At 75.5% G+C, this 57,433-nt stretch carries 51 protein-coding genes, 1 tRNA gene, 1 pseudogene and 1 riboswitch (1 of these 54 cut by a window edge); of the genes and pseudogenes, 20 read left to right on the top strand and 33 right to left on the bottom strand.

Annotated elements, in window-relative coordinates; genetic code table 11:
• The 6 genes from F1544_RS09055 to napA form a co-directional block, all read right to left on the bottom strand.
• Window positions 1-1,493: the 5' portion of a flavin-containing monooxygenase gene (locus F1544_RS09055; protein ID WP_167584421.1), read on the bottom strand. The gene continues 4 nt to the left of window position 1, outside the view; the window shows 1,493 of its 1,497 coding nt (coding positions 1-1,493); its start codon is at window positions 1,491-1,493; the stop codon falls past the left edge of the window.
• A complete protein-coding gene (locus F1544_RS09050; RefSeq protein ID WP_308469960.1) occupies window positions 1,490-2,602 on the bottom strand; it encodes an FO synthase in 1,113 nt (370 codons plus the stop codon). The genes F1544_RS09055 and F1544_RS09050 overlap by 4 nt, the downstream gene beginning before the upstream one ends.
• Before the next feature lie 97 nt (window positions 2,603-2,699).
• A complete protein-coding gene (locus tag F1544_RS09045; protein WP_167584419.1) occupies window positions 2,700-3,074 on the bottom strand; it encodes an MmcQ/YjbR family DNA-binding protein in 375 nt (124 codons plus the stop codon).
• A 219-nt stretch (window positions 3,075-3,293) separates the two neighbouring features.
• Window positions 3,294-4,922: a chaperonin GroEL gene (gene groL / locus F1544_RS09040; protein ID WP_167584417.1), complete on the bottom strand. Its 1,629-nt coding sequence runs from the start codon at window positions 4,920-4,922 to the stop codon at window positions 3,294-3,296.
• Window positions 4,923-5,282: 360 nt separating this feature from the next.
• Window positions 5,283-5,486, bottom strand: coding sequence for a transcription antiterminator/RNA stability regulator CspE (gene cspE / locus F1544_RS09035; protein ID WP_167584415.1), 204 nt, complete (start codon window positions 5,484-5,486; stop codon window positions 5,283-5,285).
• Window positions 5,487-5,894: 408 nt separating this feature from the next.
• Window positions 5,895-6,263: a nucleoid-associated protein NapA gene (gene napA / locus F1544_RS09030; protein WP_244308201.1), complete on the bottom strand. Its 369-nt coding sequence runs from the start codon at window positions 6,261-6,263 to the stop codon at window positions 5,895-5,897.
• A gap of 189 nt (window positions 6,264-6,452) precedes the next feature.
• Between napA and F1544_RS09025 the strand changes: the two genes are divergently transcribed.
• A complete protein-coding gene (locus tag F1544_RS09025) occupies window positions 6,453-7,106 on the top strand; it encodes a uracil-DNA glycosylase (protein ID WP_167584471.1) in 654 nt (217 codons plus the stop codon).
• Window positions 7,107-7,127: 21 nt separating this feature from the next.
• On the opposite strand, the gene F1544_RS09020 is transcribed toward F1544_RS09025, so the two are convergent.
• Window positions 7,128-7,778, bottom strand: coding sequence for a DUF7010 family protein (locus F1544_RS09020; protein WP_167584413.1), 651 nt, complete (start codon window positions 7,776-7,778; stop codon window positions 7,128-7,130).
• A gap of 59 nt (window positions 7,779-7,837) precedes the next feature.
• On the opposite strand from F1544_RS09020, the gene F1544_RS09015 reads away from it, so the two are divergent.
• A complete protein-coding gene (locus F1544_RS09015; RefSeq protein WP_167584411.1) occupies window positions 7,838-8,965 on the top strand; it encodes an aldose epimerase family protein in 1,128 nt (375 codons plus the stop codon).
• Between the two features lie 82 nt (window positions 8,966-9,047).
• On the opposite strand, the gene F1544_RS09010 is transcribed toward F1544_RS09015, so the two are convergent.
• Window positions 9,048-9,551: an OsmC family protein gene (locus F1544_RS09010; protein WP_167584409.1), complete on the bottom strand. Its 504-nt coding sequence runs from the start codon at window positions 9,549-9,551 to the stop codon at window positions 9,048-9,050.
• 98 nt (window positions 9,552-9,649) lie between these two features.
• On the opposite strand from F1544_RS09010, the gene F1544_RS09005 reads away from it, so the two are divergent.
• Window positions 9,650-10,246 carry a DUF7711 family protein gene (locus tag F1544_RS09005; protein ID WP_167584407.1) on the top strand — a complete coding sequence of 199 codons (597 nt, stop codon included), beginning with the start codon at window positions 9,650-9,652 and terminating at the stop codon, window positions 10,244-10,246.
• 10 nt (window positions 10,247-10,256) lie between these two features.
• Here the strand turns inward: F1544_RS09005 and F1544_RS26255 are convergent, their stop codons facing one another.
• From F1544_RS26255 to F1544_RS08985, 4 genes are all read right to left on the bottom strand, one after another.
• Window positions 10,257-11,171, bottom strand: a complete 915-nt coding sequence (locus tag F1544_RS26255) for a diacylglycerol/lipid kinase family protein (protein WP_167584405.1) — start codon at window positions 11,169-11,171, stop codon at window positions 10,257-10,259.
• A 112-nt stretch (window positions 11,172-11,283) separates the two neighbouring features.
• Window positions 11,284-12,534, bottom strand: a complete 1,251-nt coding sequence (locus F1544_RS08995) for an amidohydrolase (RefSeq protein ID WP_167584403.1) — start codon at window positions 12,532-12,534, stop codon at window positions 11,284-11,286.
• Window positions 12,535-12,581: 47 nt separating this feature from the next.
• Window positions 12,582-14,924, bottom strand: coding sequence for a 5-methyltetrahydropteroyltriglutamate--homocysteine S-methyltransferase (metE, locus tag F1544_RS08990; protein ID WP_167584401.1), 2,343 nt, complete (start codon window positions 14,922-14,924; stop codon window positions 12,582-12,584).
• Window positions 14,921-15,931, bottom strand: coding sequence for a methylenetetrahydrofolate reductase (locus F1544_RS08985; RefSeq protein ID WP_208971554.1), 1,011 nt, complete (start codon window positions 15,929-15,931; stop codon window positions 14,921-14,923). Before F1544_RS08985 ends, metE begins: the two co-directional genes overlap by 4 nt.
• Window positions 15,932-15,991: 60 nt before the next feature.
• A riboswitch (SAM riboswitch) is annotated at window positions 15,992-16,083 on the bottom strand.
• 114 nt (window positions 16,084-16,197) lie between these two features.
• Here F1544_RS08985 and F1544_RS08980 point away from each other — a divergent pair.
• From F1544_RS08980 to F1544_RS08970, 3 genes are all read left to right on the top strand, one after another.
• Window positions 16,198-17,070 carry a DUF8692 domain-containing protein gene (locus tag F1544_RS08980; protein WP_167584399.1) on the top strand — a complete coding sequence of 291 codons (873 nt, stop codon included), beginning with the start codon at window positions 16,198-16,200 and terminating at the stop codon, window positions 17,068-17,070.
• A gap of 165 nt (window positions 17,071-17,235) precedes the next feature.
• A complete protein-coding gene (locus F1544_RS25330; protein ID WP_167584397.1) occupies window positions 17,236-17,619 on the top strand; it encodes a DUF485 domain-containing protein in 384 nt (127 codons plus the stop codon).
• Window positions 17,616-19,265 carry a monocarboxylic acid transporter gene (locus F1544_RS08970; RefSeq protein WP_167584395.1) on the top strand — a complete coding sequence of 550 codons (1,650 nt, stop codon included), beginning with the start codon at window positions 17,616-17,618 and terminating at the stop codon, window positions 19,263-19,265. Before F1544_RS25330 ends, F1544_RS08970 begins: the two co-directional genes overlap by 4 nt.
• 18 nt (window positions 19,266-19,283) lie before the next feature.
• On the opposite strand, the gene F1544_RS08965 is transcribed toward F1544_RS08970, so the two are convergent.
• From F1544_RS08965 to rsmI, 5 genes are all read right to left on the bottom strand, one after another.
• Window positions 19,284-20,480: an ABC transporter ATP-binding protein gene (locus tag F1544_RS08965; RefSeq protein ID WP_167584393.1), complete on the bottom strand. Its 1,197-nt coding sequence runs from the start codon at window positions 20,478-20,480 to the stop codon at window positions 19,284-19,286.
• A gap of 14 nt (window positions 20,481-20,494) precedes the next feature.
• Complete coding sequence (locus F1544_RS08960) at window positions 20,495-21,388, bottom strand: ABC transporter permease (RefSeq protein ID WP_244308200.1); 894 nt, start codon at window positions 21,386-21,388, stop codon at window positions 20,495-20,497.
• Entirely contained in the window at window positions 21,288-22,214 is a 927-nt protein-coding gene (locus F1544_RS08955) for a glycosyltransferase family 2 protein (RefSeq protein WP_167584389.1), read from the bottom strand. The genes F1544_RS08960 and F1544_RS08955 overlap by 101 nt, the downstream gene beginning before the upstream one ends.
• Complete coding sequence (locus tag F1544_RS08950; RefSeq protein WP_167584387.1) at window positions 22,214-24,040, bottom strand: glycosyltransferase family 2 protein; 1,827 nt, start codon at window positions 24,038-24,040, stop codon at window positions 22,214-22,216. The genes F1544_RS08955 and F1544_RS08950 overlap by 1 nt, the downstream gene beginning before the upstream one ends.
• A 169-nt stretch (window positions 24,041-24,209) precedes the next feature.
• A complete protein-coding gene (gene rsmI / locus F1544_RS08945; RefSeq protein WP_167584385.1) occupies window positions 24,210-25,103 on the bottom strand; it encodes a 16S rRNA (cytidine(1402)-2'-O)-methyltransferase in 894 nt (297 codons plus the stop codon).
• A 119-nt stretch (window positions 25,104-25,222) separates the two neighbouring features.
• Between rsmI and F1544_RS08940 the strand changes: the two genes are divergently transcribed.
• From F1544_RS08940 to F1544_RS08915, 6 genes are all read left to right on the top strand, one after another.
• Window positions 25,223-26,824, top strand: a complete 1,602-nt coding sequence (locus F1544_RS08940; protein WP_167584383.1) for a dolichyl-phosphate-mannose--protein mannosyltransferase — start codon at window positions 25,223-25,225, stop codon at window positions 26,822-26,824.
• A gap of 52 nt (window positions 26,825-26,876) precedes the next feature.
• Entirely contained in the window at window positions 26,877-27,740 is an 864-nt protein-coding gene (locus F1544_RS08935) for a glycosyltransferase (protein WP_167584377.1), read from the top strand.
• Between the two features lie 180 nt (window positions 27,741-27,920).
• A complete protein-coding gene (locus F1544_RS08930) occupies window positions 27,921-28,838 on the top strand; it encodes a hypothetical protein (RefSeq protein WP_167584375.1) in 918 nt (305 codons plus the stop codon).
• Window positions 28,838-30,160 (top strand): O-antigen ligase family protein, encoded by a 1,323-nt coding sequence (locus tag F1544_RS08925; RefSeq protein ID WP_167584373.1) that lies wholly within the window; start codon window positions 28,838-28,840, stop codon window positions 30,158-30,160. Before F1544_RS08930 ends, F1544_RS08925 begins: the two co-directional genes overlap by 1 nt.
• A 2-nt stretch (window positions 30,161-30,162) precedes the next feature.
• Window positions 30,163-30,801 (top strand): acyltransferase, encoded by a 639-nt coding sequence (locus F1544_RS25325; protein ID WP_167584467.1) that lies wholly within the window; start codon window positions 30,163-30,165, stop codon window positions 30,799-30,801.
• Between the two features lie 5 nt (window positions 30,802-30,806).
• Window positions 30,807-31,847 (top strand): glycosyltransferase, encoded by a 1,041-nt coding sequence (locus F1544_RS08915; protein WP_167584371.1) that lies wholly within the window; start codon window positions 30,807-30,809, stop codon window positions 31,845-31,847.
• A 25-nt stretch (window positions 31,848-31,872) separates the two neighbouring features.
• Here F1544_RS08915 and F1544_RS08910 read toward each other — a convergent pair whose 3' ends face one another.
• The gene (locus F1544_RS08910; protein WP_167584369.1) at window positions 31,873-33,489 is read right to left on the bottom strand and encodes an MOP flippase family protein; all 1,617 of its coding nucleotides are present in this window, start codon (window positions 33,487-33,489) and stop codon (window positions 31,873-31,875) included.
• 516 nt (window positions 33,490-34,005) lie between these two features.
• Here F1544_RS08910 and F1544_RS23435 point away from each other — a divergent pair.
• Window positions 34,006-36,192 carry an NPCBM/NEW2 domain-containing protein gene (locus tag F1544_RS23435; protein ID WP_208971553.1) on the top strand — a complete coding sequence of 729 codons (2,187 nt, stop codon included), beginning with the start codon at window positions 34,006-34,008 and terminating at the stop codon, window positions 36,190-36,192.
• A gap of 53 nt (window positions 36,193-36,245) precedes the next feature.
• The gene (locus F1544_RS08900) at window positions 36,246-36,821 is read left to right on the top strand and encodes an acyltransferase (protein ID WP_208971552.1); all 576 of its coding nucleotides are present in this window, start codon (window positions 36,246-36,248) and stop codon (window positions 36,819-36,821) included.
• Window positions 36,822-36,833: 12 nt separating this feature from the next.
• On the opposite strand, the gene F1544_RS08895 is transcribed toward F1544_RS08900, so the two are convergent.
• A complete protein-coding gene (locus tag F1544_RS08895) occupies window positions 36,834-37,979 on the bottom strand; it encodes a hypothetical protein (protein ID WP_167584366.1) in 1,146 nt (381 codons plus the stop codon).
• Window positions 37,980-38,262: 283 nt separating this feature from the next.
• Between F1544_RS08895 and F1544_RS08890 the strand changes: the two genes are divergently transcribed.
• Window positions 38,263-39,360 (top strand): DUF4124 domain-containing protein, encoded by a 1,098-nt coding sequence (locus F1544_RS08890; RefSeq protein ID WP_167584364.1) that lies wholly within the window; start codon window positions 38,263-38,265, stop codon window positions 39,358-39,360.
• Here F1544_RS08890 and F1544_RS25320 read toward each other — a convergent pair.
• Window positions 39,336-40,214, bottom strand: a complete 879-nt coding sequence (locus F1544_RS25320) for a glycosyltransferase family 2 protein (protein ID WP_167584362.1) — start codon at window positions 40,212-40,214, stop codon at window positions 39,336-39,338. The genes F1544_RS08890 and F1544_RS25320 overlap by 25 nt on opposite strands.
• Window positions 40,215-40,292: 78 nt before the next feature.
• On the opposite strand from F1544_RS25320, the gene F1544_RS25315 reads away from it, so the two are divergent.
• Window positions 40,293-40,832 (top strand): serine acetyltransferase, encoded by a 540-nt coding sequence (locus tag F1544_RS25315; protein WP_208971551.1) that lies wholly within the window; start codon window positions 40,293-40,295, stop codon window positions 40,830-40,832.
• Window positions 40,833-40,842: 10 nt separating this feature from the next.
• Here F1544_RS25315 and F1544_RS08875 read toward each other — a convergent pair whose 3' ends face one another.
• Window positions 40,843-41,805 carry a beta-1,6-N-acetylglucosaminyltransferase gene (locus F1544_RS08875; RefSeq protein WP_167584360.1) on the bottom strand — a complete coding sequence of 321 codons (963 nt, stop codon included), beginning with the start codon at window positions 41,803-41,805 and terminating at the stop codon, window positions 40,843-40,845.
• Window positions 41,806-41,921: 116 nt separating this feature from the next.
• Between F1544_RS08875 and F1544_RS08870 the strand changes: the two genes are divergently transcribed.
• A complete protein-coding gene (locus F1544_RS08870) occupies window positions 41,922-42,809 on the top strand; it encodes a glycosyltransferase (protein WP_167584358.1) in 888 nt (295 codons plus the stop codon).
• Here F1544_RS08870 and F1544_RS08865 read toward each other — a convergent pair.
• The 12 genes from F1544_RS08865 to galU all read right to left on the bottom strand — a co-directional run bounded on the left by F1544_RS08865 (window position 42,796) and on the right by galU (window position 54,174).
• Window positions 42,796-43,731 carry a glycosyltransferase family 2 protein gene (locus tag F1544_RS08865; RefSeq protein ID WP_167584356.1) on the bottom strand — a complete coding sequence of 312 codons (936 nt, stop codon included), beginning with the start codon at window positions 43,729-43,731 and terminating at the stop codon, window positions 42,796-42,798. The genes F1544_RS08870 and F1544_RS08865 overlap by 14 nt on opposite strands.
• Entirely contained in the window at window positions 43,728-45,086 is a 1,359-nt protein-coding gene (locus F1544_RS26250) for a glycosyltransferase family 4 protein (protein WP_167584354.1), read from the bottom strand. Before F1544_RS26250 ends, F1544_RS08865 begins: the two co-directional genes overlap by 4 nt.
• Before the next feature lie 131 nt (window positions 45,087-45,217).
• Window positions 45,218-46,087, bottom strand: a complete 870-nt coding sequence (locus F1544_RS08855) for a WecB/TagA/CpsF family glycosyltransferase (protein WP_208971550.1) — start codon at window positions 46,085-46,087, stop codon at window positions 45,218-45,220.
• Window positions 46,088-46,113: 26 nt separating this feature from the next.
• The gene (locus tag F1544_RS08850) at window positions 46,114-47,088 is read right to left on the bottom strand and encodes a glycosyltransferase family 2 protein (protein ID WP_167584352.1); all 975 of its coding nucleotides are present in this window, start codon (window positions 47,086-47,088) and stop codon (window positions 46,114-46,116) included.
• Window positions 47,089-47,238: 150 nt separating this feature from the next.
• A complete protein-coding gene (locus F1544_RS08845) occupies window positions 47,239-48,825 on the bottom strand; it encodes a sugar transferase (RefSeq protein ID WP_167584350.1) in 1,587 nt (528 codons plus the stop codon).
• A 354-nt stretch (window positions 48,826-49,179) separates the two neighbouring features.
• Window positions 49,180-49,252 (bottom strand) — tRNA-Ala (locus F1544_RS08840).
• 76 nt (window positions 49,253-49,328) lie between these two features.
• Window positions 49,329-50,132 (bottom strand): flagellar biosynthesis protein FlhF, encoded by an 804-nt coding sequence (locus F1544_RS08835; protein WP_167584348.1) that lies wholly within the window; start codon window positions 50,130-50,132, stop codon window positions 49,329-49,331.
• Window positions 50,133-50,269: 137 nt separating this feature from the next.
• Window positions 50,270-50,869, bottom strand: a complete 600-nt coding sequence (locus F1544_RS08830) for a GNAT family N-acetyltransferase (RefSeq protein WP_167584347.1) — start codon at window positions 50,867-50,869, stop codon at window positions 50,270-50,272.
• Window positions 50,866-51,402, bottom strand: coding sequence for a MogA/MoaB family molybdenum cofactor biosynthesis protein (locus tag F1544_RS08825; RefSeq protein ID WP_167584346.1), 537 nt, complete (start codon window positions 51,400-51,402; stop codon window positions 50,866-50,868). The genes F1544_RS08830 and F1544_RS08825 overlap by 4 nt, the downstream gene beginning before the upstream one ends.
• Window positions 51,395-51,838 carry a cyclic pyranopterin monophosphate synthase MoaC gene (gene moaC / locus F1544_RS08820; protein WP_167584457.1) on the bottom strand — a complete coding sequence of 148 codons (444 nt, stop codon included), beginning with the start codon at window positions 51,836-51,838 and terminating at the stop codon, window positions 51,395-51,397. Before moaC ends, F1544_RS08825 begins: the two co-directional genes overlap by 8 nt.
• A gap of 68 nt (window positions 51,839-51,906) precedes the next feature.
• Window positions 51,907-53,190, bottom strand: a complete 1,284-nt coding sequence (gene glp / locus F1544_RS08815; RefSeq protein WP_167584345.1) for a molybdotransferase-like divisome protein Glp — start codon at window positions 53,188-53,190, stop codon at window positions 51,907-51,909.
• Window positions 53,191-53,226: 36 nt separating this feature from the next.
• Entirely contained in the window at window positions 53,227-54,174 is a 948-nt protein-coding gene (gene galU, locus F1544_RS08810) for a UTP--glucose-1-phosphate uridylyltransferase GalU (RefSeq protein WP_167584344.1), read from the bottom strand.
• Window positions 54,175-54,364: 190 nt separating this feature from the next.
• Between galU and F1544_RS08805 the strand changes: the two genes are divergently transcribed.
• The 3 genes and pseudogenes from F1544_RS08805 to F1544_RS08795 all read left to right on the top strand — a co-directional run.
• The gene (locus tag F1544_RS08805) at window positions 54,365-55,069 is read left to right on the top strand and encodes a 5-formyltetrahydrofolate cyclo-ligase (RefSeq protein WP_208971549.1); all 705 of its coding nucleotides are present in this window, start codon (window positions 54,365-54,367) and stop codon (window positions 55,067-55,069) included.
• A gap of 74 nt (window positions 55,070-55,143) precedes the next feature.
• Window positions 55,144-56,637: a potassium/proton antiporter gene (locus F1544_RS08800; protein ID WP_167584342.1), complete on the top strand. Its 1,494-nt coding sequence runs from the start codon at window positions 55,144-55,146 to the stop codon at window positions 56,635-56,637.
• A gap of 39 nt (window positions 56,638-56,676) precedes the next feature.
• Window positions 56,677-57,433: pseudogene (locus tag F1544_RS08795) on the top strand (hypothetical protein); the annotation flags it as partial.

Raw genomic sequence — 57,433 nt, 5'->3', positions numbered from 1 at the left:
GAGCTGACGGGCCTGGCTCCGAACGGGGCCGGGTCGAACGTGCCGTTGCGCTCGGCGAAGGAGCGGCCGGACGCGGGCCACAGCAGCGTCTGCCGGCCGCTGCGCTCGTCGACGTACCAGCTGCGGCAGCCGCCGCGCAGCCACACCGTCGCCGCGCTCAGCTCGTCGACCTCGGCGGTGTAGGCGCGCTCCGCGTCGCGGGTGACCTCCAGCGGTGCGGGGTCGCGGGCCAGGTGGTCCAGCGCGCCGAGGAGGTAGCCGATCTGCGTCTCGATCATGTGCACGGCGGAGTTGTGCCCGAGGCTCGCGTTGGGGCCGTCGAGCACGAACATGCTGGGGAACCCGTGCACGACCGTCGAGGCGAACGAGACCATCCCCTGCGCCCAGTGCTCGGCGAGCGTCAGCCCGCCGCGGCCGCGGACCCGGGCCGCGAACGGCGGGGTCGTGGAGAGGAACCCCGTGGCCAGCACCAGCGCGTCCAGCTCGTGCCGGGCACCGTTCGCGGCGACCGCGACGCCGGGTTCCAGGCGTTGCAGCGCAGCGGGTTCGAGCACGACGTCGGCCCGCTGCAGCGTGGGGTAGTAGTCGTCGGAGAGCAGCACCCGCTTGCAGCCGACCTCGTAGTCCGGCGTCAGGGCGGCGCGCAGGCCGGCGTCGGGGACCTGCGCCGCGAGGTGGTCCAGGGCGCGCCGGCGGAGTTCCGCGACCTCGGGGCCGGACTCCCGGCGGGCGGCGATCCCCTCGTCGAAGCGGTCGAACAGCTCCGCGCGCAGGCGCTGCGCCAGGGACGGGTCGGCGGAGAACGCGGCCCGCTCCGCGGCGCTGTAGGGCCGGTCCTCGCGGGGCACGACGTAGGGGGCGCTGCGCTGGAAGACCACGACGCCCGCGGCCTCGCGCGCCAGGGCGGGCACGAGCTGCACCGCCGAGGCACCCGTCCCGACGACCCCGACGCGACGGCCGGCGAGCGGGCCGGCGTCGCGCCACCGCGAGGAGTGCACGACCTCCCCACCGAACCCCGCCAGCCCGGGGAGGACCGGGAACCGGGGTTCGGACAACCGCCCGACCGCGACGACGAGCGCGCGCGCCCGCCACGTCCCGACGGTCGTCCGCACGCGCCAGCGGGCACCGTCCCAGTCGGCCGCGAGCACGTCGGCGCCCGTGCGCAGGTGCGGCAGCACGCCCTCGTCGCGGGCGAGGTCGCGCAGGTACTCCTGGATCTCGGCCCCCGGCGCGAACACCCGCGACCAGTCGGGCTTGGGGGCGAAGGAGAAGGAGTACAGGTGGGAGGGGATGTCGCACGCGACGCCCGGGTAGGTGTTGTCGCGCCACGTCCCGCCGAGCTCGGCGGCGCGCTCCAGGACGACGAACGACTCCCGGCCCCGGCGGGCCAGCTGCACGGCCGTGCCGAGGCCGGCGAACCCCGCCCCGACCACGACGACGTCGACCTCCTGCTCCTCCGCGGACGGCGGTGCTGCGGGCGGCGGCCCGCTCACGCCCCCACCGCGGGGCGCTGCGGCGCGACGTCGCCGTAGGCGGTCGTGCGCTGGCGCACCGAGCGCCCGAGGCCCGCGGCGAGGCGCTCGACGTCGGCGACCGCGAGGACGCGGCCCGCCTCGGCGCCCGCCGAGGGCAGCAGGGTGCCGTCCAGCAGCAGGCCCCCGGCGTCGTCGGCGCCCCCGGCCAGCACCTGGGCCGTGAGGTCGAGCCCGAGCTTCGTCCAGGCGGCCTGCACGTGGTCGATCCGCCCGTGCAGCAGCAGCCGGGCCACGGCGTGCACGGCGCGGGACTCCCGGGCGTCGGGGCCGCGCCGGGAGCCGGCGGGCCGCGGCTCCGGCGGCAGGACCCCGTTCACGCCCGCCACGAAGGGCATGGGGATGAACTCGGTGAAGCCGCCGGTGCGGTCCTGCAGCGCCGCGAGGGTGCGCAGGTGCGCGACTTGCTGCGCCGGGGTCTCCACCGACCCGTAGACCATCGTCGCGGTCGAGGTCAGGCCCACCTCGTGGGCGGTGGCGACGAGCTCGAGCCAGCGGGCGGCGGGCAGGTCGGGGCCGCCGTTGAGCAGCGTGCGGACGCCGTCGTCGAGGATGCGCGCGGCCGTGCCGGGCACCGAGTCCAGGCCCGCCTCCCGGGCGGCGGCGAGGAACTCCCGCGGGATCGACCCGCGCCGCGCCGCGGCGTCGGCGACCTCCGCCGGGCGGAAGGCGTGCAGGTGCAGGTCCGGTGCGGCGGAGGCGATCAGCCGGACCAGGTCGAGGTAGCCGTCGGCGGGCGCCCCGGCCGGCAGCGGGCCCTGCAGGCACACCTCGGTCGCGCCCAGCGCGACGGCCTCGCGGACCAGGGCGACGGTGAGCTCCTGCGCCTGCGCCGTGCCCGCGCCGACGACGCCCGTGTCGAGGTTGCGGTTGACGACGTAGGTGAGGGTGTCCCCGACCGCCTCGCGCCGCACGGCGTCGGCCAGGGCGGCGAGGGAGTCGAGGTCCTCCCCCGCGGCGCCCAGCAGGGCGGCGTACTGCGCGTCGTCGAGCCCCGCCGGGTCCTCCCGCGCCGCGCGCAGGGCCGCGGCCACCGCGGCGGACGTCGTGGTCTCGGACGGCTGCGGCACCCCCGCAGGCTATGTCAGGCCCCCGGGTCCCGCCCGCCCCCGTCCGCTCGCCGACGGGACCGGCGGACGACCACGTCGGAACGCTCCGCCCGGACCGTCACCGCGGCAGGAGCCGGCGCGGCGCCTTCGCCGCCCAGCCGTCCTGCAGCGCCTCGGCGAGGTCCTGCTCCGACACCTCCCGGAGCGCGACCAGGTAGGCGTCGTAGCCGGAGAAGTGGGGGATGTCGAAGAAGCCGGGCCGCCCCTGGGCGAGCACCGCCTCCTTCTCGCCCTGGTCCTCGCACACGAGGGCGACGATCGGGCCCGGCGGGACGGGGTCGTCCCCGAAGCGCTTGACGTCGGCCTTCGAGAACGGCCGCTCCCAGGCGAAGGTCTCCCCGGCGACCGACCAGGAGCGGCCGCCGCGCCGCTCCCCCTCGGTCGTCTCGGGCAGCGCCAGGGCGAGGCGCGCCACGTCGTCGCAGGTCGCCACCTCACGACCTCGCCGGCGGGCTCAGGGGGTGCCGGGCGGCGGGAACGGGGCTGCGCATGGGCTCTCCTGGCGGACGGGGCTGCTCTCCCCTCCTCTGACCGCACCGCCGGGCGGAAGTCATCGGCCCCGGCGCGGCGGCGGGAACGCCACGAGGGCGGCCTCCCGGATCGGGAGACCGCCCTCGCGGGTGGTGCTGGGTCTAGCGGGTGGTGGCTGGACTCAGAAGTCCATGCCGCCCATGCCACCGTCGCCACCGGCGGGGGCCGCAGAGGCCTTCTCCGGCTTGTCGGCGATGACGGCCTCGGTGGTGAGGAACAGCGCTGCGATGGAGGCGGCGTTCTGCAGCGCGGAGCGCGTCACCTTGACCGGGTCGTTGATCCCGGCGTCGAGCAGGTCGACGTACTCGCCGGTCGCGGCGTTGAGGCCGTGACCCGACGGCAGGTTGCGGACCTTCTCCGCCACGACGCCACCCTCGAGACCGGCGTTGATCGCGATCTGCTTGAGGGGAGCCTCGATGGCCACCTTGACGATGTTCGCACCCGTGGCCTCGTCACCGACGAGCTCGAGCTTCTCGAACGCGAGCACCCCGGCCTGGATGAGGGCGACGCCACCACCGGCGACGATCCCCTCCTCCACGGCGGCCTTGGCGTTGCGCACCGCGTCCTCGATGCGGTGCTTGCGCTCCTTCAGCTCGACCTCGGTCGCCGCACCCGCCTTGATGACGGCCACGCCGCCGGCGAGCTTGGCGAGACGCTCCTGGAGCTTCTCGCGGTCGTAGTCGGAGTCGCTGCGGTCGATCTCGGCGCGGATCTGCGCGACGCGACCGGCGATGGCGTCGGCGTCGCCGGCCCCCTCGACGATGGTCGTCTCGTCCTTGGTGACGGTGACCTTGCGGGCACGGCCGAGCAGGTCGAGCTCCGCGGTGTCGAGCTTGAGCCCGACCTCCTCGGAGATCGGCTGACCACCGGTGAGGATGGCGATGTCGCCGAGCATGGCCTTGCGGCGGTCGCCGAAGCCGGGGGCCTTGACGGCCACGGACTTGAACGTGCCGCGGATCTTGTTCACGACCAGGGTCGCGAGGGCCTCGCCCTCGACGTCCTCGGCGATGATGACGAGCGGCTTGCCCGACTGCATGACCTTCTCCAGCAGCGGGAGCAGGTCCTTCACCGTGGAGATCTTGGAGTTGAGGATGAGGATGTAGGGGTCCTCGAGCTCAGCTTCCTGGCGCTCCGCGTCGGTGACGAAGTAGGGCGAGATGTAGCCCTTGTCGAAGCGCATGCCCTCGGTGAGCTCCAGCTCGAGCCCGAAGGTGTTGCTCTCCTCGACGGTGATGACGCCTTCCTTGCCCACCTTGTCGAGGGCCTCGGCGATGAGCTCGCCGATGGAGGGGTCACCGGCGGAGATCCCCGCGGTGGCGGCGATCTGCTCCTTGGTGGTGACCTCCTTGGCGGCGGCCAGCAGCTGCTCGGTCACGGCCTCGACGGCCTTCTCGATGCCGCGCTTGAGGCCGAGCGGGTTGGCGCCGGCGGCCACGTTGCGCAGCCCCTCGCGCACGAGCGCCTGGGCCAGGACGGTCGCGGTCGTCGTGCCGTCACCGGCGACGTCGTCCGTCTTCTTCGCGACCTCCTTGACGAGCTCGGCCCCGATCTTCTCGTACGGGTCCTCGAGCTCGATCTCCTTGGCGATGCTCACACCATCGTTGGTGATGGTGGGGGCGCCCCACTTCTTCTCCAGGACGACGTTGCGGCCTCGCGGCCCCAGCGTGACCTTGACAGCGTCGGCGAGCTGGTTCATGCCGCGCTCGAGGCCGCGACGGGCCTCCTCGTCGAAGGCGATGATCTTGCTCATGCCTGGTGTTCCTCCCAGCGGACGGGTGTGGCCGGGCCGGTGCCCGCGACGGACGGCCCGTCGCGCGCGGGGTCACGTCCCCCACGAGCGGCGGGCCTCACCGGACCGACCGGGAGATCTGACTCCCGGGTCGAGTGCTAGCGAGTGCTGTCACTCTCCACACGAGAGTGCCAGCACTGATGTTGGCACTCGACGGGGGTGAGTGCAAACCCCCGGGGGTCCTCCGGCACCCGGCCGGACCCCGTCCCCGCGCCCCGGCACCGGCCCCCGGACGCACGACGGCACCGTCCCGCGGGCGGGACGGTGCCGGAGGTGCTGGTGGGAGTGCCGGTGCCGGGCGGGCCGGACCGGGTGCGGCCCTCAGACGCCGCGGACGTTCTCGGCCTGCGGCCCCTTCTGCCCCTGACCGACCTCGAACTCGACGCGCTGGCCCTCTTCGAGCGAGCGGTAGCCGTCGGCCGCGATCGCGGAGTAGTGGACGAAGACGTCGGCGCCGCCGTCGTCCTGGGTGATGAACCCGAAGCCCTTCTCGGAGTTGAACCACTTCACGGTGCCCTGAGCCATTGCCTTCTCCAGGTGGTGCAGCGAGCGGAGGACGCCCCCGGCCGCACCGGAGGCGGGTCTCACGCTGCCCGCGGCCGCAGGGCCGTGGGCGACGCCCGGAGCCGAGGTGGGCACCGGACTGATCGACCGAGCGACACGTTAGTGCTGCGGAGGCCCCGGCGGACACGGATTCGCCCGGATGATCTGCTGCCGGCGCTCGCCCCCGGCGCACCGGCGGGGCGGGCGGACGGTCTCAGAGGACGCGGCCGACGAGCCCCGTCACGGTCGAGACGACCCCGCCGAGCAGCTGCGCGCCCACCGCGACCACGACGGCCGCGACGAGGAGCCAGAGCAGCACCAGCAGCAGGACCCCCGCCGGGCCGCGCCGGGTGCGGTGCGCCCCGCGGCGCGCGGCGAGCTGGCGCGAGCTCAGGGCTGCACGCCGAGCCGGCGCGCCGAGCGGGCGCGCTGACGGCTGGTCCGCATGCGCCGCAGCCGCTTGACGAGCATCGGGTCGTGGCGCAGGGCCTCGGGGGTGTCGATGAGGGCGTTGAGCAGCTGGTAGTACCGCGTCGGCGACAGGTCGAAGAGCTCGCGCACGGCCTGCTCCTTAGCGCCGGCGTACTTCCACCACTGGCGCTCGAAGGCGAGGATCTCCGCGTCGCGCCGGCTCAGGCCGTCGGCCGCGCGGCCGGGGGTGCCGTCCGGCCCGTCCTGCCCCGCCGGGCCGTCGTGCGGGCCCTCCGCCCGGCCGTCGTGCGCCGCCTGCGCGGCTGCCGCCGCGTCCGAGAAGTCCATCTCGCGCCTGCCTCCCTGGTACCGCTGTCCTCTGGTACCGCGGCCACTGTAGGCAGTGGACTACACCGGTGTCATTCACCGGGTGCGCGCGTCGGGGGCCGGGTAGCGTCGGCGCCCGTGCCACCCGACGCGCCAGCCCCACGCACCCCACGCGCCGCGGAGCAGGTCTCCGGCGAGGACCCGGCGGGCCTGGGGATCGACCGCCTCGAGGACGGCTGGGCGCACGCGCTGCGCGACGTCCTGCCCGAGCTGCGGGCCCTCTCGGCACGCCTCGCCGCCGAGGAGTCGCCGTGGCTGCCCGCCCCCCAGGACGTGCTGCGCGCCTTCCGGCAACCCTTCGCCGACGTCCGCGTCCTGCTGGTCGGGCAGGACCCGTACCCGACCCCCGGGCACCCGGTGGGCCTGTCGTTCTCCGTCGAGGAGCACGTGCGGCCGCTGCCGCGCAGCCTGGTCAACGTCTACCGCGAGCTCGCCGCGGACACGGGCGTCGTCCCGCCGCCGCACGGCGACCTCAGCGCGTGGACGCGCTCGGGGGTGCTGCTGCTCAACCGCGTGCTGACGGTGGGCGCGGGGGCGTCGGGCTCGCACCGGCGCTGGGGCTGGGAGCGCGTGACCGACGCGGCCGTGCGGGCGCTGGCCGGCCGCGGCACCCCGCTCGTGGCCCTGCTGTGGGGCCGCGACGCGCAGACCGTGCGGCCCCTGCTCGGCGACGTGCCGGTCGTCGAGGGCGTGCACCCGAGCCCGCTGTCCGCCTCGCGCGGCTTCTTCGGCTCCCGGCCCTTCTCCCGCGTGGACGAGCTGCTGCGCGCCGAGGGCGGCGACGGCGTCGACTGGCGGCTCTGAGCGCCCCCCGCCGGCACCCCGTCAGGAGCCGACGGGTGCCGAGGCCCGGCCGGGGGCGAACGCGCCCCGGGCGTAGGCGGCGACGACCGCGATGAGCACGAGGCCCGCGAGCACCGCCGCCGCGTCGGCCGCGTGCTGGACGCCGGCGGCACCCACCAGCAGCCCGGCGGCCCCGACGACCGCGACCGCGGCGCCGAGCACGAGGAACATCCGCTCGCCGAAGGCCCACGCGAAGGGCACGAAGTGCACGCCGACGACGGCGGCGATCAGGGCCGGCCGCAGCTCACCGCGCCCCGCGGCGTCCAGGGCCCGCGTGCCCGCCGCGATGAGGACGAGCTCGCCGACGACGCAGCCGCCGTAGACCGCGAGAGCGAGGGGCCGGGGGCGGGCGAGCGGGCCGAGGGGCACCGGGCGGACGTAGTGGCCGACGAGGGCCACCAGGACGCCGAGGACCGCGGCCGCCCACGCCAGGCCGGACGCGACCGCGCCCAGGGCCGGGGAGTAGCTGCCGACGAAGACCAGCCCGCCCAGCAGGCCGACCAGGCTGCCGCCGCGCCGCGGGTCCAGGAGCAGCGGCGGCTCCCCCACCGCGCGACCGTGGCCGCGGGTCGTCGCCGGCGCCGTGCCGTCCGTGCGCCCGGCCGGGCCCTGTCGTCGTGTCGTCCTCGCCACCCGGCCATCCTGCCGGACCACCGCGGGTGGCTGTCGGCGTCGTCGGGCACCATGCGGGGATGCCGTCCGACACCACCGCCGAGAACCCCTCCTCCCCCGACGCCGCCGTGACGCGCACCGTCTTCGGCCGCACCCTGCGCGGCGAGGTCGTGCACCGCCTGGAGCTGAGGCTGCCCTCCGGCGCCTCGGCCGCCGTGCTCACGCGCGGCGCGGCCCTGCAGCAGCTGCGCGTGCCCGACCGCGACGGGACGCTGGGCGACGTCGTCGCCGGCCTCGCCGACGTCGCCGCCTACGAGGCGGACACCGGCTACCTCGGGGCGGTCGTCGGACGGGTCGCCAACCGCATCGCGGGCGGGCGGTTCACCGTCGACGGCACCGAGCACCAGGTGCCCGTCAACGACGGGGCCCAGGCCCTGCACGGCGGCGTGGAGGGCTTCGACCAGCGCGTCTGGCACGCCGAGGAGGTCGGCGGCGGCACCGGCCCGGCGGTCCGCCTGCGCCTGGTGAGCCCCGACGGGGACATGGGCTTCCCGGGCGAGCTGCTCGCCGAGGTCGTCTACACGCTGTCCGAGGACGCGAGCGGCGTGCACCTGGAGCTCGCCTACCGCGCGGGCACCGACGCGGCGACGCCGGTCAGCCTCACCAACCACGCCTACCTCAACCTCGACGGCCCGGGCACCGGCAGCATCGAGGACCACGAGCTGGTGCTCGCGGCGGGCCGCTACCTGCCCGTGGACGGCGGGCTCATCCCCACCGGCGAGCTCGCCGACGTGACCGGGACGCCGTTCGACTTCCGCACCCCCCGCCGCATCGGGGCCTCGCTGCGCGACGCCGACCCGCAGCTGCTGCTCGCGGGCGGCTACGACCACAACTGGGTCCTCGACGACTGCGGCCCGGGCCGCTCCGCCACCGCGGCGGTCCTCACCAGCGCGCGCAGCGGGCGCACGCTCACGGTCACCACCGACCGCCCGGGCGTGCAGTTCTACTCGGGCAACTTCCTCACCGGTTCCGCCCGCACGCCGCAGGGGCGCCCGGTGCGGCAGGGCGACGCGCTGTGCCTGGAGACCCAGGCGCTGCCGGACGCTGTGAACCGGCCCGCGTTCCGCGCGGAGGAGTTCGGCGACGTCGTGCTGCGGCCGGGCCAGGTCTGGGAGACGCGCACGGTCCTCACCCTCACCGCGGGCTGAGTCGGGCGGGCTGAGTCGGGCGGGGCCGAGTCGGGCGGGCCGAGTCCGGAGGGCCCCGGCGCACCGGGGCCCTCCGCGGGGCTCAGGCCCGGCGGACGGTCAGCGTCGGAGGCGTGCGCAGGGTCTGCGCGATGACGCAGTAGCGCTCGGCGAGCTGGATCAGCTTGGCCTCGGTCGCCTCGTCGGCGTCGGAGGTGAAGTCGAAGGTGATGGTCACGTCGGTCAGGCCGACGGGCACCTCGCGGTCCACGCCCAGGGTGCCGCGGGCGTCCCACGTCCCCTCGGCCGTGACGGAGGCGTTGCGCAGCTCCACGCCCATCGCGGTGGCGACGCTGCGCAGCGTCACCCCGGCGCACGCGGCCACGGCCTCGCAGAGCATGTCGGCCGAGCACGCCTCGGTGCCGTCGCCGCCCGCCGCGGGGTGCAGGCCGGCGCGGGTGGTGCCGGCGAACCCGTCGACGGAGACCCCGATCGACGCCCCGTCCAGGACGGCCACCGCCTTCGCGGGGACGGCGGCGCTCGCCGCGTCCTGCCGGTACTGGTCCTTCAACGGCTTCTGCAGGGCCCTCAGCTCGGTCGCGTCCACCGGGTCACCGTAGGGCATGCCCGGACAGGCGGCAGGGGCTGGCGCGCACCACCTCCCGTCGTGCGCAGCGGCGTCGCGCAGCGTGCACAGTGGCTCCCGTGAAGTGGTCCACGGCGGTGCAGAAGGTCGAGCAGGTGAACGCGGCGTGCCAGGCGATGGCCCGCACCCCGCCCGGGATCGTCCCGCTGCGGGTGACGTCCGCGTGGCTGTGCGGCGGGGTGCTGGAGGGGCCGCGCGACGACCTGGAGGCCGTCGCGGTGGCGCTCGCCGTCGAGGAGGACGTCGCGTGGGGCACGTCGCCCCACGGGGCGGGGCAGTGGCTGAACGCCTCGAAGCTGCTGACGGCGCCCGTGCGGCTCGTCTGGCGGCCGGCGCGGGCCGTGGCCAACCACGCCGTCGTGCGCCCGCTGCGCTGCTGGTACCTCGACGACGGCCCCGACGAGGCCGTCCTGGCCGCCGTCCGGGCCGGGGCGGCCGGGGCGCTGCGCCCGCCGCCGCCCTCGCCGGACGAGGCCGCGGCGCGGCTCGCGGACGACCTGGCCACCAGCCTCGCGGCGCTGCGGCGCAGCACCGCCGACGTCGTCGAGCACCGCTTCTCCCCCGGCTCCCCGCAGCGGCGCGCCGACGCCCTGGCCGACGCCGCGGCGGGCTACCTCGAGCTGCTCGACGCGCAGGTCTCCCCGCAGGAGCGCTGAGCACCCGCGCTCAGGCGGGGCAGACCACCTGCCAGGCGTCGCGGAGCATCTCGAAGCGCTCGTGCTGCTGCGGGTCGGTGACCTCGCCGTCGGAGTTGAGCCGGAAGGTCCCGTGCAGGGCCGTGACCTCGACGACGCGCCCCGTGGCGGTGCGGACGTCCTGGCGCTCCACGTGCACGCCGGAGCGCAGCCCGGCCGCGAAGCCGACCCGCGCGAACGGCCCCGTGGAGGCGGACACGACGACGTCGGCGATCCCGTCGTGCGGGTCCGCGTCGGGCACGAGGCGGGTGCCGCCGCCGATGGTGCCGCCGAGACCGATGCCGACGACGAGAAGCGGGCGGTGCCCGTCGTGGAGCACCTCCCCGTCGACCTCGACGCGCAGCGGGTACCCGGCCCCGGCCCGCACGCCCGCCCAGACGGCGCCGACGGGGTAGGCCGCCGCCCCCAGCCTCGGCTTGAGCTTTTCGGCGCGCGCCGTCGCGGCCGCGCCGATGCCGGCGTGCACCGTGTTGACCGTCGTCCGGCCGCGGCTGTCGACGAGCAGCTCGAGGTCGCGCGGGCGGCCCGTGACGGCGATCCGGGCCGCCGCGAGGGGCTCCAGCGGCAGGTGCAGCGAGCGCGCGAGGTCGTTGCCCGTGCCCAGGGGCACGATCCCCAGCGGCCCGACCTCGCGGGCCGCGCCGGCGGTGTGCAGCAGCTGCAGCGCGGCGTGCAGCGAGCCGTCACCGCCGAGCAGCACCGGCCGCCGGCCGTCGCCCTCCAGGAGCGCGTCGCGCAGGTCGTCGAGCGAGCTCGTGCGCCGCAGCTCGACGTCGCACGTGCGGCCCATCTCGGCGATCACCGAGCGGACCACCGTCGCGCTCGTGCCGCCGGCACCGGCGTTGACGAGCGCGAGCACCCCGTCGGGGGGTGGAGCTGATGGCACGGGCCACCTCCTGTCCTCGCCCGCTCAACGGCGGGTGGCGCGGGGACGTGCCGCGCCGCCGGGTGACGCGCGTCGCGCCGCGCGGTCCCGGAAGGGCGGTCGGGCGGTGACGTCAGGCGGGGCCGGCGCCCGTGCCCGGATCGGCCACGACGCCCTCGCCGTCGGCCCACCGGTAGACCTGCCGACCGCCGACGAAGACGCGCACGGCGCGCGACATGACGTCGAGGGGGTCGCCCGACCAGACCACGACATCGGCGTCGAGGCCGGGGGCCAACGACCCCACCCGGTCGTCCAGGCGCAGGATGCGCGCCGGGTTCACGGTCAGCGCGCGCAGCGCCTCGTCGCGGTCGAGGCCCTCCTTCACGGCCAGCGTCGCCGAGAGGGCGAGGAACTGGATGGGCACGACGGGGTGGTCGGTGGTGAGGGCGATGCGGACGCCGGCCGCCGCGAGGATGCCGGGCACGGCGACCGAGCGGTTGCGCAGCTCGGGCTTGGACCGCGACGTCAGCAGCGGCCCGACGACGGCGGGCAGCGCCTTCTCGGCGAGCATCCCCGCGACGAGGTGGCCCTCGGTGACGTGGTTGAGCACGAGGGCGTAGCCGAACTCCTCGGCGAGGCGCACGGCCGTGGCGATGTCGTCGGCCCGGTGGGCGTGCTGCTGCCAGACGATCTCGCCGGCGAGGACGCGGGCGAGGACCTCCTGGTCGCGCTCGGCGTCGACCGCGGGGTCGACCGGGTCGCCGGCCGCGACGGCGCGGGCGCGGCGGGCCGCGAAGCGCTGCGCGGCGGAGAACGCGTCGCGCAGGTGCGCGGCCACGCCCATCCGCGTCGTGGGCGCGGAACCGCCGCCCCGCTTGGGGTTCTCGCCGAGCGCGCTCTTCACGCCGACGGGCGCGCGCAGCAGCATCTCCTGCACCGTGCGGCCCCACGTCTTGACCGCGGCGGTCTGGCCGCCGACGACGTTGCCCGAGCCGGGCAGGATCATCGCGGTCGTCACCCCGCCGGCGAGGGCGTCGGCGAAACCCCGGTCGGCGGGGTCGAGGCCGTCCAGCGAGCGCAGCCGGGCCCCCGCGACGCCCTTCTCGTTGACGTCGGCGCCGTGCCAGCCCTCGCCCTCCGCGTGCACGCCGAGGTGGGTGTGCGCCTCGACGAAGCCGGGCAGCACCCACTGGCCGGTGACGTCGACGACCTCGGCACCCGCGGGCACCTCGACGTCGGCGCCGACGGCGGCGATCCGCCCGTCGCGCAGCAGGACCGTCGCCTCCTCCTGCTCCCCCGCCCAGTCCGGGGTCAGGCGCAGGACGCGGCCCCCGACGAGGGCGACGTCGCGCGGGGCGGGGCGGGCGGGGTTATCGGCGGGCACGGCCCCAGCGTCTCAGAGGGGCCGGCCCGCCGCCCGCGCCGGGCGCGTCAGCCGACGGGGCTGACCGCGAGCTCCTCCCGCAGGGTCCGGGCCGCCGCGACGAGGTGGCGCAGCGACGCCTCGGTCTCCGCGTACCCGCGGGTCTTCAGGCCGCAGTCGGGGTTCACCCACACCTGCCGGGCGGACACGGACGCGACCGCGAGGCGCAGGAGGTCGGTGACCTCCTGCGCGTCCGGGACGCGGGGCGAGTGGATGTCGTAGACCCCCGGCCCGAGCCCGCGCGCGAAACCGGCCGCGGCGACGTCGGGCAGGACCTCCATGCGCGAGCGGGCCGCCTCGATGCTCGTGACGTCCGCGTCGAGCCCGTCGATGGCGCCGATGACCTCGCCGAACTCCGAGTAGCAGAGGTGGGTGTGGACCTGGGTGGCGTCGGCGGCCCCGGACGTCGCGAGCCGGAACGACTCCACCGACCAGCGCAGGTAGGCGGGCTGGTCGATCGCGCGCAGCGGCAGGAGTTCCCGCAGGGCGGGTTCGTCGACCTGGACGATGCCGATCCCCGCGGCCTCCAGGTCGGCGATCTCGTCGCGCAGGGCCAGCGCCACCTGCCGGGCGGTGTCGACCAGCGGCTGGTCGTCGCGCACGAACGACCACGCGAGGATCGTCACGGGCCCGGTGAGCATGCCCTTGACCGGCTTCGACGTGAGCGAGGCGGTGTAGGCGCTCCACGGCACCGTGATCGGGGCGGGTCGGGTGACGTCGCCGAACAGGACCGGCGGGCGCACGCAGCGCGTGCCGTAGGACTGGACCCACCCGTTGGCGGTGACCGCGAACCCGTCGAGGTTCTCCGCGAAGTACTGCACCATGTCGTTGCGCTCGGGTTCGCCGTGCACGAGGACGTCGAGGCCGAGGTCCTCCTGCAGCCGGACGACACGTTCGACCTCCCCGCGCAGGAACGCCTCGTAGTCCGCCGGCGCGAGTTCCCCGCGCGCCGCGGCGGCCCGCGCCCGGCGGATCTCCGGCGTCTGGGGGAACGACCCGATCGTCGTCGTCGGCAGCACGGGGAGGTCGAGGACCTCCTCCTGCACGGCGCGGCGGACGGCGTAGTCGCTGCGCTGGAACGCGCTCGGGCTCAGCGCGGCCAGCCGTGCGCGGACCGCCGGCACCACGACGCCCGGTGCGCCGGCGCGGTCGGCCCGGGCCGCGGCGGAGGCGGCGACGGCGTCCGCGGCGGCCGCCGGGTCCCGCAGGGCGGTGCCCAGCGCGACGACCTCCGCGACCTTCTGGTCCGCGAACGCGAGCCAGCTGCGCAGCCGCTCGTCGAGCTGGGGTTCGTCGGCGACGTCGTGCGGCACGTGCAGCAGCGACGTGGACGTCCCCGCGACGACGTGCCCCGAGAACTCCCGCAGGGTCTGCAGCGTCGACAGGGCCGACGCGAGGTCGGCGCGCCAGACGTTGTGCCCGTCGACGACCCCGCCCACGACCACCTTGTCCTGCAGCAGGTGGGTCCCCGCCGTGGGCAGCCCGCCGCGGACCAGGTCCAGGGCGACGCCCGCGACGTCGGTGGCGGCCAGCCAGCCGAGCGCGTCGCCGAGGTCGCCGTAGGGCGCCGCGACGAGCAGCGACGGGCCGTCCTGCAGGCCCGACAGCGCGGCGTAGGTGCGCGTCACGGCCTCGGCGAGACCGGGGACGCCGGCCGTCGCGGAGTCGCTGACGAGGCCCGGTTCGTCCAGCTGCACCCAGGACGCACCCGCTGCGGCGTAGGCGCGCAGCAGGTCGGCGTAGGCGGGCAGGAGGTCGTCGAGGCGGTCGAACGGGTGGAAGCCCGCGGGGCTGCCGGTGGCCTCCTTGGCCAGCAGCAGGAACGTCACCGGGCCCACCACGACGGGCCGGGTCAGGTAGCCCTCGGCGAGGGCCTCGGAGAACTCCCGCACCCCGCGGTCGTCGGAGAGCGAGAACCGGGTGTCCGGGCCGATCTCGGGGACGAGGTAGTGGTAGTTCGTGTCGAACCACTTCGTCATCTCCAGCGGCGCGTCGCCGTCCCGGCCGCGGGCGATCGTCGCCTGACCGGTGAGGTCGACGCGGCCGTCCGCGCCGACCACGTCGGCGAAGCGGGGCGGCACCGCGCCCACGGCCAGCGCCGCGTCGAGCACCTGGTCGTAGGCGGAGGAGGCGGACGGGATCGAGGCGTCGTGCGCGTGCAGGCCGAGGGCGTTCAGCCGGCGCAGGGTCCGGCGGCGGACCGCCGCGAGCTCCTGCTCGGTCACGGCGACGTCGGCGCGCCCGGCCCACAGCGCCTCGAGGGCCTTCTTGGTCTCGCGGCGGGGGCCGATCCGCGGGTAGCCGAGGACGGTGGCGGACCAGCCGCGGGGGGTCGTGGCGTCGGAGCTCATCGGGTTCCTCGTCCCGCCGCGAGCGCGGCGTGGTGGTGGGGGTGGGCGCCGTCCGGCGCGGCGGCGCGGGGTGCCGGGGTGGGGGGCGCGGGGGTGCGGGCGCCGAGGTCCAGGCCGGCCAGCAGGTCGAGCGCCGCGTGGGCGGAGTTGAACGTGTAGACGTGCAGCCCGGGGGCGCCGTCGTCGAGCAGGCGGCGGGCGAAGGCCGTGGTGAGGCGGACGCCCTCGCGGTGGCGGGCGGCGTCGCCGAACTCCTGCGCCGCCTCCAGCCGGGCCAGGACGTCGCGCGGCACGCGGACGCCCGTGAGCTGCTCCAGGCGCAGCAGCCGCGCGGGTTCCGTCGTCGGCATCACGCCGGGCAGGATCGGCAGGGTGATCCCCGCCGCCCTGGCGTCGGCGACGAAGGCCGCGAACTCGGCGGCGTCGTAGCAGACCTGGGCGATCGCGAACTGCGCCCCGGCGTCCTGCTTGGCCCGCAGGGCCACCAGGTCGGAGCCGTGGTCGCCGCTCGGGAACGCGGCGACGGCCAGGCTCAGGGGGCCCTCGTCGACGGGCCGGGAACCGCCGCGCAGCGCGAGCCGCCGGCGTTCGACGACCTGCAGCAGTTCCACGAGGTCGCAGGCGCGGTCGACCCCCTCGGGGTGGGCGCGCCAGTCCGCGGCGCCGGCGGGCGGGTCGCCGCGCAGCGCCAGGAAGTTCCGCACCCCGGCCTCGAGGAAGTCGGAGGCGACCTCGACGACCTCGCGCCGCGACGCGCCGACGCAGGTCAGGTGGGCCATCGCCGCGACGGGGGTGTCCGCGAGGACGTGGGCCAGCAGGCCCAGGCTGGCGCTGCGGGTCGAACCCGAGGCGCCGTAGGTGACGGAGAAGAAGTCCGGGGAGACGTCAGCGAGAGCGGACACGGTGCGGCGCACCGTGTCCTCGCCGTCGCGCGCACGCGGCGGGAAGAGCTCGAAGCTGATCGTCGGACGACCCGGACCCCCCTGCAGCAGAGGGGCGAGGGTCACCGCAGGACACCCCGCAGGGCGCGGCGGGGGTCGACGGGAACGGGCATCGAACGCATGAGAACTCCATCGACCTGGCGTTAGCACCCTCGCCCGGGCTCGGGGGGTTGCTGCGGCGTCAGTGAGCCAGGACTCTCGACCGCTCTGGATGGTGGTGGTCGATGCTAACCGCTGGTGCGGGCGGCGTCGACCACTCCGGTGTCGGCACCCGGGAGCACCGGCTGAACCGTCCGGGCGCCGCCCCGCCGTCCGCCTGCCATGATCTGCGCGTGTTCACCGACCGTTCACCTCAGCGCCCCCTCCCCGCGGTCCCGCCCGGCGCCCCCGGGCGGCACTACGCGGCGGGGTCCCCGAACGCCACCCGCAGCGGGGTGCGCGACGTGCTGCGCGCGTGCCTGCTGCCCGGACGGTGGACGTGGCTGCTGCTCGCCACCTCCCTCGGGCTGGCCGTGCTGAGCGTCGGGTTCCAGGCGCTGCGACTGCTCGGCGGCGTGACGGGACTGCAGGGCGTGGAGACCCTCGTGGACGTCGACCGCGAGGCGGGCATCCCGGCGTGGTTCTCCACGCTGCTGCTGGCGGCGGCCGCCGCCCAGCTGTGGGCGGTGGCCTCCGCGGCCCGCGCCGGGGGTTCGCCCTGGCACCGCCACTGGAGGGTCCTCTCCCTCGTCTTCGGCTTCCTGTCGGCGGACGAGCTCACGTCGATGCACGAACGGCTGACGTCGCCGGTGCGCTCCGCCCTGCACCTGTCCGGTGCGCTGCGCTTCTCGTGGATCGTGGTCGCCGTCCCCGTGGTCCTCGTCGGGGGACTGCTGTTCCTGCGGTTCCTGCGTGCGCTGCCGGCCGCGTCGCGGTGGGCCTTCGTGCTGGCGGGACTCGTCTACGTCGCAGGCGCCGTCGGGATGGAACTGGTGGGCGGGATCGTCGTGGACGCCGTCGGGGTGCCGACCACGACCACCACCACGCGCGTCGTCGAGGGCCGACCGGCCGAGACGACGACGACGCAGTGGCCGACCGTGGACAGCGTCCGCTACGCCGGGACGGCCGCCGTCGAGGAGACACTGGAGATGGTCGGCTCGGTCCTGTTCCTCGGTGCGGTGACGGTCTGCGCGCGCCGCGAGCGCGCGGCGGTCCGCCTGCCCTGACCGGCCGCCGCCCCGGCCCGCACGGCACCGACCGCGCTCCTCCCGACCGGGGTCCGCCCGGCTCGGCTGCGCGGTGCGTCGGCTGTGCCGCGGCTATGGACCCGGGCTACCGTCGGCGGCAGCACCGCCGGGGTGACGACGCTCCGGCACGACGAGGAGGTCACGGTGAGCCCCACCCAGCCACGCCCCGCCGGTCAGCCCGGCGGCCCACCCCCGAGCCCGGGTCCCACGCGCTACGAGCGGGCCCTCGTGTCGCCCGAGTTCGTCGCGCACCGACGCCGCTTCCGGCGCTTCGTGCTGCCGCTGTCGGCGCTGTTCCTCGCCTGGTACGCGACGTACGTCCTGCTGGCCGACTACGCGCACGACTTCATGAGCCAGAAGGTCGGCGGCAGCAACATCACCGTGGGCCTGCTGTTCGGGGTCGGCCAGTTCGTGTCCACCTTCGCCATCACGACGGCCTACGTCGTGTGGGCGAACAAGCGGTTCGACCCCGCGGCCGAGGAGCTGCGCGAGCGCATCGAGGCCGACGCCCTGACGGAGGAGCGGTGAGCGCCGGTGTGCGCGCGGCGGCCGCGAGCACCGCGGTCGGCGAACCCGCCGTCAACATCGCCATCTTCACCGCCTTCGTGGTCATCACACTCGCGGTGGTGCTGCGAGCGAGCCGCAACAACCGCTCGGCCGCCGACTTCTACGCGGGCGGCCGTTCCTTCACCGGTGGCCAGAACGGCATCGCCATCGCCGGGGACTACCTGTCGGCCGCGAGCTTCCTCGGCATCGCGGGCGCCATCGCCCTCTACGGCTACGACGGCTTCCTGTACTCCATCGGGTTCCTCGTCGCCTGGCTGGTCGCCCTGCTGCTGGTCGCGGAGCTGCTGCGCAACACCGGCCGCTTCACGATGGCCGACGTCCTGAGCTTCCGGCTGCGCGAGCGCCCGGTCCGCACCGCCGCGGCCATCTCGACGCTGGCCGTGTCGTTCTTCTACCTGCTCGCGCAGATGGCCGGCGCCGGGGGCCTCGTCGCCCTCCTGCTGGGGATCTCCTCGCGCGCCGGGCAGAACGTCGTCATCGCCGTGGTCGGCACGCTGATGATCCTCTACGTGCTCATCGGCGGGATGAAGGGCACCACGTGGGTGCAGATCATCAAGGCGTGCCTGCTCGTGGCGGGCGCCGCCGTGATGACCGTGTGGGTGCTGTCCCGCTACGGGTTCAACCTCTCCGACCTGCTGGGGGCCGCGGTCTCCGCACCCGGCTCGGTGGGTGAGGCCATGCTCGGCCCGGGCGCCCAGTACGGCGCGAGCGAGACGTCGAAGCTGAACTTCCTGTCGCTCTCGCTCGCCCTCGTGCTCGGCACGGCGGGCCTGCCGCACGTGCTGATGCGCTTCTACACGGTGCCGAGCTCGCGCGAGGCCCGGCGCAGCGTCGTGTGGGCCATCTGGATCATCGGGTTCTTCTACCTGTTCACGCTCGTCCTCGGCTACGGCGCCGCGGCGATCGTGGGCGCGGAGCGCATCAAGGCGGCCCCGGGCAAGGTGAACTCGGCGGCCCCCCTGCTGGCCTACGAGCTCGGCGGGACGGTGCTGCTCGGCATCATCGCGGCCGTCGCGTTCGCGACGATCCTCGCGGTCGTCGCGGGTCTGGCGATCACGGCGAGCGCGTCCTTCGCCCACGACATCTACGCCAACGTCATCAAGCGCGGCGAGGTGGAACCGGACGCCGAGGTGCGCGTCGCCCGGATCACGGTCGTGGTCATCGGTGCGGTCGCGATCGTCGGGGGCATCTTCGCCAACGGCCAGAACGTGGCGTTCCTCGTGGCGCTGGCCTTCGCGGTCGCGGCCAGCGCGAACCTGCCGACCATCATCTACTCCCTGTTCTGGCGGCGGTTCACCACCCGCGGTGCCCTGTGGAGCATGTACGGCGGGCTCATCTCGTGCCTCGTCCTCATCGTCTCCTCCCCCGTGGTGTCCGGGAAGACGGACCCGGTCACGGGCGCGAGCCTGTCGATGATCACCGACACGGCCATCGACTTCCACTGGTTCCCGCTGGAGAACCCGGGCCTCGTCACGATCCCCCTCGCCTTCCTCTTGGGCTGGCTCGGGTCGATCACGCAGAAGGAACCGGGTCTGCACGTGCGGGCCGCGGAGATGGAGGTGCGCTCGCTCACCGGGGCGGGCGCCGAGAAGGCCACCGACCACTGACCGGCGGTCCCTGAGGCGTCACCCGGGCAGCGGCCCGGTGCTCCACCGGTGCGGTGGCTGCACCGGGCCGCTTCCCGCCGGGCCGGAGACCACCACGCGGACGGTGTCCCAGCGGTAGTCGTGGGGCACCTCCCAGTCCGTGGCGTAGATGCCGGCGTCGAGCCAGTACTCCCCCGGCGCGAGGTCGACCCGGTCCAGCACGAGGGAGACCCGGCCGGCGTCGGCCAGCGGGACCGCCCCGGCCCCGCTGGCCTCCGTCGTCAGGTCGACGAGGGCGTCCTGCTCGCCCACCCGCCGCAGCGACACCCCGAAGTGGGCGCGCGGCACGGCCGTCACCCGCTCGTAGGTCAGGCTCACCGCGAGGGCACCGCCCCGCTCCACGGTGCCGTCGCTCCCGTCGGCGCCCGTGCAGGCGATCGCCCGCAGCAGGACGCTGCCCTCGCCCTTGCGGAAACCGCCATCCCCCAGCGCCTGCGGGGTCCCCGCCCGCTCGTCCAGGGAGCGCTCGTACGCGTCCAGGACGATCGCCGCGGGCCCCTCGGCGTGGACCGTGCCCGCGCGCAGCCACACCGCCCGCGTCGCGAGCCGGCGCAGGTGCGGCATGACGTGGGAGGCGACCAGCACGGCGCACCCGCGGCGGCGCAGCGCCTCGACGTGCGCGAGGCACTTCTCCTGGAAGGCCATGTCCCCGACCGCGAGGACCTCGTCGACCAGCAGCAGGTCGGGTTCGGTGACGGAGGCGGCCGCGAAGGCCAGCCGCAGCCGCATGCCGTCGCTGTAGGTGCGCACGGGTTCGGCGAGGGTCGCGGCGTCCAGCTCGGCGAACTCCCCGATCGCGGGCAGGCGGGCCCGCGCCTGGGCCGGGTCGAGCCCGGCCAGCACGGCCGCGGTCACGGCGTTGTCGGCCCCCGACAGCTCCCCCGCGGTCGCGGCGCCCAGCGCGAGCAGCCCCGAGACGGCCGCACGGCGGTGCACCGTGCCGGCCGAGGGCGCCGTCAGACCGCCCGCGACCCGCAGCAGCGTCGACTTCCCGCCGCCGTTGCGCCCGACGACCCCCACCACCTCCCCGCGGTGCACGGTGAGGTCGATCCCGTGCAGGACGTCGACGCGCACGGCCCGGCCGGCGGATCCCGTGAAGCGCTCCCGCAGCGAGCGGGGCCCGCCGCGGCGGTAGCTCTTCGCGACGCCGCGCAGGTCCAGGACGGGTTCACCCACTCCCGACCCCTCGCTCACAGGTGGTCCAGGAAGGTCGGGGAGTGCCTGCGGTGCAACGCCCAGCCCGCGACGAGGACCCCGAGGCAGCACCCGGTCAGGCCGAGGAGCACCCGCGCCGACGGAAGGGTCCCCGCGACGAGGACGTCGCGCTGGGCCTCGATGAGGACGCCGACGGGGTTCCAGCGCACGAGTTCGCGCAGCGGCGCCGGCACCGCGTCGGTGGCGTAGAACACCGGGGTGACGTAGATGCCCACGGCGAGCGCCAGACCGACCGCGAGGCGGGTGTCGCGCAGGCGCACGTCCCCCACGGTCGCGGCCATCCCGAGCCCGGCCGTGAGGCAGCCCTGCAGCAGCAGCAGGACGGGGAACAGCAGGGCGGTGACCGGCAGCCGGCCCGTGTCGAGCAGCACGACGGCGACCAGCACCGGCAGGCCCGCGAGGTAGTCGAAGGCGTCGGTGAGGACGCTGACGACGGGCACGACCTCCCGCGGCAGCGCCGGTTGCGAGAGCAGGTCGCTGCGGTCGACGGCGCTCGTCGTCGCCGCCAGCAGGCCCGCCGAGAACCACGTCCAGGCGAGGACGCCGACGGCGAGGTCGGCCAGGTAGTCGGGCCCGCGGTCCGGCAGCAGCGCGGAGAACACCAGGCCCAGCACGCAGAACCGCACGACGACGGGCGCGAGCGCCCACAGCCAGCCGAGCACGGCCGAGGAGTACCGCACCCGGAACTCCCGCGCCGTCAGGTGCCCGACCAGCCGGAGCGTCCTGCGGACCCGGACGACCCGGCGCACGGGCAGGGCGGCGCGGGCGTCAGTCGGGGACAGGACGGCCCGCCTCCCGCAGGGCCCGCCGCGAGCGCCACCACGCCCCGGGCCCGGCGAGGACGCCCGCGACCTCGGTGGCGAGGACATCGCGCGGGTAGTCGTCGTTGCCCCACGTCAGCCCCGCGAACCGGCGGGCGTAGTGCTGGGGCAGCCGGACCGCGACGCGGCCGAGGCCCCGGAGGTCGCCGTGGCGGGCCGCGACCTGCAGGTGGTAGGCGACGTGGCCCGTGGAGTACGCCCGCATCTGGCGCAGCAGCTCCGCCCGGTCGGCCCGGTGGTGGTGCAGCACGACGGCGGTGGGCTGGTAGGCGATCGTCCAGCCCGCCCGCAGCACCCGGTAGAAGTACTCGGTGTCCTCGCCGACGCCGGAGGGCCGGCCGGGTCCGAGCGCCTCGTCGAAGGGGCCGAGGCCCGCGAGGACGTCGCGGCGCACGGCCGCGTTGGCCGTCGCCCCGATCTCCCAGGTCGGGGCCGGGCCGCGGGAGGCGTCGAGCCAGGCGCGGTCGTACGTGTGGCGGTGTGGCCCGCGGCCCAGGCCGCCGTAGTCCTCGAACACCTGCGGGTCGAGCAGGTCGAGGTTGGCGGGCAGCACGTTGCCCGTGACCATGCCCACGGCCGCGTCGCCGAACGGCGAGAGCAGCTCCTCGAGCCAGCCGGGGGTGATGACGACGTCGTCGTCGACGAGCACGACGACGTCCCCCGTCAGGTGGGGCAGCCCCGCGTTGCGGGCCGGCGACAACCCCGGCCACGGTTCGTGCACGACCTCCACGCCGGGCAGGTCGGCGACCACGCGGCGGGTCGTCGCGGCGTCGGCGGAGTTGTCGACCAGCACCACCTGCAGCGGGCGGCCGGACGCGGCGAACAGCGCCTCCAGGCTGCGCCGCAGCGGTTCCGGCCGGTCCCGGGTGGCCATCAGGACGCTGACGGAGACGGACGCGGGCAGCTGCGGGGACCGCCGCCCGACCGCCGCGTCCAGCGCCTGCGCGAGGGGGCCGGGGCCGCTCCCGGCCGCGGTGAGGTGCGCCCACGAGGTCCCGGGGGCCAGCAGGCCGGGCCCAGGTGGTCGACGAGGCCGGCGGCGAGCCGCGCGCGGGAGAGGCCGCTGCCGCCGGTCGCGAGCGCGAAGGAGGACTGCGGCCGGCCGTCGCGCAGGACGCGGACCCGCACGCGGCGGGCGCCCGCGCCCGGGGGCAGGTGCGCGGCCGCGGGCCCGCCCCGCAGGACGTCCACCTCGACGACCGGGTCCGGCGTGCGGGGCCGCCGGGGTTCCGCGGGCCGGTGCACGGGCGGCGGGGCCTGCGGTTCGAGGGGGTGCTGGGCCTGCTGCTCCGCGGCCTGCTCCTGCGCGCGCCGGTAGTAGCGGCCCAGCACGGCGTCCACGGCGCCGCGGCTGTCCGCCCCCACGAGCCGCGGCGGGTACATCTGCGGCCAGACCAGGCTGCGGACGTGCGCGCGCGGGTAGTGCTGCAGGAACCACGTCGCGCTGAACCGCGTCATCTCCCGCGTCTGCACGTCGCCGTAGTTCCGGCCGGCCCCCGTGAAGATGCTGTACGAGCCGGTCCCGTTGCCCCGCAGCTGCCGCTGCAGCTGCGCCACGTCGGCGCGGTGGCGGTGCAGCACCACGGCCGCCGGCTCGTAGGCCACGAGCCCGCCGGCGGCCAGCACGCGGAAGTACAGCTCCAGGTCGCCGCCGCCCCCGGTGGGTGTCCCCACGTCCAGCGCGGTGTCGAAACCCCCCAGCGCGAGGACCTCCTCGCGCCGGACGGCGGTGTTCGCGCCCGTGCCGGCGTCGCCCGTACCCGGCTGGCGGCGGGCCGCGATCTCCCCCGCGTCGACCGCGACGGAGAACCAGCGGCGGGCGTAGCCGCGGCCGAAGCCCCCCACGGCCTCGAACATCACCTGCGCGGGGGTCGAGAACTCCGCGGGCGCCACGAGACCCGTGACCACGAGCGCACCGGGTTCGTCCTCGAAGGCGAGCGCCAGGGCCCGCGCCCAGTCCGCCTCGACCAGCACGTCGTCGTCGGCGAAGGCGACGACGGGTGTGCGGGCCTCCAGCAGCGCGCGGTTGCGCGCCCAGTCCAGGCCCGCGCGGGGCTCGCGCACGCACCGGACGCCGAACTCCGCGGCGACCCGGCGCGTGCGGTCGTCGCGCGAGGCGTTGTCGACGACGAGGACCTCACCCACGCCCCCGCGGAGCCGGCCGATCGACTCCAGGCAGCGGCGCAGGTCCTCGGGGCGGTCGCGGGTGCAGACGGCCACGGTGATCGAGGCGGTGTCCGGCGTCCGCACCGGGTGCGCGACGGCGCGCAGGCCCCGCTCGAGCGCGAGGTGCAGGCCGCCCGGCGTCGCGAGGGCGTCGGTGAGGAGGTGCGCCAGCACCTGCCCCTCGCAGGCCCGCGCCGCGCGAGCGGGCAGGCCGCGGAGCACGACGGCCGGGTCGCCGGGCACCGTGAGGTCGCCCACGGGCACGCCGTGGAAGCGGACCAGGGCGTGCACGCCCTCGGCCGGCCCCGCCAGGGGCGTGATCGGCCTCCGCAGCGTCGCCGTCCCCGCGTCGAGGTCGACGTCGGCGACCGCCAGGCAGCGGTAGCGGCGGCGCGCGCCCGGCGGCCGGTAGCGGTCCATGCCCGCGGGGTAGGCGACCGAGGCGACGGCCTGCTGGAGAGCCGTGCGGGCCAGGCGCCGGGTGGTGCGGGCGGCGCGGCGGCCGGCGGGCGGTTGGGCGCCGGGAGCGCTCACGCGGCGACGACGACGATGGGGGCGAGCCGACTGCGAGGGCGGCGGATGCGCACGACGGAGCTCCTCGGGCACCGACCGGCGCCCAGCACCGGCCTCGACGGGGGCCGCAGCGGAGCGGCGGTGTCAGAGTAGCCAACCGACTGCGCAGCGGAGCGGTTCCCGGCGGCCGTCACTGCGCGCGTCGGCGCACCGCGAGGTCGTAGAGCTCCCGCTTGGCGACCCCGCTGCGCTCGGCCACCGCGGCGGCGGCCTCCTTCAGGCGCTCCCCGTCGGCGACCCGCAGCAGGACCTCGCGCACGAGGGCGTCGGTGTCGACGTCCCCACCGGTCGCGGCCACCGCCCCGGACACGACGAGGCAGACCTCACCGCGGACCTCCCGCTCGGCGGCCCACCCCGCGAGCTCGCCCAGCGGCGCGCGGACGACCTCCTCGTAGGTCTTGGTCAGCTCCCGGCACACCGCGGCGGGCCGGTCGGCGCCGAAGCCCTCCGCCATCGCCTGCAGGGTGGCGGCCGTGCGGTGCGGGGACTCGAAGAACACCAGCGTGCGGCGCTCGGCCGCGAGCTCGGCGAACAGCTTCGCCCGCTCCCCCGGCTTGCGCGGCGCGAACCCCTCGAAGGCGAAGCGGTCGCTCGGCAGCCCCGAGAGAGCGAGTGCCGTGAGGACCGCCGACGGCCCGGGCAGCGCGGTGACCGGGAGCCCGGCCTCGCCGCAGGCGTGCACCAGCCGGTAGCCCGGGTCGGAGACCGAGGGCATGCCCGCGTCGGTCACCAGCAGGACCGTGCTGCCCGCCTCGACCGCGGCCACGAGCTCCGGGGTGCGGGTCTGCTCGTTGTGCTCGTGGTAGCTCGTGACGCGCCCGGTGATCGTGACCCCGAGGGTCGCGCACAGCCGGTGCAGACGCCGGGTGTCCTCCGCCGCCACGACGTCGGCGCTCGCGAGCGCCGCCACCAGCCGGGGGGAGGCGTCCCCCGCGTTGCCGATGGGCGTGCAGCCGAGGACGAGCCGGCCACCGCCGGGCTCGGGGTCCGGTCCGGTAGTCGGCGTCGTCGAGGGGGAGCTCACCCCGCGATGGTCTCAGCCGTGACCGCCCGGCCACGCCGACCGCGGGGCGGCCGGGTGTCCCACCTACGATGGCGCCGTGAACGTGACCACCGGGAACGCTGCGTGACGGATCCGACGCGGTGACCCGCACCGAGGTCCGGGAGCGCCTGCTCGGCGGCCCGTCGGAGATCGACGGGGAGTCCTTCCGCCGCGCCTGGCTGCCCCTCCTGCTGGTCACGGCCGTCGGCGGCCTCCTGCGGTTCTTCCAGCTCGGGCGCCCGCACCAGCTCGTGTTCGACGAGACGTACTACGTGAAGCAGGCCTACTCCCTGCTGCGCTACGGCGTCGAGCGCCGCACCGACGCCTCAATCACCACGCCCGACGAGCTGTTCACCCGGGGCACGCCCGACGTCTTCGGGACCGTGGGCGACTTCGTCGTCCACCCACCCGTGGGCAAGTGGATGATCGCCGTCGGCGAGCACCTCTTCGGCATCGACTCCTCCTTCGGCTGGCGGTTCTCCGCCGCCGTCATCGGCACCCTGTCGATCCTCGTCCTGGGCCGCCTCGCGCGGCGCCTGTTCCGCTCGACCCTGCTCGGCGTGACGGCCGCGGTGCTGCTGTCCTTCGACGGCGAGCACTTCGTCGAGAGCCGCACGAGCCTGCTCGACATCTTCCTCATGTGGTGGGTGCTGGTGGCCTTCACGTGCCTGGTGATCGACCGCGACCACGCGCGCGCCCGCCTCGCCGACCGCGTCGCGGCGCTCGCCGGGTCACCGCTGGGAGCCCTCGGGCCCCGGATCGGCTTCCGCCCGTGGCGGCTCGCGGCCGGCGTCAGCCTCGGCCTGGCCTGCGGAGTGAAGTGGTCCGGCCTGTACGTGATGGCCTTCTTCGGCGTGCTGACCGTGCTCTGGGACGCGGGCGCGCGGCGGAAGCTCGGCCTGCGGTCCTGGTTCGCGGCGACGGTGTGGCGCGACGGTATCGGCGCCTTCCTCGCGCTCGTGCCCGTGGCCGTCGTCGTCTACGTCTCGACCTGGGCGGGGTGGTTCGCGAGCAGCGACGGCTACGACCGGCACTGGGGTGCGCAGCACCCGGCGACCGGGCTCGCCGGGGTCCTGCCCGACGCGCTGCGCAGCCTCGTGCAGTACCACCGGGAGGCCTACCGCTTCCACGTCGGGCTCACGACGCCGCACCCCTACTCCGCCAACGCGTGGTCGTGGCTGGTGCAGGGGCGCCCGACGTCCTTCTTCTACGAGTCGAAGGTGCGCGGGCAGGAGGGCTGCGAGGTCGAGGCCTGCTCGAAGGCCATCACGTCGCTCGGCACGCCGGTCCTCTGGTGGGTCGGCGTCCTGGCGCTGCTCGTCCTGCTCTTCTGCTGGGCGCTGCGCCGCGACTGGCGGGCGGGCGCCATCCTCTGCGCGGTCGCCGCCGGCTACCTGCCCTGGCTGCAGTACCAGCAGCGCACGATCTTCACCTTCTACTCCGTCATCTTCGTGCCGTTCCTCGTGCTCGCCGTCGTGTACGTGCTCGGCCTCGTCCTGGGACCGGACCCGAGCACCGCCGTGCTGCGCGCGGGCGTCAGCGCCGAGGCCGCCCTGCGGCGCCGGCGCCGGGGGGCGCTCATCGCCGGGACGGTGGTGGTGGCCTGCATCGCGTGCTTCGCGTTCTTCTGGCCCGTCTACACGGCCCAGGTGATCCCCTACACGGCGTGGCAGCGCAGGATGTGGCTGCCCAGCTGGGTCTGACGTTCACCGCTCGGTCGTCGCGGGGACCTCCGGAGTGGTCCATCATCACTGCGTGTCGTCCTCTACGTCCGTAGCCGTGTTCATGTGCGTGGGACCCCGCACCCCGGTCCGCCACGTGCTCGACACCATCGACAGCGCCGAGCACTGGATCGGCGACGACCTCGACGTCCTCGTCGCCGTCGACGACTCGGGTGACCGCGAGATCGCCGCCGCCCTCGAGGCCCGGGCCCCGCGGGTGCGGCGCGTCCCGTCGGGACGGGTCGGGTCCGGGGTCACCGGCGGCCTGTACGCCGTGACCTGCCGCGGGATGCGGGCGGCGCTGGACCTCTCCGACGCCCCCGTCGTGCTCCAGCTGGACACCGACGCCCTCGTCGTGGGGCCGACCCCCCAGCGCGAGGCCGTCGCGCGCCTGGGCGAGCACCCCGACGTCGGCCTGCTCGGCTCCTGCCGCACCACCTGCACGGGAGCGCGGCGCGACTTCTCCCCCGCCGCCCAGGCCCTGCGGGAGGACCTGCGCAACTGGCGCCACCCGGTCTTCGCCGCGCGCATGCACCTGCTGAGGGCTCGGGCCCGCCGCCACGGCTACGAGCGCGGCGAGCACCTGCTCGGCGCCGCGTACTTCACCTCGCGCGCGTGCCTGGAGGACCTGCGCCGCCGGGGGCTGCTGAACGGGGAGCGGTTGCGCCGCAGCACGATGGCCGACGACCAGCTCCTCAGCCTCGTGGTCCGCTCGGCCGGTTGGCGCATCGGCGACTTCAGCGGCGACGGCGAGCCCCTGGCCGTGGTCTGGAAGGGCCTGCCCTGGCCCGTCGAGGAGATCACCCGTCGGGGCAAGAAGATCGTGCACTCCACCAAGGACCACGGCGACGTGCGCGAGGACGACGTGCGCCGGTACTTCGCCGCCCTGCGCCGCTGAGGGGACCGCGGCCCCGGACGGAGCACGGTCCGGGCGGGCCGCGGCCCAGGCGACCCGGACGGCCCAGCGACGGCGTCCACGGACGGGCTGACGCCGGTACTCTCTGTCGCGAACTGGTAGCGCAGGCCCCGGACGTGGTCTGCTTCGCCGTCCACCAGGCCCCCTGCGGATGGAGTCCCCGTGCAACCGCCCCCCTCGAGCACCGCCCCCACCAGCCCCCTGCGGGCCCTGGCGATGCGCTGGCCCCTGGCCGTCGTCCTCGGCCTCCTCGGCCTGGTCGCCGGTGCCGGCGCCAGCTGGGAGGTCCTGCCCGTGCACTACGTCGGGGAGGCCCGGGTCGCCGTGGGCAGCCAGTCCCTGGACGCGCGCGCCGTGGCCGGCTACTCGATCGCCTCCCAGCAGCTCGCCTCCGACCTCGCGCGCTACGTCAACGACCAGCAGGCGCAGAACGCCCTGGCCCCCGTGCTCGGCACCGCCGCGTCGAGCCTGTCGACCGTCGCCGCCTCCCCGATCCCCGAGAGCAGCGTCATCCGCATCGAGGTCACCGGCACCGACCCGGCCGCAGCCCGGCAGGCGGCCGGCGCGGTGGCGACGTCGCTGAGCGACCAGGTGAACAGCCTCACCAGCACGGGGCCGCAGGAGCTGCTGGACAAGTACACCCAGCTCTCGACGCAGGCGGCGCAGCAGCAGGTCCTCGTGCAGGCCGCGCAGAGCGCGCTCGGGGCGGCCACGAGCGACCGGCGCGCGACGCCCGAGCAGGTCACCGCGGCCCAGCAGGGGCTCGTGCAGGCGCAGAGCGCCTACGACGTGCTGCAGGTGCAGCAGAGCGCGGCCAGCAAGCAGTACCAGGACGCCGTGACGTCGACCCCGTCCGCGTCGGGCCTCACCGTGATCCAGCCGGGTCTCGTCTCCTCCGACGACCGCCGCGCCAGCGCGTCGCGCTACGGCATCGCGGGCCTCGGCCTCGGCCTGGTGCTCGCGCTCGTCATCGCGACGGGCCTCGAGCGCCGGCGCGCGCGCCGGGACGGCGCCCCGACGAGCGACACCGTGCGCTTGGAGGACGACGTGGACGTGCGAGAGCACGTGGGCAGGAGCTGATGGCGGTCCCCGTCGCGCAGCGGGGTGCGGGGACCGTCCCGGACACCGCGGCGCGCACCGGTCACCCGGCCTACGTCTGGTGCTTCACGGGGTCCCTGCTGCTGAGCATCTTCTCGGGGCACTCGGGGGACCTCGGTCTGCCGATCGGCCCGGACCGCATGCTCTTCGGGCTCGGCTGCCTGCTCCTGCTGCTGGACCCGGTGGCGTGGCACGCCTCCGGCCGGCTGCGCTGGCGCCCCGTGCACACGGTCATGGTCGCCATGCTGGCGCTCGCCGCCTGGTCGGGTGCCGCGCACTCCACCCTGCTGTCCTCGCTCGGGTTCTTCGCGTTCCTGGACCGGCTGCTCGTCCCCTTCCTGCTGTTCTGCCTGGCGCCGCTGGTCTACGCGACCGCGCCGAGGCGGGACCTGCTGCTCAAGAGCCTGACCGTGCTGGGCCTGTACCTGGGGGTCACGGCGATCCTGGAGCAGGTGGGTCCGACGCGGTTCGTGTGGCCGCGCTACGTCGTCGACGAGGCGGTGGGCATCAACTGGGGCCGCGCCCGCGGTCCTTTCGTCGCCTCCGAGGCCATGGGCATGGCGCTGGCGCAGTGCGGTTTCGCCGCCGCGGTGCTCGCCGCCCGCTACCGCGGCGCCTGGCGCGCGCTGGCCGTCGTCGTCATGCCGCTCAGCGTGTGCGGCGTGTTCCTCTGCCTCACGCGGTCGGTGTGGGTCGGGTTCACCCTGGGCGTCGTGCTGGCCTGCCTGGCCTCGCCCCAGCTGCGCCGCTGGCTGCCCCTGGTGCTGGCCGGCGGGGCCGTCGCGCTCGGCGTCCTCGTGGCCGCCGTCCCGACGCTGCAGGAGGTCGCGTCCGAGCGCGCCGGGACCACCCGCTCGGTCGACGACCGCTCCAACACGAACGAGGCCGCCCTGCGGGTCGTCAGCGAGCACCCGCTCACGGGCGTCGGGTGGCTGCGGTTCATCGACGTCGGCTCCCAGTACGTCCGCCAGGCCGACGACTACCCCGTCACCAACGTGACCATCGAGGTCCACAACGTCGTCCTCAGCCGGGCCGCCGAGCTCGGGCTGCCGGGTGCGGCGCTGTGGGTCGGCTGCCTCCTGCTCGGACCGGCCTCGGCCGCGCTGCGCCGGCGCGGTCGCGACGAGGACGCCGGGCAGTGGAAGCTGCTGGCGATCGCCGGGACCACGATGTGGCTGTTCCCGGAGATGCTGAGCCCGAACCCGTACCCGTTCCCGAACTTCGTGGTGTGGACGGTGGCGGGCATCGCCCTGCGCACCCACCTCCTGCACCCCGTCGGAGCACCTGGGGGTCGACGCCCGTGAGCATGACCCCGCGCCGGGCCGCCGCGTCGGTGGCCTACCTGGGCCTCGCCCGCCACCTGCCGTGGTCGCCGCGCCCCGGCGGCCACGCCGCGCGCCTGGTGCGCGCCGGCCTCGCCCGCTGGATGCTCGACGCCTGCGGCCGGGACGTGAACGTCGAGCACGGCGCCTGGTTCGGCTCCGGTCGCGGTGTCGAGCTGGGCGACCGCTCCGACATCGGCATGGACGCGCTCGTCATCGGGCCCGTCCGCATCGGGCGCGACGTGATGATGGGGCCGCGCTGCATCCTGCTGGCGTCCTCCCACGACACCCGCAGCGTCGACGTGCCCATGAACCAGCAGGGCTTCCTCGAGGACCGCCCCATCGTCATCGAGGACGACGTGTGGATCGGGGCCGGCTGCGTGATCCTCCCGGGACGGCACATCGGCACGGGCAGCATCGTGGGCGCCGGCTCGGTGGTGGCCTCCGACGTGCCGCCGTGGACCGTCGTCGCGGGCAACCCCGCCCGCATCGTGCGGGGCCGACGGCCCGGGCAGGACGTCCAGGACGCCGTGGCGAGCGGCGTGCCGCCCTCGCTCGTCGAGCTCGACGACCACGGCGTGCCGACCGACGCCGGTCCCACGGGAACCCCGGCACAGCGGTGACCCGGTTGCGCGGGAGCGGTCCCGCCGGGCAGGTCAGCGTCTTCGAGAGCGTCTGGGAGCTGGCCGACAACCCCTTCGCCGGGCTGTGGGTCGACGCCCTGCGCGCCGCCGGCGCCCGGGTCCGCACGCCCAGCGTGGCCAAGCTCGTCCTCACGCGCCGGGCCTGGCTGCACCTGCAGTGGCCCGAGTGGTCGCTGACCGGGCCGGCCGGCCCCGTGCGCGGGCTGCTGCGACTCCTCCTGACGACGACGACCGCGCGGCTGGCGGGCCACCGGGTGCTGCTCACGGTGCACAACGCACGGGGCCACCACGGCGGCCACCCGCGTCTCGAGCGCCTCATGTGGAACTGCCTCAGCGCGCTCGCGACGCACGTCCACACGTTCACGGCCGCGGGAGCGCGGGAGTTCCGGGAGCTGCACCCGACCCGCCGCTACGTCGACGTGGTCGTCCCCCACGGCAACTACCACCCCGTCACCGGGCCGGTGCCGGACCGGGCTGCGGCTCGTGGGGAGCTGGACCTGGAGCCGGCGGACGAGGTCCTGCTCACCTTCGGCAAGCTGAAGGCCTACAAGGGTCTCGACGCGCTGCTCGCGGCGTTCGCGGGCGACCGGTCACCGCGTCGCCGCCTGCTGCTGTGCGGGCAGCCGGCCGACGAGGAGGCCCGCACGCTGCTCACCGACACCGCGCTCGACCCGCGCACCCGCGTGCAGCCGCGCTTCCTGACGCAGGAGGAGCTCACGACGGCCGTCGCCGCCGCGGACCTGGTCGTGCTGCCCTACGCCCGCATCACCAACTCCGGCAGCGCGCTCATGGCCCTGTCGATCGGGCGCCCGGTCCTGCTGCCGCGCACGCCGGTCTTCGAGGAGCTGCGGGACGCGACGGGGCACGCCTGGGTCCACCTGTACGACGGGGAGCTGTCGGCCGGCGCCCTGAGCGCTGCGCTCGCCGCCGCGCCGACCCAGGGGAGCCCCGACCTCGACTGGTGCTCCTGGGAGACCGTGGCGGAGCACCTGCGCACCCTGCTGAACGCCTCGACCGGGCACTAGGCCCGCGGGCAGGAGCGGGGAAGGGTCAGGCCGCCGCCGCGCGCGACGCCCCGGGGCGCAGGCTCTTCAGGTCCCGGAGGACGTCGCGGCGGAACAGCAGCATCAGCCCCGCGTAGAGCACCGTCCCGACGAGGACCTGCCCGACGACGACCAGCGGCTCCTGCCGGGACAGGCCGAGCAGGGCCGGCGCCGCCCAGACGACGGCACCCATCACGAGCGAGATCAGCACGGTCGGGGCGATGTCGAACAGCACCCGGCGGCCCTTCAGGCCGATGAGCGCACACGCCACGTGCATGGCGAAGGGCTGGTACGCCCAGGTCGTGACGAGGATGCCCACGGCCACCCCCACGGTTCCCCACTGCAGGCCGATGACGATGGCCGCGACCCAGACGGCGGTGCTGGCCGCGCCCATCTTGAACATCGTCACCGTCCGGCCCTGCGACTGGTACAGCCAGCCCTCCGTGCTCGCGAGGCACTGCGGCAGCCCGGCGAGGCAGAGCAGCTGGAGCAGCGGGATGGACGTCGTCCACTGGTCGCCCCACAGCAGCGGGACGAGACCGTCGGCCACGGCGGACATCCCCACGAGCACGGGCATCGTGATCGCCGTGATCAGCGTGACCGTGCGCCGGTAGGCGCGCTGCAGGCGGGGGCGGTCGTCACCCATCGCGCTCAGGGCCGGGAACATCACCCGTCCCATGACCTGGCTGATCTGCTGCAGCGGCAGGAGCATCAGGTTGTAGGCGCGGTTGTAGTAGCCCAGCGGCGCCGCCCCGAGGAAGCGGCCGATGAGGAGGTTGTCGCTGTTGCGGCCGAAGAAGTTGACGACCGTGAAGCCGAGCTGACCCCCGGAGAACGCCCACAGCCGACGGACGGACTCGCGCCGGATGAAGCCCCGCGGTCGCCAGGGGGCGGCGACGCAGAGCAGGACGGTGAGCACGAGCGACTGGACGGCCGGCCCCGCGACGAGGGCCAGCGGCCCCAGGCCGACCACGGCGCCCACCACGGTGACCACGTTGCCCACCACGGCCGCGAGGGTCTCCGCCAGCGCGAGCTGCTTGAAGCGCAGCGACTTCTGCAGCAGCGCGCTGTGGCTCACCCCGAGGAAGAGGGCGAAGCTCAGCCCCGCCAGGGGCGTCAGGTACGTGAGGCGCTCGTCGCCGTAGAAGTCGGCGACGAGCGGTCCGATGGCGGCCAGCAGGCCGACGAAGACCAGACCTCCGATGCCGTTGACCCAGAACACGGTGTCGAGGTCGGCCTGGCGCATCACGCGCTGGTGCACGAGCGCACCCGTGAGGCCCATGTCGAAGAACAGGACGGCGAAGCCCGTGATGACGTAGACGCTGGCCAGCAGGCCGAAGTCCGCCGGGACCAGGAGGCGGGCCAGCACCAGTCCCGCCCCGAACTGCAGGAACTGGGCCCCCAGGCGCCCCATGGCCGACCACGACGCCCCGGAGGTCACGGCCGTGGTCAGCGATCCCGGTGGGGGCTGGCCGTCGTCCGGCACCGACGCTCCCGCGGCCACGAGCTCGCGCTCCTGAGCGCCACCGGCACCGCCGCGCTCCACGGCGAGGTCGGGCTCCGCACCCTCCTCCTGCGGGGAGGGCTCTGCGGGTGCGCCCCCACCGTCTCGTCGACGCTCCACCTGGTCACGCTCCCCTCGCTGCGTCCGTCGTCGACGCCCGCAGCGGCCGGGATGCAGACACCTCCGGCCGGTGGTGGACGCCCTCGAGCCGTCGGTGCGGGAGCGTGCCCCGCGACCACCCGACGGGGGTCACGGTACTAGGCGCAGCCCCCCTCCCGGTCACACCTCGTCGTCCGCCGGCTGCGAGGCGTGCGTACGGGCACCCGTCCGAGGTGACCGACCGCTCGGTCGCGGCGGTGCCGGCGACCGCGAGGCGAGGCCCGCGTGCGCTCGGGGTCACCGCCGCGAGCACGTGCCCCCACGGACGGCCCACCACCGCACAGGCTGTGAGGTCACACGTTGGCGCCAACGGGTGACGGGGCAATCCGCTGGGTTCTCGGCGACGATGCACGCCGAGTGAGTTCCCGACGGTGAAACCCCGCAGGGGGGTGACGTGTCCGGCGCCGGCTGCTGTCCCGAGTCCACCGCGCCGATGCCTGGGGAGTCCTGACAGCCACTGCACCTGGAGAACCCCCCATGCTCAGCAAGCGCCTGCTCGCGGCTGTCGTCGTCACCGCCTCCCTCCTGGCCGCCACCGGTTCCGCGACCTCCGCCTCGGCCGCGACCGCCCCGATCCCGCAGATGCCCACCGGCGGCGTGTTCACGACGGGGACGGCCTGGAAGCTCGACGTCACCGGGGCTCCGCTGGCCGCGAACTCCGCGGGCATGGCCACCAACGTGGCGAACCAGGTCGCCGCCTACTACGGGGGGGTCGCCGCGTTCAACGCCTACAGCTACAGCACCAGCGTCTACACGGTTCCCGCCGACCAGCCGCGCATCGACGTGAAGTGGAACAACTGCCAGGGCAAGACCTGGACGCCGCCCGACCTGCTCGGTCCCGGCGGGCAGTTCACCCAGGTCCCCGTCCCCGCCGACGCGATCCCCGCCAAGGGGACCGACAGCCAGCTGACGATCTACTCCCCGGACACCGACCAGCTCTGGGAGCTGTGGGTCGCCAAGAAGGTCGACGGGGCCTGGACCGCCTGCTGGGGTGGGCGGATCGACGGCGTCTCCCACAACCAGGGGTTCTTCTCGGGCACCTACGGCGCCAGCGCGAGCGGTCTCGCCATCGCCGGCGGGACGGTCGGGATCCGCGACGCGCAGTCCGGGAGCATCGACCACGCCATCGCCCTGCACCTGCCGAACCCGGGTCGCAGCGACGAGGTCAGCTGGCCCGCCCAGCGCAGCGACGGCAGCGACACCTCGGCGGACCGCGTCCCCGAGGGAACCCGCCTGCGGCTCGACCCGTCGGTGGACGTCGACGCGCTGGCCCTGACGCCGCTGGGGAAGATGGTCGCCAAGGCGGCGCAGAAGTACGGTTTCATCGTCACCGACACCGCGGGCTGCGTCGCCGTGATCGCCGAGGACCCGTCCGCGACCATCGCGGCCACCGGTGTCGACCCGTGGAAGGCGCTCATGGGTTCCACCCCGAACTACTCCCTGATGCAGAACTTCCCCTGGAAGTCGCTGCAGGCGCTGCCCAAGGACTACGGCCGGACCGGCGACGGCAGCGCGCTCACGGTCACCGAGGCCGACGTCACCTACGCCTCCGACACCGCGTACCAGGCGGTCAAGAACGGCTGGGGCCCGGTGGAGAAGAACACCAGCGTCGGCGGCCAGGCCGCCGGGGACGGTGGTCCGCTGTCGATCGCCGGCACCGTCTTCGCGAAGGGTTTCGGCACGCACGCGAACTCCGAGGTGATCGTGCCCGTCGGTGACGCCAAGACGTTCACCGCCCAGGTGGGCATCGACACCGACAGCGGCAAGTCGGGCTCCGTCGTCTTCCAGGTCTGGAACGGCACCACGAAGATCGCCGACACCGGGGTGGTCACCGCCGGCAGCCGCAGGACGCTGACGGTGAGCGTCGCCGGGATGCAGCAGATCCGCCTCGTCGCCACCGACGCCGGCAACGGCACCGCCTTCGACCACGCGGACTGGGGCGACGCCAAGCTCTTCGGCACCGCGCCCGCCGACCGCGTCGTGGTGGCCCCGGGTGCACCGGCGCCGACCCCCACGCCCACCGCGACCCCCACCGCGACGCCCACGCCCACCGCCACGCCCACGCCCACGCCCACGCCCACGCCCACGCCCACCGTCACGCCCACCGCGACCCCCACGCCCACCGCGACCCCCACGCCCACCACCACGCCCACGCCCACCGCGACGCCCACCGCGACCCCCACGCCCACCGCGACGCCCACGGCGACCCCCACGCCCACCGCGACGCCCACGCCCACCGCCACCTTCGTGTCGGACCTCCCCTTCACCACCGTCAAGAACGGCTGGGGACCCGTGGAGCGGGACCTGTCCAACGGCGAGAAGAACCTGGGCGACGGCAAGCCGATCACGGTCGGCGGCGTCCGCTACGCCAAGGGCCTGGGCATGCACGCCTCCGCCGAGGTCGTCGTCCCGACCGACGGGGCGAGCACCTTCAGCGCCCGGGTCGGCCTGGACGCCGAGGTCGGCCAGTCCGGCTCGGTCGTCTTCCAGGTCTTCGACGGCACCACCAAGCTGGCCGACAGCGGGGTGATGCGCTGGGGCGGCGCCAAGACGCTGACGGTGAACGTCGCCGGCGCCTCGCAGATCCGCCTGGTCATGACCGACGCCGGCGACGGCAGCGGCTTCGACCACGGTGACTGGGCGGACGCCAAGCTCACCCGCTGAGCACCGGGAGAGGCGATTTGGACCTCGCGTCAGTGAGCGGGGATGATCGGGGCGTGAGCGACGGAAGCGCGGCCCCGCCCCCCTCGACCGCTCCCGCGCCCGGGACGCCGATCGTCCAGCGGGTCCTGCGCCGCGGCCGGTTCCACTCGAGGACCCTGCGCAACGCCCGCCTGCGCGGGGCACCGCTCGCCCTCGGGCCCAGGGTCGCCATGACCCTGGGCCCGCAGGGGCGGTTCGAGCGCGGCCGCGGGTGCACGATCGCCGGCGACTTCCACGGGCAGTTCCACGGTCACGTCCGCTGGGGCAGCGACGTCTTCTTCAACGTCGGCTGCTACGTCTCGGTGTTCGAGTCCCTCGAGATCGGCGACCACTGCCGGTTCGGGGAGCGCGTCTCCATCCACGACGAGGACCACGTGTTCGAACCCCGCGGCGCCGACCGCGAGGCCTACACCACTGCACCCGTCGTCATCGGGAACGACGTCTGGGTCGGCGCAGGGGCGATCATCCTGCGCGGCAGCAGGATCGGTGAGGGCTCGGTGGTCGCCGCGGGCGCCGTGGTGAAGGGCGAGGTCCCCCCGCACAGCCTGGCTGCGGGAGTTCCCGCTCGGGTCGTCCGCCCCCTGCGCTGAGGGCGGCGCGTCCTACTCCGCGTCGGCGGGCTTGCCGTAGTCGTGCGGGAGCGCCTGCAGGTGCTCCCACGGGAACCCCCGCAGCACCTGGTAGGGCGGAACCCCCTGCAGCTGGCGGGTCCAGAAGTCCGGGTCGTCCTCGACCGGCTGCCCGAGCTGCGCGCCGACGTTCACCGCGCCGGCCGTGTCGGTCACGATGAACCCGTAGCGCTGCGCGGCCACAGCCACCATCCGGGCGAGGGGGGTCAGCTCCAGGGCGTCCAGGTCCAGGTCCGGGTCCAGGCGCAGCCGGGTGCCCTCCGCCAGGGCGTGCGGGTCGGTGTTCCCGCCGTCGGTGCGGTTGGCCGGCCAGCTGAAGCGCGGCCAGGCCGCGGGCTGGAGCACGGCGAGGCCCAGGGCGTGGTTGATGCGCCCGGCGCGGGCGTCGTCCACCCAGACCGTGCCCGCGGACATCGCCAGGCCGCTGGCGCTGGCCCCGAAGCCCTCGGGGAAGACGCCGATGTTCGTCGAGGCGTGGTCCATCCGGCCGCCCCAGCACGCCTGCCAGCGCCCGTCGACCTGCTCGGCCTGCCAGAACTCCCACAGCCGGTCCTGCGAGGGGGACCAGATGGTGAGCTGACCGTCCCCGCCGGGTGAGGGCCGCGCGCCCTCGGGGATGGGGACGTCGGTGAGCAGACCGTCCTCCCCCGTCAACCCGTACGGCTGGTAGCCCTTGTCCTGGCAGTCCACCCACGTCACGTCGGTGGTGGCCTGTCCCTCGGCGGCGGTGTACCAGCTCGCCGTGAACTGGTCCACGTTGAACGACGCGATGCCGCCCCAGTGCTGCGTCACCTGCCCCACCAGCCCCGCCACCTGCTGCGCGGAGTCCGCCGCCACGGGAGCGGCGCTGATGTCCGTCCGCCACGCGCTCGCCGGGCCGAAGGGGTAGTCCGCGGCGACGGGGGCCGGCGGCGGGGGCGTGTCCTGCTCCCCCGGGAGGTGGCCCCGCAGGAGCAGTCCGGCCGTGGCGAGCGCCACGACCCCGGCCACCAGCGCCACCACCAGGCGTCGGCGCGGGAGGGCGGGGCGCCTGGACACCTGCAGGTCCACACCTCCGCGGGCGTCGCGGGAGGTGGGGGACGTGTCGTCGAGCTCGGGGGGTCGGCCTCGTGCGGGCACGGTCAGCACCTCTCGTCGGCTTCGCGGCGGGTGATCCGGGCGGATCGGGCAACGAGAACGACGGTGACCTCGACTCACGCATGGTAGGCGCTACGGCGCACAGGTGACCAGCCCGTGGCGTCCGTGCACCGGCTCGTGCTCGCGGCTACGCACCGTGACCAGCCCCCGCGTCCGCTCTGCCCCCGATCAGGTGGTCCGCGGCGCAGACGGGGGAGGCGTCCTTGGGAACCCTTGTCGCGGAACCGAAACCTCTGGGGAAGGCAACCACTGAGGAGCGCACACCATGAACCGCAGCCGTCGACTCCGGCTCGCCGCCGTCGCGACCATCGCGGCCCTGACGTCCGGTCTGGCGACCGGCAGCGCGTCCGCCAGCGCCGCCCCGTCCGTCTCGCAGGGGCACCGCGCGGTCTCCGACGCCCGGCTGGCCGCCGTGCGCGTGCACGACGTCACCATCCCCTACGGCACCCCGTTCGGGAAGCTGAGCGTCTGGCGCCAGGACGTCCGCAGCGCACCGCTGAACGGCAACTCGGCCGCGATGGTGGCCAACGTGGCCGACCAGGCCGCCAAGTACTACGGCGGCGTGGCTGCCTTCAACGTCAACCGCTACTCGACGAGCTTCTACTCGGTCCCGGCGACGACGGCCCGGGTGGACGTCCGCTGGGACAACTGCCAGAAGAAGACCTGGACGCCGTCGGGCCTGCTCGGCACCGGCGGGCAGTTCAGCCAGGTGCCGATCCCCGCGACCGCGGTGCCGGCCGCGGGCACCGACGGGCAGCTCACGGTCTACTCCCCCGCCACCGACCAGCTGTGGGAGTTCTGGCAGGCCAAGAAGGTCGGCGGGACGTGGCAGGCGTGCTGGGGCGGGCGCATCGACAAGGTGTCCACGAGCCCCGGGTACTTCAACGGCGGCTTCGGCGTCAGCGCGAGCGGGTTGTCCTACGGCGGCGGGACCATCGCCATCAAGGACGTGCAGGCCGGGAGGATCGACCACGCCCTGGCGCTGCAGCTGCCGTCGACGGCCAACTGGAACAACTTCAGCTGGCCCGCCCAGCGCAGCGACGGCAACGACACCGGCAAGAACGCCGTCCCGGAGGGGATCCGGTTGCGTCTGGACCCGTCGGTGGACGTGGACGCGCTGCGGATCTCCCCGATCGCGAAGATGGTCGCGAAGGCCGCGCAGACCTACGGGTTCATCGTCACCGACAAGGCGGGCGCCGTGGCGGTCGTCGCCGAGAGCCCCGCCGCGACGGTCGCGGCGACCGGCAAGAACCCGTGGCCGGCGCTGATGCAGGGCAAGCCCGACTACCAGGTGATGGCGGGGTTCCCGTGGGACCGCCTCCAGGCGCTGCCGAAGGACTACGGCAAGACCGCGGCGCGCTGAGCCGCGCCGCCCTGGCGGCTCTCCCGGCGCAGGCGCAGCACGTCCGCCAGGGGACGCCACGTGTGCGGGCGGCGGAGCAGCCAGGCGCCGTGCCGCGCCGCGCCCCGCACGTCCCCGCCGCGCTGGGCCGAGCGGAGGTCGTCCCACACGAGACGGCTGCGCGCGCGGTCGACGTCGGCCGCGGCGGGCAGGGCACCCCCCGCGGCCTCGGCGATCACGTCCTCGACGCAGCGACGCATGAGCTCGCGGTCGTGGATGGACTGCTCGGCGTGCTCGTTGTAGGTCACGGTCACCTCGCCGGTGGCCAGGCCGGTGCCGAGGGAGAGCAGACGCACCCACATGTCGAGGTCCTCGGCACGGGGCAGCGGGCGGAACAGGCCGGCCTCCAGCAGGGCGCTGCGGCGGGCCATCGCCCCCGAGGTGACGACGAGGTCCCCGGGAGCCAGGACGCTCGTCGAGGTCAGCGGCACGTCGTGGTCGTAGGGGTTCCCGAGCACCCGCCCGGACGTGGAGATCGCCGGCGCGGCCACGAGCACGTGCGACCCGGCCCGCGCCACCAGGCGTTCCAGGTGACCCGGCGACCACTCGTCGTCGGAGTCGAGGAAGGCGATCCACTCCCCCGTCGCGGCGCGGATCCCGTGGTTGCGGGCACGCCCGATGCCCTCGTTCACGTCCAGCCGGATCACCGTCGCGCCGCAGCGGCGGGCGACGCCCGCCGTGTCGTCCGTGGAACCGTCGTCGACCACCACGACCTCCACCGGCGCCAGCCGCTGGGCGGCCACGCTGGCCAGCGACCGCTCCAGGAGGTGGGCCCGGTCCTTCGCCGGCACGACGACGCTCACAGAACTCTGCACGCTGGCTCCAGACCCCTCGACCGGTGACGTCACGCTACCCTTCCCGCGCAGGCCCGAACCAGCAGCATAGGGGGAAGCGTGTCGGCATCCGCGTGGAAGCAGTGGCTGGAACTCGTGCGCAGCGACTACCCGCTGAACCGGTCGTCCCGGGAGTCCGTCCTCACCTCGGCGGTGTGGCGGATGGGCCAGGTGCTGCACGACCGCCCCGGTGCCGCACCGTTCCTGCTGCGCCGCGTCCACGGCGTCCTGGACCAGGTCTGGGTCCGCAACGTCATCGGCGCGGAACTCCCGCGCAGCGTCGTCGTGGGCCCGGGCCTGACGCTGCCGCACGCCGCCCGCGGGGTGATCGTGCACCCCGACGCGCGCATCGGCGCCTCGGTCACGCTGCACCACCGGGTGACGATCGGGGTGCGCAACACCGAGCGCCCGCCGCACATCGGCGACGGCGTGTACGTGGGTTCCGGCGCCTCGGTGCTCGGTCCGGTCGACCTCGGCGCGGGCTGCAAGGTCGGCGCGAACGCGGTGGTCGTCAAGGACGTGCCCGCCGGTGCCACCGTGGTGGTCGGGCCCGTGCGCGTGCTGCCCGCCCCCGCCGCGGACGTTCCCGCGGGGAGCTGAACCCGCGGCCTCAGCCCGCGGAGCCCACTCCCGGCGCGGCGGCGTCGATGCGCTGCAGCGCAACGTCGCTGACGCCCGGCACGACCTTGCGCGCGAAGGGTGCGCCCGAGGCGACGGCGGCCTCGACGTCGGTCTCGGTGAGCGGCCGGGGGTGGGGTTCCCCGCCCACGAACCGGACCCAGGACGTGCGCCGGCGCTCCACCACGATCTCCGGGTCGGACAGCAGCAGGGTGGGCAGGTAGGACTCGTCGGGGATGCGCGTGCGGGAGAACTCCCGGCGGCGGACGGGGTCGGCGGCGTCGGCGGCGAGCACCCGGGACAACCCGCGCCGCGACAGCGTCACCCACTGCCCGGCCTGGGTGTAGCGCTCCGCGTCCGGGAAGGGTCGGTGCCGGCGGACGCCGACGATCCAGCCGTTGCCGCGCGGGAGCTCGTCGAACACCACGGTGCGCTGCAGCGGGAAACCGATCCGCCACCACGCCAGCGTGAGGACGCGGTGCACCGGACGCGGGACCCGCCACCGCGGCAGCGGGCTCCACCGGTGCGAGTACCGGTTCACCTGCGTCTCGTCGGAGGGGGCGACGAGGGCGTCCACCCCGGAACCCGCGACCTGCGCGGCCCAGGGCGCCAGCGGCCGCACGGGGTAGTCGTGCCCGGACACCAGCACGACCCAGTCCGGGTCGACGGTGTCGCGCACGTGGCGGAACACCTCCAGCGTCGCGGCGACCATCGTCCAACCGCCCCAGACGATGCGGAGGCCGCTGTCGAACACCTGCGCGCCCCACGCGGCGGCGTCCGCGGCGCTGATGAAGCCCGGACCGCGGTCGTGGCGCAGGACGACGACGGCGCCGGGGTGCGAGGCGCGGATGCGCCGCACGAGCCGTTCGACGAGGGGCGCGTCGGTGTGGCACATCACCACGTAGCAGAACCGGTCGCCGCCGGAGGAGGGCGTGGAGCTCCCGGCGGGCGTCACGACGGCAAGCTAGCACCGAGCCACGCGGGGTGACGAGCGTGAGAGGATGCGGCGTCCGGAGGGCCCGTGGTGCTCCCCCGCCGCGGTCCTCCCCGCACTCGCCAGGAGGTTCCCCCGTGGTCGCACGCGTCGCCGTCGTGGTTCCCGCCGGAGGCCCCGGACCGCTGCTCGACGGCGTCCTCGCGGCCCTGCGGGCCGCCGAGCGCCCCGCGGACGACCTGGTGGTCGTCGACGACTCCGCAGGCGGTTCCCTGCCGGCCCTCGAGGGCGTCCGCGTGGTCCGCTCGGGGGGTGTCGGGCCCTACGCCGCGCGCAACGTCGGCTGGCGCTCGACCGACGCCGACGTGGTCTTGTTCACCGACACCCGCAGCCGGCCCGAACCGTCGTGGTCGCGCCGCCTCGTCGAGCTGTTCGACGACGAGCGGGTGGCGCTGGCGGGCACGGAGACGGTCGTCGTGGCGGGCACGTCCTCGGTCTCGCGCGCCGCGGCCCGGCAGCAGATGTTCGCCGTCGAGGGCTACGTCGACCGGCCGTGGTTCCGGCCCTACCTGCCGACCTGCAACCTCGCGGTGCGCCGCAGCGACCTGGAGCGGGTCGGGGGTTTCGACGAGCAGCGCAGCGGGGGCGACGCCGACCTGTGCTGGCGGATCACCGACGAACCCGGGCGGGAGCTGCGGGTCGTGCGCGAACCCCTCATGCGCTGGATCCCCCGCGAACACCTGCGCGAACACCTCGAGCAGACCTACCGCTACGGTCGCAGCAACTACCGGTTGCGCCGCGCGTGGTCCGACCGCGGTGCGCCGCAGGCGGTCCCGCCGGCGGTGGGGGTGCTGGCCCGCTCCGCCGGCCTCCTGCCCCTGCGGCTGGGGTGGGCGCTGCTACGACGCCGGCCCGACCGCGTCGAGGGGCTCACGGTCGAGATGGGGCACCTCGCCCACAGCCTGGGGACCCGGCGCGCCGCGGCCGAGGAGCACCGCACCGCGAGCGCGGTCAGGAACGGCTGAACGCGCGCAGACCCGACGGGACGGGGCACGCCGCCGCGTCCGCGCCGCCCGCGCACACGGGCACCGCGAACCCGGGGACCTCGGGGCCGCCCGCACGCCGGGTGCGGCGGTCGACGTCCCAGCGGGCCGCGACCTCGATCGCCCGGGTGCGCCCGAGGCGGGACGCGGAACTCAGGTAGGGGTCGTGCGGCGTGGGCCGGACCCAGTCCAGCACGGCCTCACGCAGACCGAACCCCGGCAGCGGCCGCAGGTGGTGGGTGGCCCCGACCTCCTTGACCAGGCGGCGGTAGTAGGACGCCGCGCCGCCGGAGCGGCGGTGGACGCCGACGACGACCAGCCGCTGGTCGACCACGAGCGGACCCGCGCCGGCCAGCGCGCGCCAGGTCCACTCCTTGTCCTCGCTGGCGCTCAGCGACTCGTCGAAGCGGTGGTGCCGCCAGGCGTCCGCGCGCCAGGCCGAGGCGTGGTTGCTGAACCCCCACCAGGGGTGGGCGAGCACGTACTCGTGCGACGCGGCCACGGGGCCGTCCAGCGGGACCCCGTGCGCGTCCGTGGTCAGGCCCACGGCCGCGGTGGCCCCCGCGTGCAGGTGCGAGACGGCCGTCCGCAGCCAGGCGGGGTCCGGCAGCACGCAGTGGCTGGACAGCGCCACGTGCACGTCGGTCGTCGCGGCGGCCGCGCCCGCGTTCAGCGCACCGCCGTAGGTGAACTCCCCGCGCGGCACGTGGACCACGCGGTCGGCCAGGGCGTCGGCGAGCCCCAGGGTCGCGTCGGTGGAACCCGAGTCGACGACCACGACCTCGGCGGGGACGTCCTGCGCGCGCACGCTCGTGAGGGTCGCCTCCAGCGTCGCGGCCGAGTCGAAGGTGCGGACGACGACGCTCGCGACGGGTTCCGCAGCGTGGGTCACGCCGTCGCTCACGCGGGGCCCGCCCCGCGACGGCCGGCGGTGCGGCGCCACAGCGCCACGAGGCGTGCCGCGTTCTCCGCGGGCTGGAACTCCTCGACGATGCGCCGGCGGGCGCGGCGGCCGAGCTCGGCCCGCTCCTGCGGGGCGGCGGCGAGCCGCTCGACCGCGGCGGCCACCAGCTCCGGCCGGCCCGGTTCGACGAGCAGCCCGGTGTCGCCGTCGCGGACCAGCTCCGGGATCCCGGCGATGCGGGTCGTCACCACGGGCAGCTCCGTGGCCATGGCCTCCATGAGCACCACGGGGACGCCCTCGGCGTAGCTGGGCAGGCAGAAGACGTCGGCCCACTCGTACCAGGCGGGCAGGTCGTCCTGGCCGACGGGGCCGAGGAGGCGGACCACGTCCTGCAGGTCCTGCCCGGCGACCTCGGCCGCCAGCTGCTCGCGCAGGGGCCCGTTGCCGATGACCACGACGTCGAGGTCGCGGCCCGCGGCGCGCAGCAGCGCCACGGCGGCCAGCAGGTCCGACGGGCCCTTCTCGGGGACGAGGCGGCCGACGAAGAGGAGCCGCAGCGGGCCGGGCTCGCGGCCGGCGCGCCGGTCGGCGGCGGGCGCGAAGCGGGTCACGTCCACGCCCATGCGCACCAGGCCGAGGTGGTCGGTCTCGCCGGCCTCGACCAGCGCGGCCAGCTCGTCGCGGCAGTAGTCGCTGATGCAGGCCACGGCGGCCGCGGAGCGCACCTTGGCCGCGAGGTCGTGACCGACGGGGTCGGTGAACTCGGTCGGGCCGTGCATGCTGAAGGTCCAGCGCCAGCCCGCGTCGGGCCCGTCCACGGCGCGGCCCAGCGCGACCGCGAGCCGGGCGACGTCGGCGCCGTTGTTGGCGAAGTGCACGTGCACGTGGCGGACGCCGCGCCGGCGCAGGTGCTGCACCAGCAAGGCGGCCTCGACGAGGTAGAAGTGCTGCCAGACCTTCGCCCGCGCGGTGCGTGGACCGCTCCTCCAGGCCGTGGCGAGGCCGTGCAGCAGGGCCGCCGGACGGGTCCGGACCAGCTCGAGCAGGGCTCCGGCGTACGCGGTGACCGGCCGGCCGAGCAGGGCGGTGGTCCGCTCCGCCTCGGCCCGGGAGACCGCGGACAGCCGGGCGTCCGCTCCCGGTCCGCGGACGGTGAACGTCTCGACGACGACGCCCGCCTGGCGCAGCGCGACGACCTCGCGCTCGATGAAGGCGTGCGACAGCGCCGGGTAGGCGCTCACGAGGAACGCCACCGGGGGCACCGGTGCGGCTGCTTCGCGCACGACGGAGGGGAGGTCGGCCCGCTCGGTCGTCGTGCTGGTGCGGTCGAGGTCGGCGGTGCGCCGCGCTTCCACCCGGTGGGTCCTCCTGGTCGGTCCGGCCGGGCGCGCGAGGGCGCTCGACCTGCGGAGCGGTGCTGGTGACAGGTGCTGGTGGTGGGCGACGGGCTCTGCCGCCCTCACCCGGGTGTGGCGCCGGTCGGGCCTCAGGCGCGGCGGCGGCCGGCGAGCACGGAGCGCGCCATCAGCCCCGCCGCGTACGGCAGGTCGTGCACCAGGTAGCGCTTGGCCATCCGGCGCGGCTCCATCGCGAGGCGGTGCACCCACTCGAGGCCGCTGCGCTGGATCCACTCCGGGGCGCGCGAGACCTCGCCGGCGACCATGGTCAGGGTGCCCCCGCACCCGATGAACCACGTCTGGGGCAGGTGCTCGCGCAACCGGACCATGAGCTTCTCCTGCTTGGGGAAGCCCAGGGCCACGAACACGAGGTCCGGCTTGGCCTCGACCACGGCCGCGACCGTGTCGGCGAGCTGCTCGTCGTCGGCCTCGAAGCCGAACGGCGGGCAGTCCCAGCCGGCGATGCCGAGGTCGGTGACCTCGTCCTGCAACCGCTGCGCAGCCCGCTCGGCGATCCCCTCCGCGCCTCCGAGCAGGTAGAGCGAGCGGTCGGTGGCGGCAGCCGCCCGCGACAGCGACCAGATGAGCGAGGAGCCCGTGACCCGCTCGGGCAGCTCCTCGCCGCGCAGCCGGCTCGCCCACACGATGGGCATGCCGTCCGGGACGACGAGCTCGGCCTGCTCGGCGAGCTCCCGCAGCTGCGGCCGCCGCAGCTGGCGCAGGATGTCGACGTTCGGCGTGATGAGGTTGCCGCCCCGGCCGCGGGACAGCGCCTCGAAGACGTGGGCCACCACCTCGTGCTCGCGCAGCGCGTCGAAGGCGACGTCGTCGATGGTCACCTGCGCGTGCTCCTCGCGCCGCGGAGCGGGTCGCGAGGACGTGGTGGTCGCGCCGGGCATTCGCTCGGTGACGGACGGTAGCGACACGAGGGTGCGTCGTGCCGGGAAGTCGAGAGCCATGAGATCTCCTGAGGTCGACCGGTCGCTCACCGCGTCGAGGTGTCCCGCTGCCAGGCAGTCGACTGCCGGCGGCGCGCGGAGACCCTCGAGGCGATGGTGACGGCGGTGTAGACGGCGAACGACGGGATCAGGCGGGGTCGCACCAGCGCGAGCCGCAGGAGCGCGGTGGTCGTGGTCGTGGTGGTCCGCCCGAAGCGGCGTTCTCCCCCGTCGGCGCTCTCGCCAGGACCCGTCGGGTCCGTGCGCCCCCCGGCGCCGTCGGTGTCGTGCGTGGCGGTGCATAGGTCCAGGACCTCCGCGCCTCCGAGCTCGGCGTTGCCGCGAGCGGTCCGGGTGCGCACCTTCAGCAGGTTGCGCAGGTCGCGCGGGGCGGCGACGACGAACTCGCCGTCGCTGACCGCCCGCTCACCCGGGCTGAACAGCCGCTGCACGAACAGGTCGTCGCTCGTCACCCGCGGGAAGTCGCCGAAGCGGGCGCGGCCCGCCTCCGACATCCCGTAGACGCCGAGCCCGACCAGGCCGTCGCGGACGTAGGGCAGCTCGCGGTAGGCGGCGTAGAACGCGCGCACGGGCCACGAGGAGCGGGAGGTGTCGAACACGACCCGCGGGGAGGCGACCAGCACGCCCTCGCGCCGCAGCGTGGCCGCGAGCGCGTCGAGGGTGCCGGGCGTGAGACGGATGTCGGCGTCGAGGTAGACGCGGGGGAAGGCGAGCGCGGCGTGGTCGCCGGCGCTCAGCGCGGCCGCCTTCGACGGCTCGGTCAGCTCGACGACGCGGGCACCGGCGGCGCGGGCGACGTCGGCGGTCGCGTCGGTGCAGCCGTTGGCCACGACCACGACGTCGGCGACCTCGGTGCCGACCGCGCCGGCCAGCGCCTGCAGCGTGCCGGCGAGCGTGCGGGCCTCGTCGTGGGCCGGGACGACGACCGAGACGGTCGCGCTGCCGAGGGCGCCGGGGTCGACGACGGGAGCGTCGAGGACCTGCGTGTCCGCCGCTCCCATGCCTCCGCCTCTCGGTCCGTCGGGCTCCCTGATCGGCCCAGTTGCGTCACTTCCCGTGACGCTTCGATGCGAATGGTAGCCAGACGAGGCCCGAACGGCGCAACCCTCGAGCGCCGGGACCCGTGCGGGGTTCGTCACCTCGGCCCCGGGTCAGTAGGCGCCGCGGCCGGTCAGGACCGCCCGGGCGGTCTTCGCGAGGATGACCGCGTCGAAGGCCGGGGACCAGTTCTCGACGTACTGCAGGTCCAGCCGGGTGGACTCGTCGAGGTCGAGGTCGGAGCGACCGCTGACCTGCCAGAGGCCCGTCAGGCCGGGCTTGACCAGCAGCCGGCGGCGCAGGTCCGAGCCGTACGCGGCGACCTCGCGGGGCAGCGGCGGGCGGGGGCCGACGAGCGACATGTCGCCCTTGAGGACGTTGATCAGCTGAGGCAGCTCGTCGAGGGAGTAGCGGCGCAGGGCGCTACCGACGCGCGTGATGCGGGGGTCGCGCTTCATCTTGAACAGCAGCCCGTTGCCGTCGTCGTCCTCGCGCAGGTCGATGAGCAGCTTCTCCGCGTCGGTGACCATGGAGCGGAACTTGTACATGGTGAACTCGACGCCGTCGCGGCCCGTGCGGCGCTGGCGGAAGAACGCCGGACCCTTGCTGTCGCAGCGGATGAGCACGGCGATGAGCAGGAACAGCGGGCTCAGCAGCGCCAGCGAGAGGGCCGCCGCGCCCCGGTCCAGGGTGGCCTTGCCGACGTGGCGCAGGCCGCGCAGCTCGGGCCGGTCGACGTGCAGCAGCGGCAGGCCGGAGACGGGGCGGATGACCACGCGGGGGCCGACGACGTCGGTCAGCGCGGGCGCCACGACGAGGTCCGCGCGGGTGTCCTCGAGCTCCCAGCCGAGGCGGCGCAGCACCGGGCCGTCGAGCTCGGGGCAGGTCAGCGTGGCGACGACGTCGGCGTCCGTGCGGCGCACCACGTCGGCGATCTCCTCGAGCGTGCCGAGGACGGGGATGCCCAGCGCCTCGAGCTCGGGGGTGCTGCGGCCGTCGGGCGTGCAGGCCGCGTCGACACGCAGGCCGTGGTCGGTCTGCTTGCGCACCTGGCGGGCCAGCGCGGCCACGGCGCGGGCGTGCCCCGCGACGACGGTGGCCTGCATGCAGCGGCCCGCCGCGCGGCGGGTGTGCAGGTACCAGCGGGCCCCCATCCGGGCCGCGATCGTCAGGATCCCGGCGACCGGCAGCGCCACGACGACGAACCCGCGGGCCACGTCGAGCTGGAAGGCCCACGACCCGGTCCCGACGAGGGCGACGATCGTCGTGCCGGCGAGCAGCACGCGCTGGTACTCCTCCGAGCCGACGGCGAGGAAGCGGGGCTCGTAGGCGCGGAAGAGGGCCGTCACGCCCACCCAGAGCGGCGGCAGCAGGATCATCGTCCAGGCCACCGAGAGGCCGCTGAGGGAGTTGTCGTGCAGCGGGGCGGCGCCGCCGAAGCGGACGGCCCAGCCGATCAGCGCCCCCAGGAGGGCGGCGACGGCGTCGGTGGCGACGATGGTGCGGACGTACTCGCGCTGCCAGGCGGGGCGGCGCGCCGCGGGCCGGGCGGCCAGGCCCGCGATGGGGGCGCCCGCGCTGGTCGTGCGGCGGCGGGACAGCGGCAGGAAGGGGTCCTGCGGACGAGCGGCTCGCGTCGAGCTGCCGTCGATGACTCGGCGTTGCTGGGCGGGCAGGACCCGGACTTCTTCTGCAGCCATGCGTCTCCTCCGGTGGGTCGGATGAACAGGTGGACCCACGACGGTGTGAGGCGCGCTCCCCGTTCGGACCAGCGATCGCCACGGAGGAGTGAGCTTGCGTGGCCCATGGTAGCGGGAGGTCACCCGTCTGCCGCAAGGCCCGCACACGAACAGCACAACCACCAGGCGGAGGGTGACGAGCTCGCGGCGTCCACGGTGGACAAGCACTCCGTGGACGAGAACCTTCCCCGCAGGGCCCACGACCTGGTGGGGACGGGTGCTCGATCGCGGGAAAGGGAAGACGTCCAGCCGCGGAGCGGGGCGGGAACGACGAAGGGCCCCGCCGGTGGTCCGGCGGGGCCCTGCGGTCCCGGGTGGAGCTGAGGGGATTCGAACCCCTGACCCCCTCGTTGCGAACGAGGTGCGCTACCAGCTGCGCCACAGCCCCTCTGCGAGTCCTCTGCCGAGGCCCCGAAGGCGTGTCCGAGGTTAGCAGGTGGTGCGGGGAGACCCGCACCACCGGCTCACTCGTTGACGGCCCGCGCCTGCTCGCGCAGGTCGATGAGGACGGTCGGGGTGTCGTCGACGTGCACCGCGGCGGCCGGAACGGGCCTCGGCAGCGGCCGCTCGGGCGCCTTCGGCTTGAGCAGGTAGGTCGGCAGCGGGACCGCCACGGGCTCCCAGGACCCCTCCTCGGCCCGGGGGGCGGCGGGGACGAGCTCGGGCTCGCGCTGGGCCGGCAGGACGGCGGTGACGTCCGCCTCGGCGGGGGTCTGCACCACGGGCGGCGCCGTCCGCTGCGCGGGTGCCGCCGGGAGCACCGTGGTCACGACGACGGGGGCCGCCGCGGTGCGCGCCGCGCCGTGGCGGGCCAGGGCCGCGAGGACGAGCAGCAGCGCCAGCGCGGGGACGGCGGCGAGCAGGACGGGCACGGCACCGGCCGCTCCGGCCACCCCGCCGGCGACGGAGGCCGCGAGCAGCAGCAGGACGAGCCGGCGACGTCGCTGGACGACGGCACCGCTCGTCCGGGTCGCGGCCGGGGCGACCGGCAGCGCGCGGGCAGCCGTCGCTCCAGGAATAGGGGTGGACGCCGCGGCCCGCACGACGGAACCACCGAGGACCCGGCGGCTCGAGGGTTCCAGCGCCAGCAGCGCGGGGGCCGCGGGCGCCGCGGTCCCGGGCCGGCGCACGACGACCCGCAGGGCCGCGGAGTCCCGGTCGGCGATGCGCGCCGACGCCGTCCGCCGTCGGCGCTTGATGGCGCCGGGCACGAGGAAGGCGGCCCAGAGGGCGATGATGACGAGGAAGATCGAACTGCTGGCGTGCACGGTCAGCCACGGTAGGGGTCCGCGGGGTGCGCGTCCGCCACCGACCCGGCGTGTTGCGCTGTGCGCTCGCTGGAACCGCCTCGGGGACGTCGTCGGAACTCCCGGGAGGACCGCCGGGTGAAACCCTGTCGGGCTCGTCAGCTCCTGGCGCGCAACGCTTCGTAGCGGCTGAGCAGCCCTTCGGGGACCTCGTCGCTGGTGATGGCGAACGTCCGGTGGTCGCGCCACGCGCCGTCGATGTGCAGGAACCTCTCGCGCAGCCCCTCGTCGCGCAGGCCGAGCTTCTCCGCGACCCGCAGCGACGCCGCGTTCTCCGGCCGGATGTTCACCTCGAGGCGGTGCAGCCGCAGCGCGCGGAAGCAGTGGTCCCCGACCAGCGCCAGGGCGTAGGGGATCGTGCCGCGGCCGGCGACGCGCTGGTCGACCCAGTACCCGACGTGCGCGGAGCGCAGGGAACCCCAGGTGATCCCGGAGACGGTGATCTGCCCGACGAGGCGGCCGTCGAGCTCCACGACGAAGGGCAGCATGCGCCCCGCCCGCGCCTCGCGGGTGAAGCTGCGGACCATCTGCCCGAACGTGGGCGGCGGCCCGGAGGCCTCGGGGCTCGTCGCCTCCCAGGGGCGCAGCCAGGAGGCGTTCGCGGCGCGCACGGCCCGCCACGCGGTCGCGTCGCGGCGGCGCAGGGGGCGCAGCAGGACCGCGCCGTGGCGCAGCTCCACGGGCCACTCGGGCGTCATCCCGCGCCCCCGGAGCGCGGGTGGTCGCCGCCGCGGACCTGGTCGACCGCGTGGACGAGGAAGCCCGCCAGCACCCGCACGCCGTCGCGGGCGCCGCCCGTGGACCCCGGCAGGTTCACGACGAAGGTGCGGCCCACGACGCCCGCGAGCCCGCGCGAGAGGGCCGCCGTCGGCACGCCCGCGGCCAGGCCGGCGGCCCGGATCGCCTCCGGCACACCGGGGACCTCGTAGTCCAGGACCCGGCGCGTGCGCTCCGGGGTGAGGTCCAGCGGGCTCAGCCCGGTGCCGCCGTTGGTGACCACGACGTCGTAGCCGGCCGCGACGGCGTCGCGCAGGGCCTCCTCGACCGGGTCGCCGTCGGGGACCACGAGGGGGCCGTCGACGGAGAAGCCGAGGGCGCGCAGGCCGTCGACGACGACCGGGCCGGAGGTGTCGGCGTAGACGCCCGCGGAGGCGCGGTTGGAGACGGTGACCACGAGCGCCGAGCGCTCGGGGGCGCTCTCGCCGGGGGTGGCACCGGACGGCTCAGTCATCGACGCTCCAGTCCCCCGACCGCCCACCGCTCTTGGCGGTGACCCGGACACCCGTGATGGTGGTCCGCTTGTCGACGGCCTTGACCATGTCCACGAAGGTGAGGGCGGCGACGCTCACGCACGTCAGCGCCTCCATCTCCACCCCCGTGCGGTCGGCCGTGCGCACCAGCGCACGGATGCGGACCCCGGGCCGGGCCGGGTCCTCGTCCACCGCGATGTCGACCTCGACGGCGTGCACCGCCACAGGATGCGCCAGCGGGACGAGTTCCGGGGTGCGTTTGGCGGCCTGCAGCCCGGCGATGCGGGCCACGGCGAGCGCGTCGCCCTTGGGCAGACCGCCGGCGCCGAGCAGCGCCACGACCTCGGCGGAGCAGTCGACCCGCCCCTCGGCCCGGGCCTCGCGAACCGTGACGGCCTTCGCGGACACGTCCACCATGCGCGCCCGGCCCTCGGCGTCCAGGTGCGTGAGCCGCTGCGGCGCAGCGCCTCCCGCGTCCGGGCCGCTCACGCGAGCGCCTGCGGCAGCGGGCCGAGCAGCAGGCACTCGACCTCGTCGCCGACCTCGACGCGGGAGGTGCCCACGCCGACGACCGCGAGGCACGTGGCGTGGGCGAGCGCCGTCACGAGGTGCGAGCCGTGGCCGGAGACGGGCCGCACGAGCAGTCGGCCGTCGTCGCCCACGCGCCACGACGCGCGCACGTACTGCTCCTTGCCCACGGGTGAGGACCAGCCCTCCTCGGCGGTGCAGCGCACGCGGGGCCGCTGGGAGTCCGGCCCGTCCGCGCCGAGCATGCGCCGCAGCGCGGGGCGGACGAAGACCTCGAAGGACACGAAGGCGCTCACGGGGTTGCCGGGCAGCGTGAACACCGGGATGCGCTGCTCGCCGAGCACCCCGGCGCCCTGAGGCATCCCGGGCTGCATGGCGACCCGGTCGAAGCGCACGTCGGACGTGGCCGACAGGACCTCCTTGACGGTGTCGTAGGCGCCCTCGCTGACCCCGCCGGAGGTGATGACGACGTCGGCGCGGACCAGCTGGTCGTCCAGCACGGACGCCAGCTCGACCGGGTCGTCCGCCACGACCCCGACGCGGTAGGCGAGCGCCCCGACGTCCTCGGCGGCCGCGGTCAGCAGGTACCCGTTGGCGTCGTGCAGCTGCCCGTGACCGAGGGCCGTGCCGGGCTCGACGACCTCGGTGCCGGTGGACACCACGACGACCCGGGGGCGGGGGCGCACCCGCACCCGGGCCCGCCCGACCGCGGCGAGGACGCCGATGTGGCGAGGCTCCAGGCGGGTGCCGGCCTCGACGACGACGGTGCCCGCGGCCACGTCCTCCCCGGCCCGGCGCAGGTGCTGGCCCGGCTGCGGCACGCGCCGCACGAGCACCTGCGACACCCCGCGGTCGGTCCACTCCACGGGCACGACGGCCTCGGTGCCCGTGGGCAGCGGGGCCCCCGTCATGATCCGCGCCGTGGTGCCCGAGGGCAGGCGCATCGGCTGCGCCGCCCCGGCCGGGACGTCGGCGACGACCGGCAGGCGCACCGGCGTGTCCTCCCCCGCCCCCTCGACGTCGCGCAGCTTCACGGCGTAGCCGTCCATGCCGGAGTTGTCGAAGGCCGGCAGCGCGCGCGGCGAGACGACGTCCTCGGCGAGGACGCAGCCCAGCGCGTCGCGCAGCGCCACGTCCAGCGGGGCGAGCGGCCGCACGAGCTCCAGGCAGGCCGCCAGGTGCTCCGCGACGGGGACCAGCGCAGGCGGCCGGTCCGTCGTCGCGGTCGGGGGGAGGGTCACGGCGCGGCGGTCCTCAGCGGTCGGCGGGGCGGGCGGTCACGAGGCGGAGCTGTCGGCCGCGGTGCTCTCGCCCGCGCCGGACGCGACGTACTCGCCCAGCCACGTGCGCAGGTCCGCGCCGATGTCGGCGCGCTCGCTGGCGAGGCGCACGACGGCCTTGATGTAGTCCAGCTTGTCGCCCGTGTCGTAGCGGCGCCCGCGGAAGACGACGCCGTGCACGCCGTAGCCGGGGCCGTCGCCCTGCGCGAGGACCTGCAGCGCGTCGGTCAGCTGGATCTCGCCGCCCTTGCCGGGCGGCGTGTCGTGCAGGACGCCGAACACGGCCGGGTCCAGCAGGTAGCGGCCGATGATCGCGAGGTCGCTGGGCGCGTCCTCGGTCTTCGGCTTCTCCACCAGGCCGCTGACCTTCACGACGTCGGGGGTGTCGGTGGCCTCGGCCACCGCGCAGCCGTAGAGGTGGATCTGGTCGTGGGGGACCTCCATGAAGGCGACGACGCTGCCGCCGAGGCGCTCGCGCACCTCGATCATGGTGTCCAGCAACGGGTCGCGGGCGTCGACGATGTCGTCGCCCAGCAGGACCACGAACGGCTCGTCGCCGACGTGCTGCTCCGCGACGAGGACCGCGTGGCCGAGGCCCTTGGGGTCGCCCTGGCGGACGTAGTGGACCTGCGCGAGGTCCGTGGACTCCTGCACGCGGGCGAGCTTGGCGGAGTCGCCCTTGGCCTCCAGCCCCACCTCGAGCTCGACGTTGCGGTCGAAGTGGTCCTCGAGCGAGCGCTTGTTCCGGCCCGTGATCATCAGGACGTCGGTCAGGCCCGCGCGGACGGCCTCCTCGACGATGTACTGGATCGCCGGGGTGTCCACCACCGGCAGCATCTCCTTGGGCATCGCCTTGGTGGCGGGCAGGAAGCGCGTCCCCTGCCCCGCCGCCGGGATCACGGCCTTGCGCACAGCGCGGCCGGGACGGTCGTCGCGTTCAGTCATGGGGCCGGAGGCTACCGTCCGCCCGCCCGCGGGCACGGCGAGCAGTGCCGCAGGGCCGTGTGAGCGACACGGATCGTGTCCGTTCCGCGACGCGCCCGGCGTGGCATCCGCTGCTCGCGAGGAGCACACTCCACACGAGGACACCTCACGCCAGCCCCGCGCGAGCGCGTCCCGAGCGCGAGGAGCCGGCGTGCCACCCACCCGTCACGACGACCTGAGCTCGCGGACCGACGTGCGCCGCGCCGAGCCCGCCGCCGCCGGCGCCCCCCGGGGCTGGACCGTGCCGGCCGAGGACCGCCTCGTCGTCGTGCACGACCGCCTGGCCGTCGAGGCCCACAAGGCCGGCGTGCGCCGCGGCGTGCGGAGCCAGCGCAAGCAGCGCGACGCCGCCACCGCCGCCGGGGTCGACACCGCCGTCGCCCGGGTGCTGCTCGACTCGCCGCTCCTGCACGGCGTCACCCGCGTCGCCTGCTACGCCTCCCGGGCGGGCGAGCCGGGCACCCGCGCCACGCTCGCGGAGCTGCGCCGCGCGGGCGTCGAGGTGCTGCTGCCCGTGGTGCGCCACGACGGCGACCTGGACTGGGAGGTCCGTCCCGTGCGCACCGGTGCGGGCGCCGGCCGCGGTCCCGGGCCCGTCGGCGCGCACGCCCTGGCCACGGTCGACCTCGTCATCGTCCCCGCACTCGCCGTCGACACGGCCGGGCGCCGCCTCGGCCAGGGCGGCGGCAGCTACGACCGGGCCCTGACGCGCGTGCCGCACCGGGTGCCGGTCATCGCCGTCGTGCACGACGACGAGCTCGTCGACGCTGCCGTCGCGCCGCTGCCCGTGCTGCCCCACGACCGTCCCGTCCAGGCCGTCGTGACCCCGACCCGCTGGCTGTGGCTCGCCGCCTGAGCTGAAGGCGGCCGACACTCCGGTCCGGCACCGCGGGTCCGGTGACACGCCGTGTCGTCCCGGTACGGTGCGGCATGACCCTCGAGGAGTTCAGCCGCGTGCTGCTCCTGTCCTCGGGGGTCCTGCTGCTCGCGGTCCTCGCGGTGCGCCTCGCCGTCCGCACGGGCCTGCCCTCGCTGCTGCTGTACCTGGGCTTCGGGCTGCTCATCGGCGAGGACGGGCTCGGCATCCCCTTCGCCGACGCCCAGCTCGCCCAGGTGCTCGGCTACGCCGCCCTCGTCCTGATCCTGGCCGAGGGCGGTCTCACGACGAGGTGGTCGACGGTGCGGGGCTCGCTCGGCCCCGCGGCCGTGCTGGCCACGGTGGGCACCACGGTGTCGATCGCGGTCACCGGGGCCGCGGCGCACTGGCTGCTCGGGCTGGGCTGGACCCAGGCCGTGCTGGTCGGGGCGGTCGTGTCCTCCACCGACGCGGCCGCCGTGTTCTCAGTCCTGCGCCAGGTGCCGCTGCCCGGCCGGCTCAGCGGCCTGCTCGAGGCCGAGTCCGGGCTCAACGACGCCCCCGTGGTCATCGCCGTCGTGGCGCTGACCGACATCGCGGTCGGCGCCACGGCGCACACCTGGTACTACTTCGTCGGCGAGGCCGTCTTCGAGCTCGCCGTGGGCACCGCCGTCGGCCTCGCCGTGGGGTTCGCCGGCGCCCTCCTGCTGCGCCGCAGCGCGCTGCCCGCGTCCGGGCTGTACCCGATCGCGGTCCTGGCGCTCGCGGTCGGGGCCTTCGCCGTCGCCGACGTGCTGCACGCCTCGGGGTTCCTCGCGACCTACCTCTGCGCCCTGGTGCTGGGCAACTCCCGCCTGCCGCACCGCACCTCCACCCGGGGCTTCGCCGAGGCCTTCGGGTGGCTCGCGCAGATCGGCCTGTTCGTCATGCTCGGCCTGCTGGCCGACCCCTCGCGGCTGCCGGGCGCGCTGGGCGACGCGCTGCTCGTCGGGCTGGCCCTGACGCTGCTGGCCCGGCCGCTGTCGGTGCTCGTGAGCCTGCTGCCGTTCCGGCTGCCGCGCACCGAGCTGGCGTTCCTGTCCTGGGCGGGGCTGCGGGGGGCCGTTCCCGTCGTGCTGACGACCGTGCCGCTCGTGAGCGGGGTCGCGGGAGCGGAGCAGCTCTTCGACGTCGTCCTGGTCCTGGTCGTCGTGTTCACGCTCGTGCAGGCGCCGACGCTGCCGTTCCTCGCCCGCACGCTGGGCCTGCAGTCCAGCGTGCCGACGACCGACCTCGACGTGGAGGTCTCCCCGCTCGGGACCCTGTCCGCGGACGTCGTCCGGGTGCGGATCGGGCCGGGCTCGCGCCTGCACGGCGTGGAGGTGTTCGAGCTGCGCCTGCCGCGCGGGGCGAACGTGACCCTCGTGGCGCGCGACGGGTCGACGTTCGTGCCGCAGCCGCGCACGGCGCTGCGCCACGGCGACGACGTGCTCGTGGTGACGGCCGCCGCCGAGCGGTCGATCGTGGAGCGCCGGCTCGCGCAGATCAGCCGCTTCGGCAAGCTCGCGGACTGGCACGACCCGGTCTGACTCCCGCACTTGCCGTGAGCAGACGATTACTGTCAGCTCGTGCGCTCCCTCCTCGCCGGCGTCGTCGCCGCGATCGGCACCACCGCCCTGCTCGCGCCCCCGGCGGCTGCCCTCACCCCCCTCCCCCGCGACGCCGCCGCCGCGGACGTCGTCCTCGCGGCCGGGGCGCCGAGCGTCGAGCTCAGCTCCTCCCGGGAGGTCGTCGCGCCCGGCGTCACCCTCGAACGGCGCGCCACCCTGGACGCCGCCGGGCCGGTGCGCACCCAGGTCCTGCGCCTGTCGGCCGGCAGCACGAGCCGGCCGGACCTGCTGCAGGACAGCCTCTCCCGGCCCCGCACGCCCGCCGACCTCGCCGCGGCGGGCGGCGCCGTCGCGGCCGTGAACGGGGACTTCTTCGACATCGACCGCACGGGTGCCCCCGACGGACCGGTGGCCGTCGACGGCCGGGTCGTGAAGGCCGAGGACGTCCCGCAGGCCGTCGTGGGCCTCGACGGGGCGGCCGCCGGGCGCCTGTCGGAGGCGCTGCTGAGCGGGACCGCGACCGTCGCGGGCCGCACCTGGGCGCTGGCCTCGCTCAACCCCGGGCACGCCCGCGCCGACGCCGTCGCCGCCTACACCCCCGCCTGGGGCCCCGGGGACCGTCGCTTCGCCGCCCCCGACGGGGCCGTGGAGCTCGAGGTCCGCGACGGCCGGGTCACCGCCGTGCGCCCCGCCCCCACCGCGCTCGCCGTGCCCGCCGACGGGGTCGTCCTGCTCGCCACCGGCACCGCCGCGACCGCCCTGCGCGCCACCGCCG

Origin of the sequence: Kineococcus rubinsiae (assembly GCF_011839805.1) — a bacterium.
Taxonomy (GTDB): domain Bacteria; phylum Actinomycetota; class Actinomycetes; order Actinomycetales; family Kineococcaceae; genus Kineococcus; species Kineococcus rubinsiae.
Note: the sequence above shows the minus strand (reverse complement) of the source record. Positions and strands in the feature narration are given on the sequence as shown.

Bases quoted from the DNA above. Each gene is read 5' to 3' on its own strand.
- groL (WP_167584417.1), bottom strand. From the start codon at position 4,922: ATGAGCAAGATCATCGCCTTCGACGAGGAGGCCCGTCGCGGCCTCGAG.
- cspE (WP_167584415.1), bottom strand. From the start codon at position 5,486: ATGGCTCAGGGCACCGTGAAGTGGTTCAACTCCGAGAAGGGCTTCGGG.
- napA (WP_244308201.1), bottom strand. From the start codon at position 6,263: ATGGACTTCTCGGACGCGGCGGCAGCCGCGCAGGCGGCGCACGACGGC.
- F1544_RS09015 (WP_167584411.1), top strand. From the start codon at position 7,838: ATGCCGTCCGACACCACCGCCGAGAACCCCTCCTCCCCCGACGCCGCC.
- metE (WP_167584401.1), bottom strand. From the start codon at position 14,924: ATGAGCTCCGACGCCACGACCCCCCGCGGCTGGTCCGCCACCGTCCTC.
- F1544_RS08960 (WP_244308200.1), bottom strand. From the start codon at position 21,388: ATGTCCTCGCCACCGAGGTCGCGGGCGTCCTCGCCGGGCCCGGGGCGT.
- F1544_RS08955 (WP_167584389.1), bottom strand. From the start codon at position 22,214: ATGGCCACCCGGGACCGGCCGGAACCGCTGCGGCGCAGCCTGGAGGCG.
- F1544_RS08925 (WP_167584373.1), top strand. From the start codon at position 28,838: ATGGCGGTCCCCGTCGCGCAGCGGGGTGCGGGGACCGTCCCGGACACC.
- F1544_RS25325 (WP_167584467.1), top strand. From the start codon at position 30,163: ATGACCCCGCGCCGGGCCGCCGCGTCGGTGGCCTACCTGGGCCTCGCC.
- F1544_RS23435 (WP_208971553.1), top strand. From the start codon at position 34,006: ATGCTCAGCAAGCGCCTGCTCGCGGCTGTCGTCGTCACCGCCTCCCTC.
- F1544_RS08890 (WP_167584364.1), top strand. From the start codon at position 38,263: ATGAACCGCAGCCGTCGACTCCGGCTCGCCGCCGTCGCGACCATCGCG.
- F1544_RS08855 (WP_208971550.1), bottom strand. From the start codon at position 46,087: ATGGCTCTCGACTTCCCGGCACGACGCACCCTCGTGTCGCTACCGTCC.
- F1544_RS08850 (WP_167584352.1), bottom strand. From the start codon at position 47,088: ATGGGAGCGGCGGACACGCAGGTCCTCGACGCTCCCGTCGTCGACCCC.
- F1544_RS08845 (WP_167584350.1), bottom strand. From the start codon at position 48,825: ATGGCTGCAGAAGAAGTCCGGGTCCTGCCCGCCCAGCAACGCCGAGTC.
- F1544_RS08830 (WP_167584347.1), bottom strand. From the start codon at position 50,869: ATGACGCCCGAGTGGCCCGTGGAGCTGCGCCACGGCGCGGTCCTGCTG.
- F1544_RS08825 (WP_167584346.1), bottom strand. From the start codon at position 51,402: ATGACTGAGCCGTCCGGTGCCACCCCCGGCGAGAGCGCCCCCGAGCGC.
- moaC (WP_167584457.1), bottom strand. From the start codon at position 51,838: ATGGTGGACGTGTCCGCGAAGGCCGTCACGGTTCGCGAGGCCCGGGCC.
- galU (WP_167584344.1), bottom strand. From the start codon at position 54,174: ATGACTGAACGCGACGACCGTCCCGGCCGCGCTGTGCGCAAGGCCGTG.
- F1544_RS08800 (WP_167584342.1), top strand. From the start codon at position 55,144: ATGACCCTCGAGGAGTTCAGCCGCGTGCTGCTCCTGTCCTCGGGGGTC.